Genomic DNA, 54,210 nt, shown 5'->3' with positions numbered 1-54,210 from the left:
CCAATATGTCATTTGACGACTTTTAAATCTTACAGTAAAGTAATATGTGATGTCAATTACTTTTTTGAAGTTTTTTTCGTCTGTGACGCTCGCGTTTGGCATGTGCCTCAGCGACATGTATTAATATATCAACTCTTGTTTTTTTCGTCAACTGTTTTTCTAAAAAAACTTTAGAAAAAAGATAGACCCGCTTGAACCGGTAAAACACTACCCGTTCGCGGGTCTTTTTCGTTACGCCTGTTTTTGAGATTGTCCTTGAGAAGCGGGCTTTTCTTGCAAGCGATGCAGCATTAGAATCTGATACGCATTACAGATTAAAAGTGTCGCAAGCGCCGCCCATAACATCCGCTTATCTTGTGTTGCCTGCAAAGCAGGTACCCATTCGATCAACGTGATGACTGTCATGAGGAACAATGTCGGAATGAACGCTGTAAAGTTCGTTTCCCGTGCTTTCGTCCGCGCGACTAAGAATGCAATTAAAAGCAAGACGACCATCTCACCAATATAGAGACTTGTCTTATCAAAACCGTATGCTAGTCCACGTAGATAAACGCCATCAAATAGCGCAAATGCGATCAAGACGATCTGGACACGGTTCCAAAGCTTTGCGCCGCGGAACAGATCAAGTCCGACGCGATGTAAGATCAAGTACGAGAAGAATCCCATCAAACTGATGGCTGTCCACGTACTACTGTAGGAGAGAGCCGTCACATATCCGCTAATCGATTGATTCCGGATATATCCAGGTTCTGCTACCAAGTTAAACACGAAGCCGGCGAGCGTTCCGATTAGGAGCGTCATCCAAAACAGCTTCAAAAATCCTTTAATCTTCATTCTTATCCCTCTACTTTTTCGATGACACGCGTGGCGAGTTCATTATAGTATGTCTCAAATGGATGATCATCGCGATAAATGGATGGAGCGAAGTCCGCATCATTCGCATATGGTTGTCCAAGTGGAATCTTAGCTAGAATATCGGTTTTTAATGCTTCTGACAACCTCTCTCCGCCACCACTACCGAAGACATATTCTTTTTCGCCTGTCACTTTGCTTTCAAAGTACGCCATGTTCTCAACGATTCCGAGGAGACGATGGTTTGTTTTGATCGCCATCGCCCCTGCACGTGCTGCAACGAAAGCGGCTGTTGCGTGAGGTGTCGTGACGATGACTTCCTGACAGCTAGGGAGCATCGAATGGATATCGAGCGCGACATCTCCTGTCCCCGGTGGAAGATCAAGCAACAAGTAATCAAGGTCGCCCCACTCGACGTCCGCGAAGAAGTTGTTGAGCATCTTCCCGAGCATTGGTCCCCGCCAGATGACTGGTGCATTGTCTTCGACGAAGAAGCCCATTGAGATGACCTTGACGCCAAAGCGTTCTGGTGGAACGATCCGGTCGTTCACGACAGTCGGACGTGTTTCAATCCCCATCATGTCAGGTACACTAAAGCCGTAGATATCGGCATCAATCAAACCAACCTTCTTCCCTGCTCGCGCGAGGGCGACTGCTAAGTTGACGGAAACCGTTGATTTCCCGACGCCGCCTTTACCGGAAGCGATCGCGATGAACGTCGTACCGGATTCCGGTTTGAGAATTGACGGTGTCGTCGCTGCTTGAATCCCGTGATCACCGAGTGCCTCAAAACGAAGTCCCACCGTCTTGAATCCTTTTTCTTTCAGTTCCTTGACGATTTGCTGTTGGAGCACAAGTTGCTCCCCAGAACCGGATTGTGCTAAAGCGATTTTCAAACTGACATAATCACCTTTAATCCGGACGTCACGAATGCCGTTCGTATCTGCAAGCGGGCGGTCAATCGTCGGATCGACGAGCGTTCCGACTACCTCGCGAATTTCTTGTTCATTCAACATAGTGCCTTCCCCCTGAAAACGTTCGATTTAATCCCTATCAGTATAACAAAAATAAGAGAGCGCTTGCACATTTCGACACCGGAAAGGATGACTTTTCCATGTCCGATGTCGGTTTTCATCGTTTTGCTCGATCATCCGCTCGCTTTAGAACATTCGGTTCCATGTACGAGGACCCACGACACCATCGACATCGAGTCCTTGACGTGTCTGATAGGCGCGCACCTTTTGAGTCGTCTCTGCATCAAAGCGCCGGGTCACCGCCGCTTTGACCGCCCGCTGGATCCGCTCAATATCCCCTGGATTCATATTAGCTGCCCCTTGATACAACGGACGACCTGGATACGGAACGATCGCACGAGAGCGATTCGTCGTTTCTTCAGACACTCCTAGTAATTCAAAGTGCGGATAATCCTTAAAGCTCGTCCAGTCCCCACCCCAAGAAAAGCCACGTCGTTTCATCGCAGCAACAATCTTTTGAAAGCTTTGGTCATTTTGAAATAGCGCTTGTGTACCGTCTTTTGAATATTGAAAGAGGTCGACGGCAATTCCACGGTTATGATTCGATTGTCCCCCACGTGCATTCGTTACGATCGGTCCCGGTAGTGTCCGTCCCTGTGCGTACAACCGATTCTGTTCCGCGATCGATCGGTATCCTTGGGCGACACCGACATAAATTTCTTGCGCATGCATCTCCCGGATGACCTCTTGCGTCCGTTTAGCGACTTCTCGTGACAGTCCCGACGCATTCAACTTCCGATTCGCTCGCTCGAGTAACCAGCTGATCGATAATGCCATCTATGCTCACTCCCCTTTGTCTCCTGTTCCCGAAAACAAAATCCGCTATACTTATGGAATGCAGAATGATTTTAACTCATATCAAAAGGAGCATCCTATGAAAAAACGCATCATTTGGACACTTAGCGTCACCTGTCTTTTACACCTTGGCTTCATCCTGTATCTGACGCTGCAACCGACTGTCGCTACCAAGACGGAGTTACCGGACAATGCAACCGTCTTAAGTGAAGAAACCTCTTTTACGGGACATGTTGGTCAAACGACGGCACATACACCTATCCAATTCATACAATCTGTCTTTGTTTGGAGCATCCCGCTGACGATCGTCATCCTCTATCTTCTTCTGACGGCATTGCACCGATTACGCTCCACTCCGTCGTCTTGACTTGAATCGCTGTTCTGACACTTCGTCAGGAGAGCGGTTTTTTAGTGCACAAAAAAACCTCCCACCACAAGGGTGAGAGGGATTCGAAAAGAATTAACGTTTCGAGAATTGTGGTGCACGACGAGCTGCTTTAAGACCGTATTTTTTACGCTCTTTCATACGAGCATCACGAGTCAAGAAGCCTTTCGCTTTGAGTGCGCCGCGGAATTCTGGATCCGCTTGAAGAAGAGCACGTGAGATACCGTGACGGATAGCGCCTGCTTGACCAGTGAAGCCGCCGCCTTTGACCGTTACGATTACATCGTACTTGCCTTCTGTTTCTGTGATTACGAGTGGTTCTTTTGCAGTCATGATCAATGTCTCATAACCGAAGTATTCGCTGATATCGCGACCGTTAACTGTGACTTTACCGTCTCCAGCAACGAGGAAAACGCGCGCTGCCGCGTGTTTCCGGCGACCAGTGCCGTAGTAACGTACATCTGCCATCGTGTAGTTCCTCCTAAATTCGTATTAACCGCGAAGTTCGTAAACTTCTGGTTGTTGTGCTTCGTGCTTGTGTGCAGCTCCAGCGTAGACGTGGAGTTTGTTGAACATTTGACGACCGAGGCTACCTTTTGGAAGCATCCCTTTGATCGCGAGTTCAAGCATGCGCTCAGGTTTGTTAGCAAGCATATCGCGTGCAACAGTCTGCTTTAAGCCGCCTGGATGACCAGAGTGACGGTAGTAGACTTTTTTGTCGAGTTTGTTACCAGTTAAAACGATTTTCTCAACGTTGATGAGGATAACGTTATCCCCACAGTCAACGTGTGGTGTGAACGTAGGCTTGTGCTTACCACGGAGAAGTGATGAAACTTCGCTCGCAAGGCGACCGAGTGTTTTACCTTCAGCGTCGATAAGGAGCCATTTGCGTTCTACATCAGTAGCTTTCGCCATGAAAGTTGTGCGCATGTAAAATACCTCCTAAGGAATTAAAAGTTCTGTTTTTGATTTTTCATTTATTCACTAGGTGAATCTATCATAATCTTAGGTGTACGGGGCTAAGATTGTGGTTTCATAATAAATGAAATGCCAATAAACATTGTATGTTTTTTAATAGCCAATGTCAATTGCCTTTTTTCACTCCGGATAGAAAACTTCCCATAGATAGAGTCCATGAGGAGGCGCCGTCACGCCTGCGACGTTTCGGTCCTTTGCCAGCAACATTTTTTTGATGTCCTCTGGTGCAAAACGACCGCGTCCGACGTCAAGTAACGTCCCGACCATGATCCGGATTTGATTATAGAGAAACCCACTGCCCTGGAACCGAAAGACGAGTTCGTCACCGACTGTCATCAACTCTGCCTCGTAAATCGTCCGGACCCGGTTATCCGTTTCCGTCTTCGCGACACAGAACGAACTGAAGTCGTGCGTTCCGACGAGATGTGCCATCCCTTGACGGATGCGCTCGAGATCGAGCGGATACGGAATATGAACCGATAGATTCCGACGAAACGCATTTTCTTCGCGGCGGACGAAATAGCGGTATTCCTTCCCTACGACATCGTAACGCGCTTCAAAGGTCGGTTCGACCTCCTCGCAGCTCCGGACACGAATATCCGCTGGTAAGAGCGTATTCAGTGCCTTGACGACGTTCTCCGGGGGAATCGCTAGTTCCGTATCAAAATGAATGACTTGCCCGTAGGCATGCACCCTCGCATCCGTCCGTCCCGACCCGATGATCTTGACGGGATGTTTGTGCATCCGCGCAAGCGTCGTTTCAATCACTTCTTGAATCGTCACTCCGTTTGGTTGCACCTGATACCCGGCGTAGCCGGTTCCGTCATATTGAATCGTACATTTTAAACGACGCATTAACCGATCCCTCGCAATCCTACTAAACTGATCATCAGGAGGGCGAGTAGGATGATCAGACCTGTATCCCGCATCGTCCACTTGGATTCCCGTAGACGTGTCCGTCCTTCTCCTCCACGGTACCCCCGTGCTTCCATCGCTGTCGCAAGATCCTCTGCCCGCTTAAAAGCGGAGATGAACAACGGAATCAATAACGGAATGATCGCCCGTAAACGTTCCTTGATCGGTCCTGCTGACAAATCAACACCACGTGCTTGCTGTGCCTTCATGATTTTCTCCGTCTCCTCCGCTAAGGTTGGTAAGAACCGAAGCGAAATCGATAACATGAGCGCAATCTCATGCGTCGGGACACGAACGACCTTGAACGGCTTCAACAACAATTCAATCGCATCCGTCAGTTCGATCGGTGAGGTCGTCAGCGTGACGAGTGTCGTGATCGAGACGAGATAGAAGAAACGTAATGAGACGATGATCGCGAGTCGAAGTCCTTCTTCGTAGATCCGAAGCCAGCCGAGTTCGAAAATCACAGCCCCTTCGCGCGTAAAGAACAGTTGGATGACGAACGTAAAGACGATCAGGAAAAGAATTGGTCGCAGTCCCTTTAGAACATAACGAAGCGGTAAGCGACTACTCATGAGTGCTACGAACGTAAAAATGAGTAAAAAGATGTTCGTTGCTGCATTGTTCGCGAGAAAGACGAGCGGAATGAAGCAGAAAGCAAAGATGATTTTCGCAAGTGCCGACGACCGGTGCAAGTACGACTGACCGGGAATATGTTGTCCGACGATCATTCGCTCACCCCTTTCGTCATCAACCACTCGATCAACTTGGTCTCCGTCCGGATATCCGGTCGTTGCAATCCACGCCGATCAGCGACTTGCCAAGCAAGCGATAAGACGTGCGGAAGATCGAGGTGGAATTGCTCGAGCAATGTCTCTTCTTTAAACAGGTCAAGCGGTAGTCCGTCAAACGCCACCTGGGCGTTTTCCATGACGATGACACGCTCGGCATACTCAAGCACCTGATCCATGTCGTGCGTGATCAGGAGCAATGTCATACCGGTCTCTGCATGGAGCCGGGCAAACAGACTCAGCATATGCTTGCGCCCTTGCGGATCGAGTCCTGCCGTCGGCTCATCGACGATCAACACGTCTGGTTGACTAGCGAGTACGCCGGCAATTGCAACACGCCTCATTTGCCCACCAGACAGGTCAAACGGCGAACGACTCCAAAAGACTTCATCGAGTCCGACAGTCCGTAACGCTTCTTTTGCTAATTGCTCAGCCGTCGCACTATCATGACCAAAGTTCATCGGACCGAACATGACATCCTTTAAGACCGTCTCTTCGAACAATTGATATTCCGGATATTGAAAAACAAGCCCGACGCGACGTCTTAATGGCTTGAGGTCCTGTTTTTTCTTCGGTTCGACGATGATGTCATCGACTTGTACCTTCCCCGCTGTCGGCTTGAGCAACCCATTGATGTGTTGCACGAGCGTCGATTTCCCGGATCCGGTATGCCCTACAAACGCAACAAGCGCCCCTGACGGAATCTCAAGATTCACATCACGTAGCGCGACTCGTTCGAACGGACTATTGAGTTGATACGTATAATTTAATTCCTGGATTAAGATTGGCATAAACGGTTCACCAATTCTCTTTCATCTAGTATCGTCTCCTCGAGTGAGAGACCTTGCGCCCGTAAACGTTCCTGTACCCGAACAACGAATGGAACATCGAGTCCGATGTCTTCTAAGAACGATGCATGACGAAAGACTTCCTGAGGGGATCCTTCTAATACGATTTTCCCGGCATCCATGACGATGACACGACTAGCCCGTAATACTTCGTCTAATTCGTGTGTAATCGCGATGACCGCCATTGGGTGGGTCGCATGGAGTTCTTGAACGGTCGACATGACCTCTTGTCGTGCTAATGGATCAAGCATCGATGTGGCTTCATCGAGCACGAGAACATCAGGGCGCATCGCAAGCGCCGAAGCGATTGCGACACGCTGCTTCTGTCCGCCGGATAGTTGATGGGGTTCCCGATCAACAAAATCCGTAAGGCCAACGCGCGCTAGACTGTCGTCGATACGACGAACCATTTCCTCGCGTGGCACACCCCAGTTTTCTAGAGCAAATGCCACGTCGTCGCGCACGGTCGTGCCAACGAATTGATTATCTGGATTTTGGAAAACGATACCGATCGCTCGACGCATCTCCCACAGTTGTTCCGGATTCGCACTTGAAAAGCGCTCAGCAACCGTAACGGTCCCTGTCTCCGGTAACAACAATCCGTTAAACAATTTCGTCAGCGTTGATTTTCCAGAGCCATTGTGACCAACGATGGCGACCCATTCACCTGAACGAATCGTCAGAGAGACCTCTTGTAGGGCTGCTTGCTCCTGTTCCGGATACCGATAGGTGACCTGTTCCAGTTCAATCAGCTTGTCCATGATCTCTCCTCCTTCATCAAATCAATACTTTCATTTTGTAGCAAAAGGGCAGAAGCGGGATACGCACTGCCCTTTTATGGCGAATCATTTAATGAGGATTAAACGAGTTCGATGATGACCATTTCTGCGCCGTCACCACGACGTGGTCCCATTTTCATGATGCGTGTGTAACCACCTTGACGCTCAGCAAAACGTGGAGCCACATCAGCGAATAATTTTTGGATCGCGTCTTGTGCTTTGCCCTCTGCGTTTTGACCAGCAGCTTCACGGCGAACGAACGATGCAACTTGACGACGAGCGTGGAGATCACCGCGTTTACCTAAAGTGATGAGTTTCTCTACGACTGGACGAAGTTCCTTCGCTTTTTGTTCTGTAGTTTGGATACGCTCATTGATGATGAGATCAGTCGCAAGGTCACGCAAAAGTGCCTTACGTTGTGAGCTTGTACGGCCTAATTTCGAGTATGCCATGGATGGATTCCCTCCTTCGTGCAATTAATAGTATTAGTCTTCTTTGCGCAAGCCTAGTCCGAGTTCGTCGAGTTTCGCTTGAACTTCCTCGAGTGATTTACGTCCGAGGTTACGGACTTTCATCATCTCGTCTTCGCTCTTGTTCGCGAGTTCTTGAACCGTGTTGATACCAGCGCGTTTCAAACAGTTGTACGAACGAACTGAGAGATCGAGTTCTTCGATCGTCATTTCGAGTACTTTTTCTTTTTGATCTTCTTCCTTTTCGACCATGATTTCAGCATGGAGCGCTTCGTCTGTAAGACCAACAAAGATGTTTAAGTGTTCTGTCATGATTTTCGCACCGAGTGACACTGCTTCTTCAGGGCGGATTGAACCGTCCGTCCAAACATCAAGCGTCAATTTATCGAAGCTCGCATCTTGACCAACACGTGTTTTTTCAACTTGATAATTTACACGTTGAATTGGCGTGTAAATTGAGTCGATTGGGATGACACCAATTGGCATATCGTCCCGTTTGTTATCTTCAGCCTGAACATACCCACGACCACGGCGTGCTGTAAGACGCATATGAAGTGATGCACCTTCTGCAAGCGTTGCGATGTGAAGTTCTGGGTTGAGGATTTCGACGTCGCTGTCATGCGTAATGTTCGCAGCAGTGACAACACCAGCGCCTTGAATATCGATCTCAAGCGTTTTCTCTTCTTCCGAGTATACTTTGAGGGCGAGTTTCTTAAGGTTCAAGATGATTTGGGTAACGTCTTCTACAACGCCATCAATCGTCGAGAACTCATGAAGAACGCCATCGATTTGGACAGCAGTGACTGCAGCACCCGGAAGTGAAGACAATAGGATACGACGCAATGAGTTACCAAGCGTTGTACCGAATCCACGCTCAAGCGGCTCAACTACGAATTTACCAAACGTAGCGTTCTCGCTTAACTCGATCGTTTCAATCTTCGGTTTTTCGATTTCGATCATCTGAACCCCTCCTTGAATATCGTCATGTTGGCCATCGCGTTCAATCGCCAACCGCCTTGTGTACGTTTCTACTGCCTTGCTTGGTCAAACGATCAACAAAAGTCTACTCGAATCCCCGCTCTGCAGTACAAGACGGGTTACACGCGACGACGTTTTGGAGGGCGGCAACCGTTGTGTGGTACTGGAGTAACGTCACGGATTGCAGTGACTTCGAGACCGATTGCTTGAAGAGCACGGATAGCTGCTTCACGACCTGCACCAGGACCTTTAACGTTAACTTCTACAGTACGCATACCGTTATCCATTGCTGTTTTAGCAGCTGTTTCAGATGCCATTTGTGCAGCGAAAGGAGTCGATTTACGTGAGCCTTTGAAGCCCATGTTACCTGCAGTTGCCCAAGAGATTGCATTCCCTTGCATATCAGTGATCGTAACGATCGTGTTGTTGAATGTTGAACGGATATGCACGATACCAGATTCAATATTCTTTTTGACTTTACGTTTACTACGAACGTTCTGTTTGCGTTTTGCCATCTTAGTTTACCCTCCCTTACTTCTTCTTGTTCGCTACTGTACGGCGTGGGCCTTTACGAGTACGCGAGTTGTTTTTAGTGTTTTGACCACGAACTGGAAGACCACGACGGTGACGAACACCACGGTAGCAACCGATTTCGATCAAACGTTTGATGTTGAGTGAGATTTCACGACGAAGGTCACCCTCAACTTTGATTTTGTCTAAACCATCACGAAGTTGGTTCAATTGTTCCTCAGTCAAGTCGCGAGTACGAGTATCTTCAGAGATACCAGTTTCTTTCAAGACTTTTTGAGCAGTCGTTTTACCAACACCATAGATGTAAGTGAGTGAGATGACGATGCGTTTCTCACGTGGAATATCTACACCAGCAATACGTGCCATGTGTGCACCTCCTTGTTTAATTACCCTTGTTTTTGTTTATGCTTAGGGTTTTCGCAAATAACCATTACTTTGCCTTTACGGCGGATAACTTTACATTTTTCACAGATCGGTTTAACCGAAGGTCTTACTTTCATTGTGAATACCTCCTCCTGAAAAAATCGGAGTTTTTATTTGAAACGGTATGTGATCCGTCCGCGAGTCAAGTCGTATGGTGACAACTCAACCGTTACTTTATCTCCTGGCAAGATCCGAATGAAGTGCATCCGAATTTTTCCTGAGACGTGCGCGAGGACCGTGTGGCCGTTTTCTAACTCCACCTTAAACATCGCGTTTGGAAGCGGCTCGATAACCGTACCTTCCACTTCGATTACATCTTGTTTCGCCATCAATTATACCCCTTTCTCTATAAAGTTGATTGGGAGCCCAGACGATTTGTAGCGCTAGGGGCTTTCTACAAGAGCCATTGAGAGATCATCGGTCACAAACACGAGTGGATACTGGCTTATAGAAAGGTGACACCAATAACGCGCACAGCTCACTCTGCATCGACCGTTAAGATCTCGTAGCCGTCGTCTGTGATGGCGATGGTGTGCTCAAAGTGGGCGCACATGCTACCGTCCACCGTCACTACCGTCCAATTGTCGGATAGTGTGCGAACATAGCGTTTCCCGACATTGACCATTGGCTCAATTGCCAGTGTCATGCCGGTTTTCAGGCGCGGCCCTTTCCCCGGTGGTCCATAATGTGGAATTTGCGGATCTTCATGCAAATTTTGTCCCACGCCGTGGCCCACATATTCGCGGACTACAGAAAAATTCGCTGCTTCAACATGTGACTGAATCGCATGCGAAATATCTGTCAGGTGCACGCCAGCTTTGGCGCGCTCCAATCCTTTATACAGAGATTCTTCAGTTACGTCAAGTAACCGCTTCGTCTCTTCAGAGATTGTACCTACCGGATATGTCCAGGCTGAATCTCCGTGATACCCATTGTACTCTGCTCCGATGTCAATCGAGATGATGTCACCGTCCTGAAGTACACGATCTCCCGGAATACCATGGACAAGCTCTTCGTTCACGGAAGCACAGATGCTACCCGTGAAACCATTATACCCTTTAAACGATGGTGTTGCCCCTTGACTTCGAATATAGCGTTCAGCGATCACGTCGAGTTGCCCCGTCGTGATACCTGGGCGAATATGAGCTTGAAGCTCCTTATGCGTCCGGGCGACGATTTGTCCTGCTTTACGCATGATGTCGATTTCACGCGGCGCTTTCGTGATGATCATTACTGATCACCAAGGAGTGCCTGAACATCGGAATATACATCGTTGATTGGACGATCACCGTCCAAATTACGAAGATACCCTTTTTCTGCGTAAAAGTCAATCAAAGGTTGCGCTTGAGCGACGTTGACTTCCAAGCGACGACGTACTGTCTCCTCTTGGTCATCTTCACGTTGTACAAGTGCTGATCCGTCGATATCACAGATTCCCTCCACTTTTGGTGGGTTGTAGAGAACATGATACGTTGCTCCGCAAGTTGGGCAAATCCGGCGACCTGTCAAACGAGGGACAAGTTTCTCCGGGTCTACACCAATGTGGATGACGTGATCAATTTGTTTGCCCAGATCTTCAAGTAATGCTTCAAGAGCATCTGCTTGTTTCACTGTGCGCGGGAAACCGTCAAGGAGAAAACCATTTGCACAGTCTTCTTTGGCGAGACGCTCACGTACGATGCCGATTGTGACTTCGTCCGGAACGAGTTCCCCTTTATCCATGTATGATTTCGCTTCTTGTCCGAGTGGCGTTGAATCTTTGATCGCCGCGCGGAACATGTCGCCTGTCGAGATGTGGGGGATCGCATAGTCTTCGATGATTTTCGCAGCCTGCGTTCCTTTACCAGCACCCGGCAAACCCATCAATACTAGATTCATGTCGGTAGCCTCCACTTCTATAGCTCTATAGACACAACAGAAAGGAAAGGGATGGTCCCCTTCCTCCCGCCTTATCGGATAAAGCCTTTGTAGTGTCGTTTAACCAATTGGCTTTCAATCTGTTTCATCGTCTCTAGTCCTACACCGATGACGATCAACAAGCTCGTTCCACCAATCTGCACCGAGTTCGGCAAGCCAGCAAACTTAATGAAGAATGTCGGCGTCACCGCGATGACAGCAAGGAAGAGTGAACCGAAGAATGTCAAACGGTATAGAATCTTCGTGATGTACTGCTCCGTTTGCTTACCAGGACGAATACCAGGAATGTATCCGCCTTGTTTTTGAAGGTTCTCTGCCATTTGTTCCGGATTAACCTGAACGAATGTGTAGAAGTACGAGAACGCGATGATCAGTGCCACATAGATCGACATACCGATTGGACTCGTGTAGTCGAAGATGTCACGGATCTTCGCTGCTGTTTCCGCACTTGCAAAGAAACTCGCAATCGTTGGTGGCGTCACCATGAACGACACCGCGAAGATGACTGGAATAACACCGGCAGCGTTCAATTTGATCGGTAAGTGTGCCGATTGACCGCCAACTGGTGTCCGGTTCACCGTACGCTTAGCGTACTGAATCGGAATCTTACGTGCAGCTTGCTGAACATAAATGACTCCGACGATGACCGCGATGATGATTAAAAGCAAGAGTACGATATAAAGCACGTTTACAAACAAAGCATCCCCTGCATTTTGGAGCTTCGTTTCGTAAATCTGGCGGAATGCATTCGGGAAGCCCGCGACGATCCCAGCGAAGATGATCATTGATATCCCGTTACCAATGCCCTTCTCCGTGATGAGTTCACCAATGAACATCAAGAATGCTGTTCCCGCTGTCAATACGAGTGCAATCATAACGTATGTCCAGGTGCCGAACTGTTCGTCGACAAGACCTGGGTAGATACGGTTAAATCCAAGCGCGATTCCAAACGCTTGGACTAAGCCGAGTACGATCGTTCCATAGCGCGTTACCGTTGCTAACTTCTTACGGCCCGCCTCTCCTTGTTTTGCCCATTCGGCAAACTTTGGAACAACGTCCATCTGTAAGAGTTGGACAACGATCGAGGCCGTGATATACGGCATGATTCCCATCGCAAAGAGTGAGAAATTCTGCAAAGCATTCCCACCGAACGAGTTCAAGAAACCAAGAATACCATTCTGGTCGATCTTGAACACTTCCGTGTTTACCATTGGCACCGGGATATGTGCTCCGATCCGGAACACGATGACCAATGCCAAGGTAAAGAGAATGCGCCGACGAATGTCAGCTACGCGCCACATATTGGAGATCGCTTGAAACATTAGATCACCTCAACCGTACCGCCGGCAGCTTCGATTGCTTGCTTCGCAGCGTCGGAGAACTTATGAGCTTTGACTGTTAGTTTCTTTTCGATCTTACCGTTAGAAAGAATTTTCACGCCGTCTTTCATGCCTTTGACTGCACGAGTCTCGACAAGAAGTTCTGGAGTGACTTCAGTTCCTTCTTCAAAACGGTTGAGTGTGTCAAGGTTAATGACCGCGAACTCTTTACGAGTTGGGTTGTTGAAGCCGCGTTTTGGTAAACGACGGTAAAGTGGGTTTTGTCCACCTTCGAAACCTGGACGAACACCACCGCCTGAACGAGCTTTTTGACCTTTGTGACCACGGCCAGAAGTCTTACCGTTACCAGAAGACATACCGCGACCTACACGGTTGCGTTCTGAACGTGAACCAGCAGCTGGTTTCAATTCATGGAGTTTCATAGTGGGGCACCTCCTCATAAAATTATATCGAACTATTACTCTTGAATTTCTTTTACTGTCACTAAGTGTGACACGTGGTTAATCATCCCACGCATAGCAGCGTTGTCAGGTACGACAACAGTCTGGTGCATCTTACGGAGACCAAGCGTACGAGTAGTAACGCGTTGGTTCTCCGGACGACCGATCATGCTGCGTGTGAGGGTAACTGCGAGTTTCGCCATCTGTTTTCCCTCCCTTTCTTAACCGCGAAGTTCTTCGACGGTTTTACCGCGGAGTTTCGCAACTTCTTCAGCACGTTTGAGTGATGTGAGACCTTCGACAGTCGCACGAACCATGTTGATTGGAGTGCTTGATCCAAGTGATTTTGAAAGAATGTCGTTGATTCCCGCTAATTCGAGAACCGCACGAACTGGACCACCAGCGATGACTCCAGTACCTTCAGAAGCAGGCTTCAAGAAGACGTGACCTGCACCGAATACACCGTTGACTTCGTGTGGAATTGTTGTGTTAACGATTGGAACGTTAACCATGTTTTTCTTAGCATCTTCGATTGCTTTACGGATCGCTTCAGGCACTTCCTGAGCTTTACCCGTACCGAAACCTACGTGACCATTCTTGTCACCAACGACGACGAGGGCAGCAAAACGGAAGCGACGGCCACCTTTTACTACTTTCGCGACGCGGTTTACGGTAACAACGCGTTCTTCGAGTTGATCCATGTTAATTTCTAACTGGCGCATGTAGAGGTTCCCTCCTTTTCTATTAGAATTTGAGACCAGCTTCACGAGCTGCTTCAGCTACAGCTTTGATACGTCCATGATAGAGATATCCTCCACGGTCGAAAACGACTGTTTCGATACCTTTTTCAAGAGCGCGCTCAGCTGCGAGCTTACCAACTGCTGCCGCAGCGTCAGTCGTGTTGCCTTTTTCAAGGTCGAGTGATGATGCAGATGCGAGTGTTGCATGTGTTGCATCGTCAATGACTTGTACGTAAATGTTCTTGTTCGAACGGAATACGTTCATACGTGGACGTGTTGCAGTCCCGATGATTGTACGACGGACACGACCATGACGTTTTTTACGCGTAGCGTTTTTATCTGCCTTTGAGATCATTTATGCCACTCCTTTCCGGTCAATTCGCATTCGCGAATTACTTACCTGTTTTACCTTCTTTACGACGAACGACTTCATCACTGTAACGAATACCTTTACCTTTGTACGGCTCAGGTTGACGGTACGAACGGATCAATGCAGCGACGTGACCAACACGTTCTTTGCTGATTCCGCGAACGATGAGTTGCGTATTCGTAGGAACTTCGACTTCGATGCCTTGTTCCGGAGTGTACTCGATTGGGTGTGAGTAACCGAGGTTGAGTACGATTTTGTTACCTTGCTTTTGTGCACGGTAACCAACACCTTGGATATCGAGTGTCTTAGCGAAACCGTTGCTTACACCTTCGACCATGTTCGCGATAAGCGCACGAGTCGTTCCGTGGATCGTACGGTTTGCTTTCTCGTCGTTCGGACGAGTGACAGTCAATTCATTACCTTCTACGTTGATCGCCATAGCTGGGCTGAACTCGCGTGAGAGTTCCCCTTTAGGACCTTTTACCGTAACCGTGTTGTTTTCAACTGTTACTGTAACGCCTGCTGGGATGACGACTGGCTTTTTACCAATACGTGACATTTAAGACACCTCCGTTCTTTTTATGCGTGTATTACCAGATGTATGCGATCACTTCGCCGCCGACTTTTTGTTGGCGAGCTTCTTTATCAGTCATTACACCTTTAGATGTTGAAACGATAGCGATTCCGAGACCACCGAGTACTTTCGGGATTTCATCAGCTTTCGCGTAAACGCGAAGACCTGGTTTCGAGATACGTTTGAGTCCAGTGATAACGCGCTCGTTGCTTGCGCCGTATTTAAGGAATACGCGGAGCGTACCTTGTTTGCTGTCCTCGAGATATTCAACATCGCGGATGAAACCTTCACGTTTGAGGATTTCAGCGACTTCACGTTTGATTGTAGAAGCTGGCATTTCCAACTTCTCATGGCGAACCATGTTTGCATTACGAATGCGTGTAAGCATATCTGCAATCGGATCTGTCATAACCATGCGATGTACCTCCTTTCACAACTTTAATGAATTACCAGCTTGCTTTTTTAACACCAGGGATTTGACCTTTATGAGCAAGATCACGGAACTTAATACGGCTGATACCGAATTTACCAATGTAACCGTGTGGACGGCCAGTGATACTACAACGGTTGTGTAAACGAACCGCTGAAGAGTTACGTGGGAGTTTGCTCAAGCCGATGTAGTCGCCTTGTGCTTTCAATTCTGCGCGTTTTTCAGCGTAGCGCTCAACGAGTGCTTGACGTTTTACTTCACGTGCGATCATTGATTTCTTAGCCATGTTGTCGACCTCCCTTATTTTTGGAATGGCATGCCGAGTGCAGTGAGAAGCTCACGTGACTCTTCATCCGTGTTAGCAGTAGTTACGATAACGATGTCCATACCACGGACTTTCGATACGCGATCGTAGTCGATCTCTGGGAAGATCAATTGTTCCTTCACGCCTAGCGTGTAGTTACCACGGCCATCGAAAGATTTTTTCGATACGCCACGGAAGTCACGTACACGTGGAAGTGACACGTTGATCAACTTGTCGAGGAATTCGTACATGCGCTCGCCACGAAGTGTAACCTTCGCACCGATTGGCATACCTTCACGAAGTTTGAAACCAGCGATTGATTTCTTAGCTTTCGTGATGAGTGGTTTCTGACCAGTGAGGAGCTGAAGCTCTTCAACTGCCATGTCAAGTGCCTTAGAGTTCGTAACAGCGTCACCAACACCCATGTTGATTACGATTTTATCGACTTTCGGCGCTTGCATTACAGAACTGTAATTGAATTTCTCCATCATTACTTTGACGATTTCGTCTTGGTATTTAGCTTTTAAACGGTTCATCAGAAAGTGGACCTCCTTTCTTTAAATCTTCTTATTTATCTAAAGCTTCGCCCGATTTTTTAGCGATACGTACTTTCTTGCCGTCAACCACAGTGAAACCAACGCGTGTTGGGTTACCTGTCTTAGGGTCGATGAGCATAACGTTCGATACGTGAATCGGTGCTTCTTTCTCGACAATTCCGCCTTGCGGGTTGAGTTGAGAAGGTTTTGAGTGTTTTTTGATCATGTTAACGCCTTCGACGATTACGCGATCTTTTTTAGGCATAGCTGTAAGGACAACGCCTTGTTTGCCTTTGTCTTTACCAGTCATAACCTGAACTTTATCACCTTTTTTGACATGCATCGTTAGAGCACCTCCTTGTAGGAATTCTTTGGAATTAAAGTACTTCCGGTGCCAACGAGACGATCTTCATGAAGTCTTTTTCACGAAGTTCGCGTGCGACTGGTCCGAAGATACGTGTGCCACGTGGGCTTTTGTCATCTTTGATGATGACTGCTGCGTTTTCGTCAAAACGGATGTACGAACCGTCTTTACGACGAACGCCACGTTTAGTACGAACGACTACTGCGCGTACAACTTCACCTTTTTTGACAACGCCACCTGGTGTTGCTTGTTTTACTGTACAAACAATAACGTCACCGATGTTAGCAGTTTTACGACCAGAACCACCGAGGACTTTGATCGTCAAGACTTCACGAGCTCCTGAGTTGTCTGCTACTTTTAAGCGAGATTCTTGTTGAATCATACGATTGTACCTCCCTCCGGATGTTTATTCACCCGAACTAATTAGAGTTTAGATGATTACTGCTTCTTCAATGACTTCTACGAGACGGAAACGTTTGTCCTTAGATAATGGACGTGTTTCTTGAATGCGTACAACATCACCGATTTTAGCTGTGTTGTTTTCATCATGCGCTTTGTACTTTTTAGAGTAGTTTACGCGTTTGCCGTAAAGCTTGTGCTTTACTTTTGTTTCAACTGTAACTACGATCGTTTTGTCCATTTTGTCAGAAACGACGCGTCCAGTTAACACTTTGCGGTTGTTAGTGCGTTCCATTGAGTGTTCCTCCTCTCAGAATCCGAGTGAATTATGCGTTGTTGATGCCGAGTTCGCGTTCACGAAGAACGGTTTTCGCGCGTGCAATCGACTTGCGCACTTCACGGATACGAGCAGGGTTCTCAAGCTGACCAGTCGCGAGTTGGAAACGAAGGTTGAACAACTCTTCTTTCCACGAACCGACTTTACCGTTAAGCTCTTCAGTTGTTTGCTGACGGAGATCAGTTGCTTTCATTCGTATCACCACCATTTTCTTCACGTTTTACGAACTTACATTTTACTGGAAGTTTGTGTGATGCAAGACGGAGAGCTTCGCGTGCGATCTCTTCCGATACTCCTGCGATTTCGAACATTACTTTACCCGGTTTGACGACTGCTACCCAGCCCTCCGGAGCACCTTTACCTGAACCCATTCGGACTTCAAGAGGTTTTTTAGTGTATGGCTTGTGTGGGAAGATCTTGATCCACACTTTACCACCACGTTTCATATAACGAGTCATCGCGATACGCGCTGATTCGATTTGACGGCTAGTGATCCAGCTAGCTTCTTGAGCTTGGATACCGAACTCGCCGAAGTGTACTGTAGTACCACGTTTCGCTTTACCACGCATGTTGCCGCGGTGAACACGACGATATTTTACACGTTTTGGTAACAACATGTTGTGTTGCCTCCTTCCCTAGACGGATGTGGATTATTCTTCGTTTGCTGCTGCTTTTTTCGTAGGAAGCACTTCACCGTGGTGGAGCCATACTTTTACGCCAATTTTGCCGTAAGTTGTATCAGCTTCTGCAGTACCGTAATCGATGTCTGCACGGAGTGTATGAAGTGGAACTGTTCCTTCCGAATACTTCTCAGAACGAGCGATATCAGCGCCACCAAGACGACCAGAAACTTCAGTCTTGATTCCTTTGATACCAGAACGCATTGAGCGTTGGATTGATTGCTTCATAGCACGACGGAACGATACGCGACCTTCAAGTTGGCGAGCGATGTTCTCAGCGACGAGCTTAGCAACTGCATCCGGGTTTTTCACTTCAACGACGTTAACGTGAACGCGTTTGCCTTTTGCAAGGTTAGTGATGTCTTTACGAAGTGTTTCGATTTCAGAACCGCCTTTACCGATAACCATACCAGGCTTAGCAGTGTGAAGTGAGATGTTCAAGCGGTTAGCTGCGCGCTCGATTTCTACTTTAGAGACACTAGCGTCTTTAAGACGTTTTTCGATATATTCACGAACTACGTAGTCTTCATGAAGGAGATCAGCATAGTCTTTATCTGCGAACCAACGTGATTCCCAGTCTTTGATGATACCTACGCGAAGACCAGTTGGGTTAATCTTCTGACCCACGGTAATCCCTCCTTATTTTTCAGATACCACGATGTGAACGTGGCTCGTACGTTTGTTGATGCGGCTTGCGCGACCCATTGCACGTGGGCGGAAACGTTTGAGCGTTGGACCTTCGTTTACGTAAGCCTCAGTGACTACGAGGTTTTCGATGTTCATGTCGAAGTTGTGCTCAGCGTTCGCGATTGCCGATTTCAATACTTTCTCAACGATTGGCGTTGCTGCCTTGTTCGTGTAAGCAAGAATCGAAAGTGCTTCGCCGATTTGCTTCCCGCGGATTAAGTCTACTACGAGACGTGCCTTACGAGGAGCAATGCGAACCATATTAGCCGATGCTTTTGATTGCATAATGAGTACCTCCCCTCAGATTAACGTTTCGTTTTCTTATCGTTTCCAGCATGTCCTTTGTAAGAACGTGTTGGAGCGAATTCACCAAGTTTGTGACCGACCATATCTTCTGTCACGTAAACCGGTACGTGTTTACGACCATCGTAGACAGCGATCGTGTGACCGATGAACTCTGGGAAGATTGTCGAGCGGCGTGACCAAGTTTTGATGACATGTTTGTCACCAGCTTCGTTGGCTTTATCAACCTTAGCGAGCAGATGGTGATCTGCGAATGGACCTTTTTTCAAGCTGCGACCCATAGTTGTACCTCCCTTTGGCATGATTCAGGAACGGTTCCTACGAACCGTCCAGAAATCATGTAATTATTTTTTAGAACGACGGACGATATATTTATCGCTCGCTTTGTTTTTCTTACGAGTTTTGTATCCGAGTGCCGGTTTACCCCAAGGAGTAAGTGGGCCCGAACGACCGATTGGAGCACGTCCTTCACCACCACCGTGTGGGTGATCGACTGGGTTCATGACAGAACCACGAACTGTAGGACGTTTTCCGAGCCAGCGTGAACGACCAGCTTTACCGATATTGACGAGCTCGTGCTCTTCATTACCGACAGCGCCGACTGTTGCACGGCAAGTAGCAAGGATCATACGAGTTTCGCCTGATTGAAGACGAACGATCGCGTATTTACCATCTTTACCGAGAAGCTGAGCAGAAGTACCAGCTGCGCGAACGAGCTGACCACCTTTACCTGGCTTAAGTTCGATGTTGTGGATCAACGTACCGACTGGGATGTTTGAAAGTGGAAGAGCATTACCGACTTTAATGTCAGCTTCTGGTCCAGCCATGACTTGCATGTCTACTTTCAAACCTTTCGGTGCGAGGATGTAGCGTTTTTCACCATCGATGTAGTGGATCAATGCGATGTTAGCAGAGCGGTTTGGATCGTACTCAATTGTAGCGACACGACCAGCGATGCCATCCTTGTTCCGTTTGAAGTCGATGATACGATATTTACGTTTGTGTCCGCCACCTTGGTGACGTACTGTCAAGCGACCTTGGTTGTTACGTCCGCCCTTTTTCGAAAGCTTTTCAGTTAACGATTTTTCAGGACGTGAAGCCGTAATCTCAGCAAAGTCGAGTGCAGTCATATTACGACGACCGTTAGTGGTCGGTTTAAACTTTTTAATTCCCATCGAGAGTTCCCTCCTTTTCTACAGAGTTCCGATTAACCGAGGTAATCGAGTTCTTTGCTATCTGCAGTAAGCGTGACGACCGCTTTTTTGCGGCGTGCTGTGTAACCAGCGTGACGACCTACGCGTTTTGCTTTTGGTTTTGAGATTAATGTGTTGACTTTGTCAACTTTCACTCCGAAGATCGCTTCAACTGCATCTTTGATTTGAGTCTTAGATGCCTTCACGTCTACTTCGAATGTGTACTTTTTCTCAGCCATTTGGTTTACTGAACGTTCAGTAATGACAGGACGTTTGATAATGTCGTGTGTGTGTGCCATTATGCAAGCACCTCCTCTACTCTCGCAACAGCGTCCTTCGTAATGATGACTTTGTCATGAGCGACAAGATCAAGGACGTTTACACCTGCAGCGTCAACGACTGTGACACCTGGGATGTTGCGTGTTGAAAGAACGACTGACTCGTTGTAATCAGCAGTAACGACGAGAACTTTACGTTCGATTGAAAGAGCAGCGAATACTGCGATCATGTCCTTAGTTTTAGGAGCATCGATTGTCAATCCTTCAAGAACGATGAACTCGTTGTTAGCGACTTTCGAAGAAAGTGCTGAACGAAGTGCGAGACGACGAACCTTTTTAGGAAGTTTGTAAGCGTACGAACGTGGTGTTGGACCGAAGACTGTTCCACCGCCAACCCATTGTGGCGAACGGATCGAACCTTGGCGTGCACGACCAGTACCTTTTTGTTTCCATGGTTTACGGCCGCCACCGCGAACTTCCGAGCGACCTTTTGTATCATGTGTACCTTGGCGACGTGAAGCTTGTTGCATGACGATTGCATCGTATACGACTGCTTCATTTGGCTCGATTCCGAAAACGGCATCTGCGAGCTCGATGTCTCCAACTTGTGTACCTGTTTGGTTAAGCAAAGCTACTTTAGGCATTCGTTATTCCTCCTTTCCTTGCAAACGGATTAGTTGCCTTTAACCGCAGATTTGATGACAACTTGGCTCTTACGTGCGCCTGGGATAGCACCCTTGACGAGGAGTAAGCCGCGTTCTGCATCAACTTTTACGATTTCAAGGTTTTGAACAGTGATTTGCTCTCCACCCATGCGTCCAGGGAGCAATTTCCCTTTGAATACACGGTTAGGAGCAACAGGACCCATTGAACCTGGGCGACGGTGGTAACGCGAACCGTGAGCCATTGGACCACGTGATTGGTTGTGACGCTTGATTGCACCAGCGAAACCTTTACCTTTCGACGTACCTGTTACATCAACCATTTCGCCTGCAGCGAAAGTATCTGCTTTAATCTCTTGACCGATTTCGAAATCTGCTACTGATGTACGGATTTCTTTAATGAAGCGCTTAGGTGTCGCGTTTGCTTTCGCAGCGTGACCTTTTTGCGGTTTGTTTTGACGACCTTCTTTGATATCACCAAAGCCGAGTTGGACTGCTTCGTAACCGTCAACTTCCGTTGTTTTCAATTGAAGAACAACGTTACCTTCGACTGAAACGACAGTAACAGGGACGACTTCGCCTGACTCGTTGAAGATTTGTGTCATACCGAGTTTAGTTCCTAAGATTCCTTTAGCCATGAGATACACCTCCTAATATTGAATGATTTTGATCTTCTGGCTAGTATCAACTATCTATAGAAGAAAAATTAAAGTTTGATTTCGATGTCAACGCCCGATGGAAGTTCGAGACGCATAAGCGCATCAACAGTTTTCGGTGTTGGGTTAACGATGTCGATCAAACGTTTGTGTGTACGCATTTCGAACTGCTCACGAGCATCTTTATACTTGTGAACGGCACGAAGTACTGTGTAGACCGCTTTCTCCGTTGGGAGTGGGATCGGACCAGATACAGTAGCACCTGAACGTTTTGCTGTGTCGACAATCTTCTCAGCCGATTGATCAAGCACGCGGTGATCGTATGCTTTCAAACGGATCCGAATTTTTTCATTTGCCATGTTATTTCCCTCCTTTTCGCCTATTTCGTAAATAGACATTCTCCGCGGAAATTTCCACACTAGCCATGGCAATGCCGCCTGGTGTGTCATAACCTCCCGCTTCATCGCGTTGTGTTTGTGACCAACATATTCTATCATACTGAATCACCAGCAAGAATGCAAGCACTAATAAAATAGAATATGTATTCAAGTCTCTCACCACTCGCACAAACACTTTCCTCAGTATATAAGATGTCAGACCATGTTGCAAGACTGTTTTCAAAGAAATGAAAAAAGGTCTTCCGCCACGGGAGACGGAAGACCTTTGTCTTAAAAATTACTCAACGATTTCTGTAACTGATCCAGCGCCTACTGTACGGCCACCTTCACGGATTGAGAAACGAGTTTCTTTTTCAAGAGCGATTGGTGCGATGAGTTCAACAGTCATTTCGATGTTGTCCCCAGGCATAACCATTTCAGTACCTTCTGGAAGTTGAACCATACCAGTTACGTCAGTTGTACGGAAGTAGAACTGCGGGCGGTAGTTCGCGAAGAATGGCGTGTGACGGCCACCCTCTTCTTTAGAAAGAACGTAAACTTGCGCTTTGAACTTTTTGTGTGGTGTGATTGTGTTTGGTTTCGCGAGAACTTGTCCACGCTCGATGTCGTCACGTGATACACCACGGAGAAGAGCACCGATGTTGTCGCCAGCTTCAGCATAGTCAAGAAGCTTACGGAACATCTCTACACCAGTACATACTGATTTTTTAGTTTCTTCGTGAAGACCAACGATTTCGATCTCGTCGTTGACTTTAAGAACTCCACGCTCAACGCGGCCAGTAGCAACTGTACCACGACCAGTGATTGAGAAGACATCCTCAACTGGCATCATGAAGTCTTTTTCAGTGTCACGAGTTGGTTCTGGGATGTACTCATCGACAGCTGCCATGAGTTCAAGAATTTTTTCTTCCCATTTAGCTTCGCCGTTAAGCGCGCCAAGAGCAGAACCTTGGATAACTGGGAGGTCATCACCTGGGAAGTCGTACTCAGAAAGAAGTTCACGGATTTCCATTTCGACGAGCTCAAGAAGCTCTTCGTCGTCAACCATGTCAACTTTGTTCATGAATACTACGATGAAAGGAACACCTACTTGACGTGAAAGCAAGATGTGCTCACGTGTTTGTGGCATTGGACCATCTGTTGCAGAAACAACGAGGATCGCGCCGTCCATTTGTGCAGCACCAGTGATCATGTTTTTAACATAGTCAGCGTGACCTGGGCAGTCAACGTGTGCATAGTGGCGTTTTTCTGTTTCGTACTCGATGTGAGCTGTTGCGATTGTGATACCGCGCTCGCGCTCTTCTGGAGCACCATCGATTTGGTCAAACTTAGTTGCAGCTTTACCTTGTGCTTTTGCAAGTACAGCTGAGATAGCTGCTGTTAAAGTTGTTTTACCGTGGTCGACGTGGCCGATTGTACCAACGTTAACGTGCGGTTTAGAACGGTCGAATTTTTCCTTACCCATTCTGAATTCCTCCTCTATGTGTCTAATAATTTTTTATAACTAGGAAGGTGAGTCGTAAGATAACGTACACCTTCCTTAGCTTACACTAATCATAAAAGCGTGACAACCTGTGAAGGATTAGCCGTTCGCTTTTTTGATGATTTCTTCCGCAACTGATTTCGGTACTTCTTCGTAGTGATCGAAGTGCATCGAGTACGTTCCGCGACCTTGTGTGCGTGAACGAAGACCAGTAGCGTATCCGAACATTTCAGAAAGTGGAATCATTGAACGGACAACTTGAGCGTTACCGCGTGCTTCCATACCTTCTACGCGACCACGGCGTGATGTAACATCACCCATGATGTCTCCCATGTATTCGTCTGGGATGACGATTTCAACTTTCATCATTGGCTCAAGGATAACAGCGCCGCTCTTATCTTTGAGTTGTTTGACTGCCATTGAAGCCGCAACTTTAAATGCCATCTCGTTTGAGTCGACATCGTGGTACGATCCGAAGACGAGTGAAGCTTTTACGTCAACGACCGGGTAACCAGCAAGGATACCGTTTTGAAGTGCTTCTTCGATTCCGTTTTCAACCGCTGGGATGTATTCACGTGGAACAACACCACCGACGATTTTGTTGTTGAACTCGAAGCCAGCGCCTTCTTCGTTCGGCTCGAATTCTACGACGACGTGACCATACTGACCACGACCACCAGATTGACGAGCGAACTTCGAATCGATCTTCGCCGCTTGGCGGATCGTTTCACGGTAAGCTACTTGTGGAGCACCAACGTTTGCTTCGACTTTGAACTCGCGACGCATACGGTCAACGATGATGTCGAGGTGAAGCTCACCCATACCTGAGATGATCGTTTGACCAGTCTCTGGGTTTGTTTCAGTGCGGAACGTTGGATCCTCTTCAGCAAGCTTAGCGAGGGCTTGACCCATTTTATCTTGGTCAGCTTTCGTTTTTGGTTCGATAGCGACCGAGATAACTGGTTCTGGGAATGTCATTGATTCGAGAACGACGTTGTCTTTCTCTGCACAAAGCGTATCTCCAGTAGTCGTATCTTTCAAACCTACAGCTGCAGCGATGTCACCCGCGTATACCATCGGGATCTCTTCACGGCTGTTTGCGTGCATTTGAAGGATACGTCCAAGACGCTCACGTTTGCCTTTTGTTGAGTTTTTAACGTACGATCCTGCCGAAGCTGTACCAGAGTACACACGGAAGAATGTCAATTTACCGACGTAAGGGTCAGTCATGACTTTGAACGCGAGTGCAGAGAATGGTGCTTCGTCCGAAGACTCACGCACGATTTCTTCATCCGTATCCATGTCGATACCTGAGATCGCTTTTACGTCGATTGGTGATGGGAGGTAATCGAGAACTGCGTCAAGCATGAGCTGAACACCTTTGTTCTTGAATGCCGAACCTACGAGTACAGGATAGAAGTCAACTGTCAGAGTTGCTTTACGGATAGCCGCTTTCAACTCGTCGATTGTGATTTCTTCACCCTCGAGGTATTTCATCATCAATTCTTCTTCGTAATCCGCAACTGCTTCGATCAATGATCCACGGAGTTCTTCAGCTTGATCAGCGAGATCAGCTGGGAAACCGTCAGTCACTTCGATGTCAGTTCCGAGATCGTTACCGTACATGTATGTTTTCTGTTCGACGAGGTCGATGATTCCTTTGAATTCATCTTCCGCACCGATTGGAAGTTGGATCGCGTGTGCGTTCGCTTGGAGGCGTTCGCGAAGCGTTCCGACCGAGTACAAGAAGTCTGCACCGATTTTATCCATTTTGTTAACGAAAACGATACGTGGTACGCCGTAAGTTGTAGCTTGGCGCCATACTGTCTCAGTTTGTGGCTCAACACCAGACTGAGCGTCAAGTACTGCTACCGCACCATCAAGTACGCGAAGTGAACGTTCAACCTCAACTGTGAAGTCTACGTGTCCAGGTGTATCGATGATGTTTACGCGGTTACCTTTCCATTGAGCAGTTGTTGCTGCCGATGTAATCGTGATCCCACGCTCTTGCTCTTGCTCCATCCAGTCCATTTGTGAAGCACCTTCGTGCGTTTCACCAATCTTGTGGATACGACCCGTGTAATACAGGATACGCTCAGTCGTTGTTGTTTTACCAGCATCGATGTGAGCCATGATCCCGATGTTACGAGTGTTCTTAAGGGAGAATTCTCTTGCCATCTTTAAACATTCTCCTTTCGCATTTTAGTTTAGTGGTCGTGTGTTGCCACACGTCATGACTATACCCGAAAGCCACCTCATAATTCCATTGAAAATGGCATGCATGAGGTGGTGATTTTCGGAATTACCAGCGGTAGTGAGCAAACGCTTTGTTCGCTTCCGCCATTTTGTGCATATCTTCGCGCTTCTTAACAGAAGCACCAGTGTTGTTTGCAGCGTCCATGATTTCGTTAGCAAGGCGCGCATCCATAGTTTTTTCGTTACGGAGACGTGAGTAGTTCACGAGGTAACGAAGTGCGAGTGTCGTACGACGCTCTGGGCGAACTTCGACAGGAACTTGATAGTTAGCTCCACCTACACGGCGTGCTTTAACTTCAAGAACTGGCATGATGTTGTTCATCGCTTCTTCAAAGACTTCCATTGCATCGCGACCTGAACGTTCAGCGATAGTTTCGAAAGCTTTGTATAAGATTTGTTGAGCAGTACCTTTTTTACCATCTAACATAAGACGGTTGATAAGGCGGGTAACGAGTTTAGAGTTGTAGATCGGATCAGCCATTACATCACGACGTTCTGCTTGACCTTTACGTGGCATTCCGAGTCCCTCCTTTCATATAGTGAGGTGATATCTTAAGATATCTAGATTATTTTTTAACTTTAGGACGTTTCGTACCGTATTTCGAACGACCTTGCATACGGCCGTCAACACCAGCTGTATCAAGCGCACCACGAACGATGTGGTAACGTACCCCTGGTAAGTCTTTTACGCGGCCGCCGCGGATAAGAACAACACTGTGCTCTTGAAGATTGTGGCCGATACCTGGGATGTAAGCTGTTACTTCCATTGTGTTCGTCAAACGTACACGTGCGTATTTACGAAGAGCCGAGTTCGGTTTCTTCGGAGTCATTGTACCTACACGAGTACAAACACCACGTTTTTGTGGTGAGCTGATGTCAGTACGAGCTTTAATGAAGCTGTTGTACCCTTTGTTCAGCGCTGGCGAATCTGATTTCACAACTTTTGATTGACGTCCTTTACGGACTAATTGGTTGATAGTAGGCATCTTTGAGATCCTCCCTTCCTGAATTCATGACAAATTTCAAAACCACCGAGCCGGGTGGTTCATCGAAAGTCATAATGAAACGTTTTGCGTGGCTCAGGCATTCCATCGCCACACAAAACGCATTATCAAACTTTCTTAATGGCAACAGCTGTTGCTGCGACATCGATTCCACAAGCTTTTCCAAGCTCTTGCTTAGAAGGAACATTCACGACTGGAACGTTAGCTTGTTTCGCCGCTTCGAGCAATGCTTGTTTTACGTGTTCATCTGCGTCATCCGCAATGATCACTTCCGACGCCTTGCCAGATCGCAATGCTTTGAGCGTTTGCTTTTGACCGACAAACTTCAAATCTGCGCCGACTACTTTTTTGTAAGACATGAAGATATCCTCCAAAATAACACAGCCGGTTGGCAACACTATATCATAGTAGCACCGCCATACCGGCGTGTCAAGGCGTTTTATTCTACCGGAGAATCGGCTTCTACAGGTGCTTCGCCAGCTACTTCGAGATCGATCTGACGGTAACGTGACATCCCAGTACCAGCTGGAACCAACTTACCGATGATGACGTTCTCTTTCAAGCCGCGAAGGTAGTCGCTCTTCCCTTTAATCGCTGCATCCGTAAGGACACGAGTCGTTTCTTGGAACGACGCAGCCGATAGGAATGAATCTGTTTCAAGTGACGCTTTCGTGATACCGAGAAGAACTGGTTTCGCCGAAGCGAGAGCTTTCCCGTTACGGAGCGCTTCTTTACAAGCTTCCTTGAACGTGCTGATATCGACGAGCGAACCTGGTAAGAGTGAAGTCTCACCAGACTCGATGACACGTACGCGACGAATCATTTGGCGAACCATGACCTCGACGTGTTTGTCACCGATCTCAACCCCTTGCATCCGGTATACTTTTTGAACTTCTTGAAGCAAGTAGTTCTGAACGCCGGATACACCTTTAACGTTCAAGAGCTCTTTCGGATCGATCGAACCTTCCGTGAAGACTTGACCGGCTTTGACCTCGTCCCCGAGCTGAACACGTAGACGCGAACCGAATGGGATCGTGTATGTGCGTGTTTCGCTGAGTCCTTGGACCGTCAATTCACGTTTGTCACGCGATTCCGTGAAGTCGATGACTTGACCATCGATTTCCGAGATGACCGCTTGACCTTTCGGGTTACGCGCTTCGAACAACTCTTGGATACGCGGAAGACCTTGTGTGATATCGTCCCCGGCAACCCCACCTGTGTGGAAGGTACGCATCGTAAGCTGCGTTCCTGGCTCACCGATTGATTGTGCCGCGATGATACCGACAGCTTCGCCGACTTCGACGTCGTTGCCTGTTGCCAAGTTACGTCCGTAACATTTCTTACAGACACCATGGCTTGTGTTACATGTGAAGGCAGTACGGATCTCAACGTTATCGACACCAGCGTCAGTGATGGCACGCGCAAGATCTTCATCGATGAGTTCGTTCGTTGAAACGAGGACTTCTCCTGTTTCAGGGTGAACGACGTTTTCGAATGCAGTACGGCCGACGAGGCGGTCGTAGAGGCTTTCGATCTCTTCCGTTCCTTCACGGAGTGCTGTGACGCGGATACCACGATCCGTTCCACAATCATCTTCACGGATGATGACGTCTTGAGCGACGTCAACGAGACGACGAGTCAGGTAACCTGAGTCAGCCGTTTTCAAGGCTGTATCGGCAAGACCTTTACGTGCACCGTGTGTTGAGATGAAGTATTCCTGTACCGTTAGACCCTCACGGAACGATGATTTGATCGGGAGCTCGATGATCCGTCCACTTGGAGCGGCCATGAGTCCACGCATACCAGCGAGCTGCGTGAAGTTCGACGCGTTACCACGGGCACCGGAGTCACTCATCATGAAGATCGGGTTGAGACGGTTGAGGGATTTCATCAGACGAGACTGAATTTCATCCTTCGCATCATTCCACGATTTAACGACGCGCTCATAGCGCTCGTCTTCTGTGATGAGACCACGACGGTACGATTTCATGACGCGGTCGACATTGTCCTGCGCTTCAACAAGGATTTCTTGTTTATCCGGAAGAACGATGATGTCCGCGATCCCTACCGTGATACCGGCACGAGTCGAGTGTTTGAATCCGAGGTTTTTCATGCGGTCGAGCATACGGCTTGTTTCTGTCGTCTCAAACCGTTTGAAGACTTCCGCGATGACATTTCCAAGGAATCCTTTTTTGAACGGGTCGATGATCGGACGGTTCTTCAGTTCTGCCACGACATCTGTTCCTTTTTCAAGGAAGTACTTGTCTGGCGTCGCTTCTTGAAGGTTCGTCATCGTTGGTTCGTTCAAGTAAGGGAACGTCGTTGGGAGGATCTCGTTGAAGATCAACTTACCGACTGTCGTAATCAATAATTTCTCGTTTTGCTCTTCCGTGAATGTCGGGTTCTTGAGAACGCCGGCTGGAATCGCAACACGTGTATGGAAGTGCGCATAACCGTTTTGGTAAGCGATGAGCGCTTCGTTCACTGTTGAGAAGATTTTCCCTTCACCGATCGCATTTTCGCGCTCGAGCGTGAGGTAGTAGTTACCGAGGACCATATCCTGCGATGGTGTAACAACAGGTTTACCGTCTTTCGGGTTCAAGATGTTTTGTGCAGCGAGCATGAGAAGACGTGCTTCTGCTTGTGCTTCTGCCGAAAGTGGTACGTGAACCGCCATTTGGTCACCATCGAAATCGGCGTTGTATGCCGTACATACGAGTGGGTGAAGGCGAATCGCGCGTCCTTCGACGAGCGTTGGTTCGAACGCCTGGATACCGAGACGGTGAAGTGTCGGTGCACGGTTCAAGAGAACCGGATGCTCACGGATGACTTCTTCGAGGACATCCCAGATTTCAGGTTGAACGCGCTCGATTTTCCGTTTCGCACTCTTGATGTTCGGTGCGATGCCACGAGAGACGAGTTCTTTCATGACGAACGGTTTGAAGAGTTCAAGGGCCATTTCTTTTGGAAGACCACATTGATACATCTTCAGGTTTGGACCAACGACGATAACCGAACGACCAGAGTAGTCGACACGTTTACCGAGCAAGTTTTGACGGAAACGTCCTTGTTTCCCTTTCAACATGTGTGAAAGTGATTTAAGTGGACGGTTACCTGGTCCAGTAACTGGACGACCGCGACGACCGTTATCGATCAAAGCATCGACTGCTTCTTGAAGCATCCGTTTTTCATTCTGAACGATGATGTTCGGAGCGCCAAGGTCAAGAAGACGCTTGAGACGATTGTTACGGTTGATGACGCGGCGGTACAAGTCGTTCAAGTCAGACGTTGCGAAACGTCCGCCATCGAGTTGAACCATCGGACGAAGTTCCGGTGGGATGACTGGAAGTACTTCAAGCACCATCCATTCTGGATTGTTGCCTGAGTTACGGAACGCATCGAGGACTTCAAGGCGTTTGATCGCACGAGTACGACGTTGTCCTTGAATCATACGAAGCTCTTCACGTAATGCAGCGACTTCTTTATCGAGTTCCACGTCACGGAGCAATTTACGAACTGCTTCCGCACCCATTTCAGCAGTGAACGAACGACCGAACTTCTCACGATATGCACGGTATTCTTTCTCTGAAAGGAGTTGTTTCTTCTCAAGTGTCGATTCGCCTGGATCTGTAACGACGTACGACGCGAAGTAGATGATCTCTTCTAACGCACGCGGTGACATGTCGAGGACGAGTCCCATACGGCTAGGAATTCCTTTGAAGTACCAGATGTGCGAAACCGGTGCTGCGAGCTCGATGTGACCCATGCGCTCACGACGGACTTTCGACTTCGTGACTTCAACGCCACAGCGGTCACAAATGATTCCTTTATAGCGGATCCGTTTGTATTTACCACAGTAACATTCCCAGTCTTTTGTTGGACCAAAGATACGTTCACAGAACAAACCGTCTTTCTCCGGTTTGAGTGTACGATAGTTGATCGTCTCCGGCTTTTTCACTTCCCCGAAAGACCATGAACGGATCTTTTCGGGGGAAGCGAGGCCGATTTGCATATATTCAAATCTATTAACATCTACCAAGGGGTGGACCTCCCTTTCGCTTATTCCTCTTCAGTAACAACTGGTGCGACAGGCGCTTGAACTTCTTCGAGTGCTGGAGTCGCGTTCGGGATATTGTCCTCGTCTTCGTCGCGCATTTCGATCTCTTCATCATCAGCAGACATCATCTTGACGTCCATACCGAGTGATTGAAGCTCTTTAATGAGGACTCGGAACGATTCCGGTACGCCCGGTTGTGGTACATTCTCACCTTTGACGATTGCTTCGTACGCTTTAACACGACCGATCGTGTCATCCGACTTGATTGTAAGGATCTCTTGGAGCGTGTAGGCTGCGCCGTATGCTTCAAGTGCCCATACTTCCATCTCACCGAAACGCTGACCACCGAACTGGGCTTTACCACCGAGCGGTTGTTGTGTAACGAGTGAGTATGGTCCTGTCGAACGTGCGTGAAGTTTATCATCGACCATGTGAGCAAGTTTAATCATATACATGACACCGACAGAGATACGGTTATCGAACGCTTCACCCGAACGACCATCATAAAGGACAGTCTTCGCGTCGCGATCCATACCTGCTTCTTCAATCGTTGCCCAAACATCTTCCTCACGCGCACCATCGAATACTGGTGATGCGACTTTGATGCCGAGTTGACGTGCTGCCATCCCGAGGTGAAGCTCGAGCAACTGCCCGATGTTCATCCGTGATGGAACCCCAAGTGGGTTCAACATGATGTCAATTGGCGTACCGTCTGGCATGTACGGCATGTCTTCTTCTGGAAGGATACGCGAGATAACACCTTTGTTACCGTGACGACCCGCCATTTTGTCACCCTCGTGAATCTTACGCTTCTGAACGATGTAAGCACGGATCAACTGGTTGACACCAGGTGAGAGCTCGTCCCCATTATCGCGGTCGAAGATTTTGACGTCGAGGATGATTCCATCACCACCGTGTGGTACACGGAGAGATGTATCACGGACTTCACGTGCTTTTTCACCGAAGATTGCATGAAGAAGACGTTCTTCCGCTGTCAATTCCGTTACACCCTTCGGCGTAACTTTACCGACGAGGATATCGCCGTCCTTGACTTCCGCGCCGACACGGATGATTCCGCGATCGTCGAGGTTTTTCAAGGCATCATCACCGACGTTCGGAATATCACGTGTGATTTCTTCCGGTCCGAGTTTCGTATCACGCGACTCACATTCGTATTCTTCGATGTGGATCGATGTGTAGACGTCGTCTTTGACAAGACGCTCACTCATGATGACAGCATCCTCATAGTTGTAACCATCCCATGTCATGAAACCGACGAGTACGTTACGACCAAGCGCAAGTTCCCCACCGTCCATCGATGGACCATCTGCAAGGATCTCGCCTTTATCGACTGGGTCGCCTGCTTTGATGATTGGTTTTTGGTTATAACACGTTCCTTGGTTAGAACGGATGAATTTTTGAATCTTGTAACGGTCGAGTTCACCTTCAACGATGTTGCCATCGACTTCCGTCGTACGACGGACAAGGATTTCACGCGCCGTGACACGCTCAGCGATCCCTGCGTGCTTCGCAACGACAGCGGCTCCTGAGTCTTTCGCAGACACGTACTCCATTCCAGTACCGACAATCGGAGATTCCGGGTTCAGAAGTGGGACGGCCTGACGTTGCATGTTCGCTCCCATGAGGGCACGGTTCGAGTCATCGTTCTCAAGGAACGGGATACAAGCCGTTGCGGCAGATACGACCTGCTTCGGCGAAACGTCCATGTAATCGACACGTGCTGGTTCGACAGACAAGTTTTGTCCACGGAAACGTGAAAGGACGTGTGAATCTTTGAACGTCTTCTCTTCCGTCAACAACATGTTTGCCTGTGCGACGACGTAGAGATCCTCTTCGTCAGCAGTCATGTAGTGGATTTCATCCGTGACGACGCCCGTTTCCGGATCGACACGACGATATGGTGCTTCGATGAAGCCGTACTCATTGACCTTCGCGTACGAAGACAACGAGTTGATCAAACCGATGTTTGGTCCCTCTGGCGTTTCGATCGGACACATACGGGAATAGTGCGAGTAGTGTACGTCACGAACTTCGAAACCAGCGCGCTCACGTGTCAAACCACCAGGTCCGAGTGCTGAAAGACGACGTTTGTGCGTCAATTCCGCAAGCGGGTTCGTTTGGTCCATGAACTGAGACAACTGCGAGCTACCGAAGAACTCTTTAATCGATGCGATAACTGGACGAATGTTGATCAAGGCCTGTGGCGTGATCGCATTCTGATCCTGAATCGACATCCGTTCCTTAACGACACGTTCCATCCGTGAGAGACCGATCCGGAATTGGTTCTGGAGCAGCTCGCCGACTGAACGAAGACGACGGTTACCGAGGTGGTCGATATCGTCTGTCGTACCGACTTCATGCAACAAGTTGAAGAAGTAGTTGATGGCAGCAATCATGTCAGCAGGCGTGATGTGCTTGATGTCACGATCGATGTTACCGTTACCGATGATATTGATGATGCGTTCACCTTCAGCATCGTCCGGTGCGAACACCTTGATTGACTGTAAGTTGAAAGCCTCACCCTGCGTTACGCCGCCTGTAGGCGTCGCTTCGATGTAACCAACGGATCCTTCGAGGAATGGAAGGACTTTATCGAGCATACGACGATCAAGGACCGTTCCTGCTTCCGCGATGACTTCACCTGTCTCAGGATCAACGAGCGTTTCCGCAAGTTTTTGACCGAAGAGACGGTTCTTAAGATGAAGCTTTTTATTGATTTTATAACGACCAACGTTTGCCAAATCATAACGTTTCGGGTCAAAGAAGCGCGATACGAGCAACGCTTTTGCGTTTTCGACTGTCGGCGGCTCTCCCGGACGTAGACGCTCATAAATCTCGATGAGGGCTTTTTCCGTTGATTCCGTATTATCTTTTTCAAGTGAATTCCGGAGGTACTCATCATCACCGAGAAGATCGATGATTTCCTGATCCGTACCGAAACCAAGAGCACGTAAAAGAACCGTTACTGGAATCTTACGCGTGCGATCAATTCGAACATAAACGATGTCTTTCGCGTCTGTCTCGAGCTCGAGCCATGCACCACGGTTTGGGATGACTGTCGCGGAGAATCCACGTTTACCGTTCTTATCTAACTTATTGTTGTAATAAACACTTGGCGAACGAACAAGCTGCGAAACGATTACGCGCTCCGCTCCATTGATGATGAATGTTCCCGACTCCGTCATAAGCGGGAAGTCACCCATGAAGACTTCTTGTTCTTTCAATTCACCCGTCTCTTTATTTTGAAGACGGACTTTAACGCGTAGTGGTGCCGAATAGGTCACGTCGCGCTCTTTCGATTCATCGATCGAATACTTTGGCTCTCCGAGCGAGTAGTCGATGAATTCTAATACGAGATTCCCTGTGAAGTCGGAAATCGGCGAAATGTCATGAAACATCTCACGGAGACCTTCCCGCAGGAACCACTCATACGAATTCGTTTGAATCTCGATTAAGTTTGGAAGTTCCAATACTTCGCTGATACGTGCATAGCTTCTTCTCTGACGGTGACGACCGTACTGAACAAGTTGACCAGTCAACTGATTCACCTCTCAGACCCACTTCTTCTTATAGAGAAGGACGGGTGTAATATCGAACATTGAAGCCATTTTTTGATTGATAAGCGCAAAAAAGCGACGTCTTGTCTACTCAATCATCTGTAGTCGAGAACGCCAGCTGCTTTCAAACATCTTATCCAAAAATCACTCCAATGGCATTTTATAATACTATCATAGACACAACATGCGGTCAACGACAAATCCTTCGATTTGTCAAGACCGAATTGATTTAAATATAGAGTACCCTTTATCCCGGGTAACTGTCTCACACATACCGAATACGTCTTCCATCAATTTCTTCGCTGATGGTCCACCTTGTTTCTTTTGAATGACGACCCAAAGTTCGCCGCCAACGACAAGGTGATCATATGCTTCTCGGAGAATACGATGAACGACCGTTTTTCCTGCCCGAATCGGTGGATTCGTCACGATCGCTGCGAATGTCGATTCGCCTATCTCATCATACCCGTCACTCACACCGGTCGTCACGGAAACACCATTCGCGCGCGCATTGTCTGCCGCTAGTTCGAGCGCCCGTTCATTGACATCGATCAAGTGTGCCGGACGACCCGTCGACTTCGAGAGCGCGATGCCCATTGGTCCGTATCCGCAGCCGACATCTAAAATGTCTCCCGCTACAGCCGGTTCCGTGAACGCCTCGATCAATAGACGGGAACCAAAATCGATTCCGTTCTTCGAAAAGACACCGTGATCCGATGTAAAGCGGAGCCTCTGACCACGCAGGACATATTCCCACGTCTTCGGATCTCGTTTCGATGAAGGGTCATTCGTATAATAATGATCCGCCATGTTTCCTTCCCCTCTCATGTAAAAGATGAAAACAAAAGAAGCTCGCAATGCGAGCTTCTCTTGTTTCTACGGAAGAAGAAAATTACTTAACTTCTACAGTAGCGCCAGCTTCTTCAAGCTTAGCTTTCATTGCTTCAGCGTCTTCTTTCGAAACGCCTTCTTTAACTGGTGCTGGAGTTCCGTCTACGAGAGCTTTCGCTTCTTTAAGACCGAGACCAGTCAATTCGCGAACTGCTTTGATGACGTTGATTTTACCAGATCCAGCGTTAGTAAGGATAACGTCGAATTCAGTTTTCTCTTCAGCTGCTGCGCCTGCGCCAGCACCTGCAACTGCTACTGGAGCTGCTGCTGATACGCCGAATTCTTCTTCGATTGTTTTTACGAGTTCGTTAAGTTCAAGAACAGTCATGCCCTTGAGGTCTTCGATAAATTGCTCTTTGTTGAAAGCCATTATGGTTTTCCTCCTTTGATTTAGCCCACGTTGGGGTGTGAAAATTGTGTTGGTTGCCTATCCCGCTAAGCAGAAATTAAGCAGATTGTTCTTCTTTTTGCTCTGCGATTGCGTTCGTTGCCACCGCGAGTCCACGGATTGGCGCTTGAAGCACGCTGAGGAGCATCGAAAGGAGACCTTCGCGTGATGGAAGTTCCGCAAGGGCTTTGACATCTTCTACTGAAGTGACTTTGCCTTCGATGATACCACCTTTGAGTTCGAGAGCCTTGTGCGTTTTAGCGAAGTCGTTCAAGATCTTAGCTGGCGCGATAACGTCTTCATTGCTGAAGGCGATCGCACTAGGACCTGTGAAGACTTCATCAAGACCTTCGAGGTTGCTTTGAACTGCCGCGCGACGGAGGAGACCGTTTTTGTAAACTTTGAATTCAACGCCCGCTTCGCGGAGTTGTTTACGAAGTTCAGTGACTTCTTCTACTGTGAGACCACGGTAGTCGACGACAACTGTTCCTGCGCTCGCTTGGAGTTTCTCAGCGATCTCAGATACGAGATCCGCTTTGACAGCGATAACTTTTTCGTTTGCCATTTCTGTTGCACCTCCTGGTAGATGAAATGTACCGGTGCGAGGGGCTGCTCGATTTCAAATAAAAAGCCTCCGTCTGCAGAGCAGAGGAGGCGTAATCGTCAAAAAGGATACCTGAACAAACAGGCTCTCTGAGCAAGAACACCTCGGAAGGATTTATGCCCATGTGAGCACCTTCTGTCTACGGTATGTCGAAATATATCAACGTTTTATACTGTAACAGCGTTCTTAGAACGTTGTCAAGTTCGTTTTAGACGAAATTATTTCGCGAAGTCAGCTGAAGATACTTTTACACCAGGACCCATTGTAGAAGCGATCGCGATGTTTTTAAGGTATACACCTTTAGCAGTAGCAGGCTTAACTTTTACGAGAGTTTCGATAACTGTGTTGATGTTATCAACGAGTTTCTCGTTATCGAATGATTTTTTACCGACAGGAACGTGGATGTTACCTGATTTGTCGACACGGTACTCAACTTTACCAGCTTTGATATCGTTGATTGCTTTTGTGACGTCAAATGTAACTGTACCTGTTTTCGGGTTTGGCATGAGACCTTTTGGTCCGAGAACGCGACCAAGTTTACCAACTTCACCCATCATGTCTGGTGTCGCAACGATAACGTCGAAGTCGAACCATCCTTGTTGGATTTTGTTGATGTACTCAGCATCACCAGCGTAATCTGCTCCAGCAGCTTCCGCTTCTTTTAATTTCTCACCTTTCGCGAAGACGAGAACTTTTTGTGTTTTACCAGTACCGTGTGGCAATACGACTGCTCCACGGATTTGTTGGTCTGCTTTCTTCGGATCTACTCCGAGACGAACAGCCAATTCGATAGTCTCATCGAATTTCGCAGTTGCAGATTTTTTAGTCAAATCTACAGCTTCTGCGAGTTCGTATGAAACCGTACGATCGATAAGCTTAGCAGCTTCTTTGTACTTCTTACCCATTTTAGGTTCCTCCTTTGTGGTTGTGCGGAAAATCCTCCCACATAATGAAAGGGTAGCAGGCTTCAAGAAACTATCCGCCTGCGACCCTCATCGTTGTTCATGGTAATCAAAAAGACATTAGTCTTCGATTACGATACCCATAGAACGTGCAGTACCTTCAACCATCAACATTGCTGTTTCAACAGATGATGCGTTAAGGTCTGGCATTTTTGTTTCAGCGATTTCACGAACTTTGTCACGTTTGACAGTCGCTACTTTCTTACGGTTCGGTTCACCTGAACCACTCTCAATTCCAGCTGCTTTCTTCAAGAGAACTGCTGCTGGAGGAGTTTTAGTGATGAATGTGAATGAACGATCTTCAAAAACCGTGATGACTACAGGGATAATCAAGCCGGCTTGGTCTTGTGTACGAGCGTTGAACTCTTTACAGAAGCCCATGATGTTCACACCTGCTTGACCGAGTGCCGGTCCAACTGGTGGAGCTGGGTTTGCTTTGCCCGCAGGAATTTGAAGTTTTACGAGTTTCATAACCTTCTTCGCCACGAGACACACCTCCTTAATTCTTTAATGTGGTTTAATTGGACGTTGCGCGTCCTCCCACTCATTCTATTCGACGAGTTATTTATCGAAATAAGCACAACATCAAACACGAAAAATTGTATCATTAAAACAAAACATTCGCAATAGGAAACTTAATCGATTTTATCGACCTGTGCGAAATCAAGCTCGACCTTCGTTTCGCGACCGAACATATCAACAGAGACTTTCATTTTCTCAGCATCTGCATCAAGCTCCTCGATCGTACCTTCGAGATTTTCGAAAGCTCCTTCTTTGATTCGGACGATTTGTCCGAGTGAGAAGTCGTAACGGCTCTTCAGATCGACAAGACCCATTGATCCAAGGATATTTTCTGCTTCTTCCGGAAGAAGTGGGGTTGGTTTTGAACCGCCGCCGACTGATCCGAGGAAGCCTGTGACGTTCGGAGTATTCCGGACGACATACCAAGAATCATCCGTCATGACCATCTCAACGAGGACATATCCCGGGAAGATCTTGACTTCACGTTCCTTGATTTTCGTTTCTCCCTTTTTGTTCGTTACTTCTTCTTGTACCGTTTCAATCGGAACGAGTACACGGAAGATTTTTTCGTCCATGTTCATGGATTCAATCCGACGTTCAAGGTTCGCCTTGACGTTGTTTTCGAATCCGGAATACGTTTGGACGACAAACCATTGTTTCTCCATGGTAGGCCACCTCTTCTTTTTACTTAATCAACCAGCTCATCAATGCGCTAAGCCCTGAATCGACGCCGAAGATGAAGACACCCATGAAGATCACCATACCGATGACCGTCAGTGTGTATTTCGTCAGCTCTTTCCGTTTTGGCCAGCTCGTCTTTTTCAATTCATTCCATACGTCACGCAAAAATTTCATCGTACTTTCCCTCCAGGATGTAATAAATCGGGACAGATGAAGCTTTATTTCGCTTCTTTATGAATCGTATGCGCGTTACAACGACGGCAGAATTTCTTCAATTCCAAGCGGACAGTGACGTCCTCTTTTTTCATCGTCGTATAGTCGCGGGCACCGCAATTATCACAAGCAAGGCCTACTTTCTTCGCCATCTCAAAGTCCTCCTTCTTTGCCACTCTTCTTTTCTGTTGAGGTACTTTCCTTCCGAAAAAGAGCGTAAAAAAAAACGCCTATGAGCGGCGTCTCGCTAGTAAGGCGCTAGTTATACAGTAGCATAGGAAGGGGTTACGGTCAATCTACCTCTCTGTTAGACCGTCATCTTTCGTGCTTCGAGATAACGCTCAAGCTTGCGCTTGACGCGTTGCAAGGCATTGTCGATCGATTTGACATGACGATCGAGGTCGTCAGAGATTTCCTGATACGTCCGTCCGTCAAGATAGAGCGCGAGGACTTTGCGTTCAAGGTCGCTTAAAATTTCATCCATCTTCGATTCAATGTCTGCATATTCTTCCCGGTTGACGATCAAGATTTGTGGGTCAGAAGGTGCTGTCGACGTGATGATATCGAGTAACGTCCGCTCCGATTCATCGTCATAGATCGGTTTATCGAGTGAGATGTACGAATTCAACGGGATATGTTTCTGACGTGTCGCCGTCTTGATCGCAGTGATCATCTGTCGCGTGATGCATAATTCGGCAAATCCTTTAAACGAGGCAAGCTTATCCGTTCGGTAATCCCGTACTGCTTTATAGAGACCAATCATTCCTTCTTGAATGATATCTTCTCGGTCTGCCCCGATCAAAAAGTAAGAACGGGCTTTGGCGCGCACGAAATTTCGATACCGCTCGATCAAAAATTCGAGCGCATCGCTGTTGTCGAACTCTTTCGCTTGTTCTACAAGCGCTTCATCGGTCATGCACCCAAACTGGTCGAACGAAACCAAACTCATCTTGTATCCCTCCAAGCATCATTGACGAATAGTTCAATTGTTTTTAATTATACAATAATTACCTGTCGCACGACAATGAAAATTGGCATGACCTCTTTTGTTGCATCCAACATGTATCTTTTCTATAAAAAAATCCACCATTCTTCCAAATGAAGAACGATGGATTGCTCATACGAATGGTTCATATCATGTATCTGAATTCTTTCGACGACGGATCGCTTCTAAACGTGCGACGACGTCTTCTGGTAAATCAATCTTCGAGCGCGGTTGAGCCGTCGTCTTCGCAGACGTCGTCTGTTGTTTGATGACAGCGACTGCCGCTTTCCACTCTCGCCGGAGCTCTTGCGCCGATATGCGGAGTGCGCCGAGCGTGAAGATGACCCATTGCTCCGTGTAGTCGTTCGTCGCTACCGTCAACTTGACTCGGATGTCCTGTAACCAATCAGCAGCTGTCTTTTCAATCCATTCATCTGCCGTTTCGTTCTCCCGTGTATAGACGATATCGATTCCGCTTTTTAGCATCCGAGACTCACGTCCTGGTTGCAGATAGGCATCGAAGACGATCGTAACGCTGAGACCTGTGACAGCTTGGTATTCCGCCATCGCATGAATCAGCCGTTCCCGTGCCAATTCAAAATCTTGCTCCCGCAACGTCCGAAATTCTGGCCATGCGCCAATGATATTATAGCCATCTACGATGAGACGATCATATTTCATCGCGCATACGGCTTTCTAGTCCGGTAGACTTCATATAGTAATAATGAAGCAGCAACCGATGCGTTGAGCGATGTGACATGTCCCGCCATCGGGAGGTGGACGAGGAAATCACATTTTTCACGGACAAGCCGGCTCATTCCTTTTCCTTCACTTCCAATGACGATTCCGAGTGGCATCGTCCCATCGAGCGTCCGGTAGTCATCACTTTCGCGCGCATCCGTTCCGACGAACCAGATGCCTTGTTTCTTTAGATCTTCCATCGTCCGCGCAAGGTTCGTCACGCGAACGACAGGAATATGTTCGATCGCGCCTGTTGATGCCTTTGCGACGACTTGCGTCAATCCGACTGATCGACGCTTCGGAATGATGATCCCGTGTGCCCCGACAGCATCTGCCGTCCGCAAGATTGATCCGAGATTATGTGGATCCTCCAGTTCATCGAGTAGGATCAAGAGCGGTGTTTCATCCTTTTGACGTGCCAGCTTGAAGATGTCTTCCATCTCGGCGTACTCGTACGCCGCTACCGCTGCGACGACACCTTGGTGATTTTCCGTTCCAGCTAAACCGGTTAACCGCGAACGCGGGACGAGCTGGATTTGAATGCCCGCTTCCTGCGCCATCGCATGGATGACGGCAAGTGGTCCTTTTTGTTGTCCTTCTTGCAAGAACAGCTTGTTCATCTCTCGTCCACTCCGTAATGCCTCTAGGACCGGATTACGACCTGACAAAAAATCTTGTCCTTCTTCGAGTGGCTCGATCACGACAGGCTGTTCCTTGACCGGAGCGGCTTTTCGTTTCTCTGGTGCTGGACGCTGTGCCTTCGTTTTTGGCTTCGCGCTTGTAGCCTTAGGATTCGTCTGTTTTTTCGGCTTCGAGTAATTCGAACGCTTGTCCGATGAGTTCTTCAAGGCGATCCCCTCCTTCTGAAAGATAAATATAACCGAGCAATGCTTCAAATGCTGTCGCGTAGCGATACGTATGGACGTCCGTGCTCTTCGGAACAGAACCGGATTTCGCGTTCTTTCCGCGCCGGACGACCGCTGCCTCTTCTTCCGTCAACGCATCCGTGTTCAACCAGTGTGTCACGACCGTCGCTTGTGCTTGTGCCCGAACGTACCGGACAGCTGCTTTATGCAACTCGCCCGGCTTCACGTAGCCTTGTTCGAGCAATCGCTCGCGCACACGAATCTCATAGACGACGTCGCCCATGTACGCTAATGCGAGTGCGTTCAGTTGTTTGTAGTTCTTCATCCGCGCTTCCACCGCATCCCTTGCGCTGTATCTTCGAGCAGAATGCCTTGGTCACGTAATTGGTCGCGAATTGCATCTGCTCGTGCAAAGTCACGATTTTGACGGGCTGTGTTCCGCTCTTCGATCAACTGTTCGACTTCTTCATCGAGTAAGCCTTTATCAACTGTCAACGTCACACCTAGGACGCCTGATAATTCCGAGAAGAGTGCGAGGAACTGTTCGAGCACCTGTTTCGATACATGCGCTTCTCCAAGGTATAGGTTGGCTTCTTTTGAGAGATCAAACAAATCCGTCACAGCGTTCGCTGTATTGAAATCATCATCCATCGATGTGATGAAGTGTTCCTTGATCGCCGCTAGACGATTCAACCACTTCTCGTCACCTGTTCCGAGATCGGCCGTCATCTCAAGACGGTGTTCGATGTTTGCGACCGACTCCCGAATCCGTGCGAGACCATTCGCTGCTTGATCGATCAGTTCACGACTATAGTTGATCGGGTGACGATACTGAACCGATAACATGAAGAACCGTAACACCATCGGATCGACCGCTTGGATCGCTTCATGGACTGTCAGGAAGTTACCGAGCGACTTCGACATCTTCTCGTTTTCGATGTTCAAGAACCCGTTATGCATCCAGTAGTTCGCGAACTTCTGCGAGTTGCACGCCTCAGACTGGGCGATCTCATTCTCATGGTGCGGGAATTTCAAGTCTTGTCCGCCAGCGTGGATATCAATCGTCTCCCCAAGGTATTTCTTCGCCATCGCCGAGCACTCGATGTGCCAGCCTGGTCGTCCTTCGCCCCATGGACTCGTCCATGCCGGCTCCCCTGGTTTTGCTGCTTTCCAGAGCACGAAATCAAGCGGATCTTCTTTTTTCTCTCCGACTTCGATTCGTGCACCTGCACGCAACTCGTCGATTGACTGTTGGCTTAATTGTCCGTAATCCTTGAAACTACGCGTCCGGAAGTAGACATCTCCGCTTGAAGCGTAGGCATTGCCTTTTGCAACGAGTACTTCGATGAATGCGATGATATCGTCCATCGTTTCCGTGACGAGTGGATGGATGTCCGCTTTTTGGACATTCAAGGCGCCCGTGTCCGCGTGATACGCCTCGATGAAACGTTTCGTCAACGCATGATAATCTTCTCCGAGTTCGTTCGCTGTCCGGATGATCTTATCGTCGACGTCCGTGAAGTTCGAGACGTATTTGACCTCATATCCGCGATATGTGAAGTAGCGACGGACCGTATCGAAGACGATGGCTGGACGTGCGTTGCCGATATGAATGTAGTTGTATACCGTCGGGCCACAGACATACATCTTGACCTTTCCTTCTTCTAATGGTTTAAATGGTTCCTTTTTTCCGGTCATGCTGTTGTACAGTTGAATCATGACGTCGCCCTCCTTTAATCCGTTCAATTTCTTGTTTTAATACTTCTAGTTCCATTTCAATCCGCTCTTGGCATTCGCTGACCGGATCCGGGAAACGATGATCAAGTGGTGCTTCGACCTTCATGCCGTCTTGAATGACGACACGTCCCGGAATGCCGACGACGGTCGCATTTGGAGGAACGTGTTTTAAGACGACAGAACTGGCACCGATTTTCGAGTATGCCCCGATCGTGATATCACCAAGGACACGGGCACCTGCTGAAACAAGTACGCCGTCTTCAATCGTCGGATGACGCTTTCCTGTTTCTTTCCCCGTTCCGCCGAGTGTCACGCCTTGAAACAACGTGACGTCATCACCAATGATCGTCGTCTCACCAATGACGACACCCATCCCGTGGTCGATAAAGAATCGGCGTCCGATCGTTGCTCCTGGATGAATCTCGATGCCTGTCAAAAAGCGACTGAATTGCGAAATCAATCGACCGAGCAAGCGAAACTTCGCGTTCCAGAGCCGATGGGCCAGGCGATGCATCCAAATCGCATGTAAGCCCGGGTATGTCAAAATGACTTCTAACGTGCTGCGGGCAGCTGGATCTTGCTCAAACACATTGCGGATATCTTCTCGCATCCGTGTCATATACGTTCTCCTCTCCATAAGAAAAAGCGCCTCCATGCATTGCTGCACAGAGACGCTAACGAAGCGCGGTCCCACTCTGTTTGGACGATTGACTCGTCCCTCTTGACGTCCGTTAACGCCGGAGATACGTCTGCGCCTACTCTCACGGATTTCGGGCAGCACTCAGAGGGGCATTTCATGATTCGCTTCTTCAAGCCCTCGCACCATTCGAGCTTGTCTCTGGAGAAGAAGACGCATCGTTACTTTCCTCGTCTACGCTTTCGTTATTCTGCTTCAAGCCGTGCAAGCACACGGTCTTTTCCTAGTAATTGAATCGTGTTCGGGAGTTCTGGACCATGCGTCTGTCCTGTCGTCGCGACACGAATTGGCATGAATAAGTTCTTTCCTTTTTGACCAGTCGCTTTTTGCGTCGCTTTGATCGATGCTTTAATCGCTTCTGGTGTCCACTCTTCGAGAGCACGTAACTGGTTCGCGAATTCTGCAAGTACAGTCGGAACCATCTCGCCACTCAAGACAGTGTTTGCCTCTTCATCATACACCACTTCGTCCTCAAAGAACATCTCTGAAAGCTTGACGATTTCCGCGCCATGCGTCATCTGTTCGCGGTATAACGCGACGAGATCACGTGCCCAAGCGAGCTCTTCTTCTGAAGGTGACGCTTCGACGCGACCTGCTTCTTGTAGGAACGGAAGACTGGCTTCGAATACTTCTTCGAACGATTGGTGTTTCATGTACTGGCTGTTGATCCAAGCCAATTTGTTTTGGTCAAAGACAGCCGGACTCTTCGAGAGACGATCCGCGTCAAAGATTTCGATGAACTCTTCTTTCGTGAAGATCTCTTGTTCGCCGACTGGTGACCAACCGAGAAGCGTGATGAAGTTGAGCATTGCTTCCGGGAGATAACCGAGCTCTTTATACTGCTCGATGTACTGAATGATCGAGTGATCACGTTTCGAGAGTTTCTTGTGTGATTCGTTGACGATCAATGTCATGTGACCGAACGTCGGGTATTCCCAACCGAACGCATCATAGATCATCATCTGTTTCGGTGTGTTCGAAATATGGTCATCTCCACGAAGAACATGGCTGATCGCCATCAAGTGATCGTCGATGACGACGGCAAAGTTGTACGTCGGAATGCCATCTTTTTTGACGATGACCCAGTCACCGAAGTCTTTTGATTCGAATGAGACGTCGTCTTTGACGATATCATTCCATGTATACGTGACATCTTCCGGTACACGAATCCGAATCGACGGCGTGCGACCTTCTGCTCGGAACGCTTCTTCTTGTTCTGCTGTCAGGTTACGGTGTGCCCCTGAATAACGTGGTGCTTCTCCACGTGCGATTTGTGCTTCGCGTTCTGCTTCGAGCTCTTCCGATGTCATGTAGCAACGGTAAGCGAGTCCCTTTTCAAGTAACTCGTCCGTGTACTTTTGATAGATATCGAGACGCTCCATTTGTGAATAAGGACCGTACTCGCCACCGCGATCTGGACCTTCGTCCCAATCGACACCGAGCCACTCGAGGTTCTTCATTTGACTCTCGACACCACCTGCGATGTTCCGCTTTTGGTCCGTATCCTCGATTCGTAATACCATCTTACCGCCTAAGTGGCGCGCAAACAGATAGTTAAATAATGCAGTCCGGGCATTCCCGATATGCAAGTGTCCTGTTGGACTTGGGGCATAACGTACTCGTACTTCTGCCATTGCCAATCACTCCTTCGACTAAAATTCGCTTATCTAGTATACCTTATTCTTCGATTCGTTTCAGTAGAATCACTGCTTGACAAGCGATTCCCTCTTCTCGTCCCGTAAAACCTAACCATTCCGTCGTCGTTGCCTTGACATTGATCTGTTCAATGTCCGCTTCGAGTAATTCCGCGATTCGCGCACGCATCGTGTCGATGTACGGACGAAGCTTTGGTGCCTGTGCGATGACTGTCGCATCTAGGTTGCCAAGCTCATACCCTTGTTGTTTAACGAGCGCGTAGACATGCTGCAGCAATTTTGCTGAATCGGCATCCTTGAATTCCGGATCCGTGTCCGGAAAATGTTTTCCGATATCTCCTGCTGCGATTGCACCAAGTGCCGCGTCGGCAATCGTATGTAACAAGACGTCTGCATCCGAATGACCGAGCAATCCTTTCGTGTGCGGAATCTCGATGCCGCCTAAAATCAATTTCCGATCCTCTGCAAAGGCATGTACATCAAAACCTTGTCCAATTCGAATCATCGTCATTTCCCTCGTTTCATTAGAATCGCTTCACCGAACCATAGATCGTCCGGTGTCGTCATCTTGATATTTTCGTAGTGACCGTGGACGATCGTTACTTTTCCTCCGTCCCATTCTATCAAACTTGCATCATCGGTTCCTAGGTATTTCGTTGCCGCTTTTTCATGAACCGTGCGAATCGTCGCAAGATCAAACGCTTGTGGTGTCTGGGCTGCCATCAGGCGTTCCCGCGGGACGGTCTCACTGATGTGATTTGCTTCGATCCGTTTGACGGTATCTTTGATCGGTACCGCGAGAATCGCTGCCTGATCTTGGACTGCTGCTTGGACAACCGCCTGAATCGCTGCTTGTGAAATGAACGGTCGGGCACCATCATGGATCAGAACGATTCCTTCGCCTTCTAACGCCTCAAGACCACGAAGCACACTTTCCTGACGTTCGGCACCACCCGTGACAAGTCTAATCGATGTCTTATAAGACGCGATAATACTTGTAAACCATTCCTGTTCTAGTGGATTGATCGCAAGGATGATTTCCGTACATGCCGGATCTGCCTCGAAGACATCCAGTGTCCAAGCGATGATTGGACGGTCTCTTAGTTCAAGCATCAATTTATTACGATCTGCGCCCATCCGCTTACCGGCACCGGCAGCGGGGATGACGACGCGATATGTGGCTGTAGACATCTCATTCCCTCTTTTCTATCTCACTGATCATCGTGATCCATTCCATCACACCGAAAACGGACTCGATCATGAAATCGAATCCGTTGCGGGGTCTATCCGAATGCCTCTCGATGTCTCTCTAGGCATAGTGTCTCATTTTTCTTGTGGTTTCGCAAAAATCATTCGTCCAGCTGACGTCTGCAAGACACTCGTGACGACGACGCCAATCGTTTTCGAAATGAGGTGTTTTCCGCCTTCGACGACGACCATCGTCCCATCTTCGAGATAGGCAATGCCCTGTTTTTGTTCTTTTCCTTCCTTGATGACAAGAACGGTCATCTCTTCTCCTGGAATGACGACTTGTTTGACGGCATTCGCCAGGTCATTGATGTTAAGAACAGGAACATGTCGGACTTCACAGACTTTGTTCAAGTTATAGTCGTTCGTGACGACGATCCCTTTGACGAGTTCCGCGAGTTTAATCAGTTTGATGTCTACTTCCGGTACATCCTCGAAGTCGCCATCGTAAATTTCGACCTCAACACCGGGAATCTCTTGTAACTCTTTTAAGACATCGAGTCCACGACGTCCACGGTTTCGTTTCAACGTGTCCGAAGAATCGGCGATGTACTGCAACTCCCCAATGACGAATTGCGGAACGATCAGCTTTCCTTCGACGAAACCGGTCTTCGTGATATCCGTGATCCGCCCGTCGATGATGACGCTCGTATCGAGTACCTTACTGTTTGACTTAACTGGGGCGACGACTTCAGGTGCCGTCTTTTTCTCACTTTGGTTGCTACGTAAGAAGATTTTCGTCAATTCATGACGTTTACGATACCCGACTGTAAAGCCGAGATATCCGAATAACGCGGTCACGAAGATCGTTAAGACGTTACTGAGGACAGGAATACCTACCAAATCAATCAATGTACTGACGAGGAAAGCCAGTACCAACCCAATCAACAAACCAAATGTTCCAAAAAAGAGATCTGCCACTGGGGCTTTGACGAGCCGTTCTTCTAAAAATCGGAGAAGTCGAATTACCGAATCCGTAATGAATAATCCAATTAATAAGAATATGAGTGCACCAATCGTTCCAGTTACGTATTCGCTCATCAACCACGCGGGGAATGTCGTATTCGTTGCCGTTTCAATTAATTGGAAGAACTGAGGAAGCAACAAGATCCCGAGGGCAAGTCCGAGTAATGCAAAAAATACCCGAATGACGATTTTCAATCTTCTCACCTCCTTTGCTTATTTTAAGTTCATTGTAACATGTACTGATTTGAACTACCTACGCCGGAAGGAGGGGAAACTGTTTACATATCCATTACAGTTCCCCCATTTTTTGCGTCATTCCAGCTTAAAACGGAATCGTTTCACGTAATGCTTCATCCACACTCTCGACACCGACGACCGTAATCCCGTCCGGATACGTCCAACCACCCAAGTTGTTTTTCGGAATGATCGCCCGCGTGAAACCGAGTTTAGCTGCTTCTGCTACACGTTGTTCAATCCGCGATACACGGCGAACTTCTCCCGTCAACCCGACTTCACCAATCACGACATCGGTCGGACGCGTCGGCTTGTCACGGAAACTAGAGGCAATGGCAACACAAACCGCTAAGTCAATCGCAGGTTCATCAAGCTTCACACCACCGGCTGCCTTGAGGTACGCATCTTGTGTCTGAAGGAGAAGACCCGATCGTTTCTCAAGGACGGCCATCAATAACGCTACTTTATTTTGATCGATTCCGGTCGCCATCCGTCTAGGATTGCCGAATGACGTCGGTGAAATCAACGCTTGCAGTTCGACGAGGACGGTCCGTGTCCCTTCCATGGAAGCGACGATCGTCGAACCGGATACACCGGACGTCCGCTCCTCGAGGAAAATTTCTGACGGATTCAAGACCTCTTCAAGACCAGACTCCCGCATCTCAAAAATTCCGATCTCATTCGTTGAACCAAATCGGTTTTTGACAGCACGCAGAATCCGGAACGTATGGTGACGTTCGCCTTCGAAATACAAGACAGCATCCACCATGTGCTCAAGTAACCGTGGTCCAGCAATCGAACCCTGTTTCGTGACATGACCGACGATGAAGATCGCGATCCCGCGACTCTTCGCAATTTTCATCAGCATCGCCGTACATTCCCGTACCTGTGTCACGCTGCCGGGTGCAGACTGGATTTCATCAATGTAGACGGTTTGAATCGAGTCGATGATTAAAAAACGTGGCTGTTCTTCATCGACGACACGTTCAATCATGTTCATATCCGTCTCACTAAGGACGAACAAATCCTGAGTCGGTAAGCCAAGCCGTTCCGCGCGCAATTTAGTTTGTTTGAGCGATTCTTCTCCTGAGATGTAGAGCACTTTTTCGCCACGTTGGGCAAGACGTGCGCTCGTCTGCAGTAAGATCGTCGACTTCCCGATCCCCGGATCTCCTCCAACTAGCACCATCGAACCTGGAACGATACCACCTCCGAGAACACGGTCGAATTCACCACTTCCGGTAAAGACGCGACTCTCTTCTTGCGAAACGATATTCGCGAGGCGCTCTGGCTTTAATTGTTTTGTCGTCGTATGAACGAAAGCGGCACCGCGCCGTCCTTTTTTTTCTTCGACGACTTCTTCGACCATCGTGTTCCATTCCCCGCATCCTGAACAACGTCCCATCCATTTCGGTGATTCGGTCCCACAGCTTTGACAAACGAATTTTGTTTTTAACTTAGCCAATCGATTCATCCTTTCTGTTTCAAAAAAAGAACCAGCTTCGCTCAGAAAGTGCGAAAGCTGGCCCTGTGCTCAGTGCTTATTCCGTTGCGGCAGAACTCACGTGATTCCGGCGAACGATGAATTCGTTCTCTTCGACATCAAGCGCAACACGTTCTCCTTTTTGGATATCGCCTGCGAGCAATGCTTCTGACAACCGGTCTTCCGCTTCCCGTTGAAGGGCACGACGGATTGGACGTGCGCCGTACTCTGGATCGTATCCGATATCGGCAATCTTCGAGAGGGCAGCTGGTGTCAATTCGAAATGAATTTCCTGTTCAGCCAAACGTTTTTCAAGGGTTTTCGCCATCAACTTCACGATCTCTTCGATGTGTTGTTTCTCGAGTGAGTGGAAGACGATCGTTTCATCAATCCGGTTCAAGAACTCTGGACGGAACGCCCGTTTGAGTTCTTCCATGACTTTATCTTTCATGTCTTTGTATTCGCGATCCGTATCTTCAGAAACAGCGAAGCCAACATATTTATTACGTTTAAGAGCACTTGCACCGACGTTCGATGTCATGACGATGATCGTGTTACGGAAATCAACCGTCCGACCTTTCGAGTCTGTTAGGCGTCCATCATCAAGTACTTGCAAGAGAATGTTGAAGACTTCCGGGTGCGCCTTCTCGATTTCATCAAGTAAGATGACTGAGTATGGTTTCCGGCGAACTTTTTCCGTTAATTGACCGCCTTCTTCGTAACCGACATAGCCTGGAGGTGAACCGACGAGACGACTCGTTGCATGTTTCTCCATGTACTCTGACATGTCGATCCGGATGATTGCATCCTCATCACCGAACATTGCTTCGGCAACCGCACGTGCGAGTTCTGTTTTACCAACCCCAGTAGGACCGAGGAAGATGAACGAACCGATCGGACGTTTTGGATCTTTCAGTCCAGCACGTGCGCGACGGATCGCTTTTGAAATCGATTTAACGGCTTCATTTTGACCGATGACACGATCGTGAAGGATTTCTTCGAGGCGAAGGAGACGATCCGTCTCTTCTTCCGCGATCTTCGTGACCGGTACACCTGTCCAGTTGGCAACAACTTGTGCGATGTCATCTTTTGTGACTTCAAGTTTTTCGTTGCCTTGTTTATTCTGCCATTCCTCTTTCAAACGCTCAAGCTCATCGCGTAATTTTTGTTCCGTGTCGCGGAGGCTTGCTGCTTTTTCGAACTCTTGACTTTGGACAGCTTCATCCTTGTCCTTACGGATACCCTCGAGTTTTGCTTCAACTTCTTTTAAGTTCGGTGGTGCTGTGTATGAACGCAACCGAACTTTCGATGCCGCTTCATCGATCAAATCGATCGCTTTATCCGGAAGGAAACGATCCGAAATGTATCGATCCGACAAGGTGACGGCTTCTTGAATCGCTTCGTCTGTGATCGTCACACGGTGGTGTGCTTCATAACGATCGCGAAGACCAAATAGGATTTGTGTTGCTTCATCCGTTGTTGGCTCTGCGACTTGAATCGGTTGGAAACGACGTTCGAGTGCCGCATCTTTTTCGATGTATTTCCGGTACTCATCAAGAGTCGTTGCTCCGATACACTGGAGTTCGCCTCGTGCGAGCGATGGTTTAAGGATGTTCGATGCATCGATCGCACCTTCTGCTCCACCCGCTCCAATCAATGTATGCAACTCATCGATAAAGAGAATGATGTTACCAGCTTGACGAATCTCATCCATGACCTTTTTCAAACGATCTTCGAATTCACCACGGTATTTCGTGCCGGCGACGAGTGTTCCCATATCGAGTACCATGACGCGTTTATTGCGTAAGGTCTCCGGTACTTCATTGTTGATGATTTGTTGAGCGAGACCTTCGACGACAGCCGTTTTACCGACCCCTGGTTCCCCGATCAAGACTGGGTTATTCTTCGTCCGGCGGCTCAAGACTTCGATGACGCGTTGAATCTCTTTCGCGCGACCAATGACGGGATCAAGACGTGTTTCACGCGCTTGTTGAGTCAAATCACGAGCAAGGCCATCAAGTGTTGGTGTTGCGACACCTGAACCTGCTTGCGACGCGTTTGCTGTCGTTTCGCTGTTCCCAAGCAACTGGAGTACTTGCTGACGGGCTTTTGAAAGACTGATGCCTAAGTTATTTAAGACACGAGCAGCAACGCCCTCTCCTTCTCGGATCAATCCGAGTAAGAGGTGTTCTGTTCCAACGTAAGAGTGACCTAGTTTACGTGCCTCATCCATTGATAATTCGATGACTTTTTTCGCACGTGGTGTATAGTGAATCGTCGTTGCACCATCTTGTCCGCGACCGATCAACGCTTCGACTTCCATCTGAATTTTATCTGAACTGAGACCGAGTGCTGTTAAGGCTTTCGCAGCGATTCCGTCTCCTTCACGTACAAGTCCGAGTAAAATGTGTTCTGTTCCGATATTGTGGTGCCCCAACCGTACTGCTTCTTCTTGAGCAAGTGCCAATACACGTTGTGCACGTTCTGTGAATCGTCCAAACATCATTATGCAAAACCTCCTTGTGTGTGATCCCTGTTTGTCTGTTCGGTTAACATCGTCCGGATTCGTTTCGCCCGTTCGATGTCCCGTTCTCTAGATGTTAATTGTTTCCCGAAATGCTTTTGTAAAAAACCTGTTTGTAATGAAACGAGCAGTTGATGAAAAAGATTTGGAGGAAGATTGACCTCTAGTCCCAGACTGTCCGCTAAGCGAACATCCGATAACCGTTCCGTTGCTTCCCGCGCTGTAATCAGTCGAGCTGATGTCAGGACACCGTAGGAACGATATAGTCTATCCTCTAGTTCTTCTTGATACATCTCCAATAATCCTTTTCGTGCTGCCTGTTCTGCTTCAATTAATGCTTCGACGGCAAATTGATAGTCCGTGATCAGCATATCCTCACTTGCCCCAAGCGTCCGTTGGTTCGAAAGTTGGAACATGCGACCAGAGGCATCGCTTCCCTCGCCGTAACGCCCACGAATCGCGAATCCGAGCTGTCGTAAGTGTTTGATATAGCCTTGAATCTGATTCGTCAGGACCAGTCCCGGTAAGTGCAACATGACGGAAGCACGAAGACCAGTTCCGACGTTACTCGGACACGTTGTTAAATAACCAAGTGTGTCATCAAAAGCAATTTTAAATCGTTCACTGATCAAGCGATCGACTTGTTTTGCGATCCGAAACGCTTCTTCAAGCTGTAGCCCAGGTAATAACGTCTGGATTCGAAAATGATCCTCTTCGTTTACCATGACACTGATCTGCTCATCCTCACTAATGAAGAGTCCCGTCCGTGGATGACTGGCTAACGCTGGACTGATCAGATGCTTTTCTACTAAAGCGGTTCGCGTCAGAACATCTGCTTGATCGACGCGACCAAACCGGAACCCTTTCATCCCGTTTAGTTGACGTTCGGTCTCTTCAATGAGCGCATTGGCTTGTGCTTCGGACAACATCGTTGAGAACGGATAACGTGTCGTATTACGCGCCAATCGGATCCGTGTCGAAACGACGATGTCGTCAAAGGGAGAAGATTGATTCATCGATTCGCTTAAAGGGTGTTGGAGCAACTCTTCAAACATGACGCAAATCCTCCTCGACACTCTCAATCTGTTGTTTTATGATTTCTGCTTCTTCATAATCTTCTGCTAAGATTTTGCGGTTAAGTTGCTCTTTGAGTCGACTGAGTTGCTGGTTCAATCGTTTTTCAACGGTTTCCTCATCAGGTCGCGAGCCATAATGTTGCGTATGACCGTGTTGGAACTGACGAACCATACCGTCGACTTCGTCTTTGAAAAATGAATAACAAGTCGGGCAACCGACTTTACGAAGATGAAGCAATTGTTGACGGGTCATACCGCAAGACGGACACGCCGTCCCTTGGTATTCACGTGCCAACTCCCGCACACAAACCGAGCATAAGAACTTCTCATCGGTTTCCGATTCTTGTGGAAGTTTGACACGGACGATTGCTTCTCGTTCGCCACATCGTTGACAACGCATCATGCATTCCTCCAATGTCCCACGACTAGAGTCGCTTCATGGTTTGAAGAAGCGTCCGCATCAAGTGGGCACGCATCCGGTGTTGATCTTCGACCGCCATTGGCAAACTCTCTTTTTGCAACAGCGATTGAATCAAAATAGCTTCCCGCCGCGTCAGTAATTGTTCGTTCATCAAACGAATCAAATAATCTTCTGCAGCTTGTTCCGTCAAATGATCACCGATCCATGAACTGACTTCGTCTAATAGATCGTGACTATCGAGCACAACGATTTTTTGAATCCGAATGTATCCACCGCCGCCCCGCTTACTTTCAACAAAATAACCCTTTTCGACCGTAAAACGAGTATTGATGACGTAATTGATTTGTGATGGAACACAGTCAAAACGTTGTGCAATTTCTTGACGTTTGATTTCAATCGTCTTTTCGTCGTGTAAAATTTGCTTTAAATAGGCTTCGATGATATCTGTGATGTTTTGCATTGGCACCACCTCTCTGACCATCTTTGACTATTGTTTGATTTAATAGTAATCATCTAAAAAAAGAAATGCAACTGATAAGGCTTTTTAGAAA

70 protein-coding genes and 2 other annotated features are annotated in these 54,210 nt (G+C 48.0%); of the genes, 1 reads left to right on the top strand and 69 read right to left on the bottom strand.

The window, feature by feature from the left end:
* Positions 1-231 precede the first annotated feature (231 nt).
* From Q9R23_RS15120 to Q9R23_RS15110, 3 genes are all read right to left on the bottom strand, one after another.
* Positions 232-834 (bottom strand): KinB-signaling pathway activation protein, encoded by a 603-nt coding sequence (locus tag Q9R23_RS15120; RefSeq protein ID WP_023466658.1) that lies wholly within the window; start codon positions 832-834, stop codon positions 232-234.
* A gap of 2 nt (positions 835-836) precedes the next feature.
* Entirely contained in the window at positions 837-1,868 is a 1,032-nt protein-coding gene (locus tag Q9R23_RS15115; protein WP_035413182.1) for an Mrp/NBP35 family ATP-binding protein, read from the bottom strand.
* 144 nt (positions 1,869-2,012) lie between these two features.
* Positions 2,013-2,663 carry a M15 family metallopeptidase gene (locus tag Q9R23_RS15110; protein WP_311247377.1) on the bottom strand — a complete coding sequence of 217 codons (651 nt, stop codon included), beginning with the start codon at positions 2,661-2,663 and terminating at the stop codon, positions 2,013-2,015.
* Between the two features lie 97 nt (positions 2,664-2,760).
* Between Q9R23_RS15110 and Q9R23_RS15105 the strand changes: the two genes are divergently transcribed.
* Entirely contained in the window at positions 2,761-3,048 is a 288-nt protein-coding gene (locus Q9R23_RS15105) for a hypothetical protein (protein ID WP_214856821.1), read from the top strand.
* A 93-nt stretch (positions 3,049-3,141) separates the two neighbouring features.
* Here the strand turns inward: Q9R23_RS15105 and rpsI are convergent, their stop codons facing one another.
* The 66 genes from rpsI to Q9R23_RS14775 form a co-directional block, all read right to left on the bottom strand.
* On the bottom strand, positions 3,142-3,534 hold the full coding sequence (gene rpsI / locus Q9R23_RS15100) for a 30S ribosomal protein S9 (protein WP_023466655.1): 393 nt from the start codon (positions 3,532-3,534) through the stop codon (positions 3,142-3,144).
* A 24-nt stretch (positions 3,535-3,558) separates the two neighbouring features.
* Positions 3,559-3,996 carry a 50S ribosomal protein L13 gene (rplM, locus tag Q9R23_RS15095; protein WP_023466654.1) on the bottom strand — a complete coding sequence of 146 codons (438 nt, stop codon included), beginning with the start codon at positions 3,994-3,996 and terminating at the stop codon, positions 3,559-3,561.
* 168 nt (positions 3,997-4,164) lie between these two features.
* Positions 4,165-4,899: a tRNA pseudouridine(38-40) synthase TruA gene (gene truA / locus Q9R23_RS15090; RefSeq protein ID WP_214856820.1), complete on the bottom strand. Its 735-nt coding sequence runs from the start codon at positions 4,897-4,899 to the stop codon at positions 4,165-4,167.
* Positions 4,899-5,690 carry an energy-coupling factor transporter transmembrane component T family protein gene (locus Q9R23_RS15085; protein ID WP_311247376.1) on the bottom strand — a complete coding sequence of 264 codons (792 nt, stop codon included), beginning with the start codon at positions 5,688-5,690 and terminating at the stop codon, positions 4,899-4,901. The genes truA and Q9R23_RS15085 overlap by 1 nt, the downstream gene beginning before the upstream one ends.
* Positions 5,687-6,541 (bottom strand): energy-coupling factor transporter ATPase, encoded by an 855-nt coding sequence (locus Q9R23_RS15080; RefSeq protein WP_311247375.1) that lies wholly within the window; start codon positions 6,539-6,541, stop codon positions 5,687-5,689. Before Q9R23_RS15080 ends, Q9R23_RS15085 begins: the two co-directional genes overlap by 4 nt.
* Entirely contained in the window at positions 6,529-7,359 is an 831-nt protein-coding gene (locus Q9R23_RS15075; protein WP_023466650.1) for an energy-coupling factor ABC transporter ATP-binding protein, read from the bottom strand. Before Q9R23_RS15075 ends, Q9R23_RS15080 begins: the two co-directional genes overlap by 13 nt.
* A gap of 98 nt (positions 7,360-7,457) precedes the next feature.
* Positions 7,458-7,829 carry a 50S ribosomal protein L17 gene (gene rplQ / locus Q9R23_RS15070; protein WP_023466649.1) on the bottom strand — a complete coding sequence of 124 codons (372 nt, stop codon included), beginning with the start codon at positions 7,827-7,829 and terminating at the stop codon, positions 7,458-7,460.
* A gap of 33 nt (positions 7,830-7,862) precedes the next feature.
* Entirely contained in the window at positions 7,863-8,807 is a 945-nt protein-coding gene (locus Q9R23_RS15065; protein ID WP_023466648.1) for a DNA-directed RNA polymerase subunit alpha, read from the bottom strand.
* A gap of 137 nt (positions 8,808-8,944) precedes the next feature.
* Positions 8,945-9,340, bottom strand: a complete 396-nt coding sequence (gene rpsK / locus Q9R23_RS15060) for a 30S ribosomal protein S11 (RefSeq protein ID WP_023466647.1) — start codon at positions 9,338-9,340, stop codon at positions 8,945-8,947.
* A gap of 16 nt (positions 9,341-9,356) precedes the next feature.
* Positions 9,357-9,722: a 30S ribosomal protein S13 gene (gene rpsM / locus Q9R23_RS15055; protein WP_023466646.1), complete on the bottom strand. Its 366-nt coding sequence runs from the start codon at positions 9,720-9,722 to the stop codon at positions 9,357-9,359.
* Positions 9,723-9,742: 20 nt separating this feature from the next.
* Positions 9,743-9,856: a 50S ribosomal protein L36 gene (rpmJ, locus tag Q9R23_RS15050; protein WP_003156543.1), complete on the bottom strand. Its 114-nt coding sequence runs from the start codon at positions 9,854-9,856 to the stop codon at positions 9,743-9,745.
* A gap of 33 nt (positions 9,857-9,889) precedes the next feature.
* Complete coding sequence (infA, locus tag Q9R23_RS15045) at positions 9,890-10,108, bottom strand: translation initiation factor IF-1 (RefSeq protein WP_012369032.1); 219 nt, start codon at positions 10,106-10,108, stop codon at positions 9,890-9,892.
* Positions 10,109-10,257: 149 nt separating this feature from the next.
* On the bottom strand, positions 10,258-11,010 hold the full coding sequence (gene map, locus Q9R23_RS15040) for a type I methionyl aminopeptidase (RefSeq protein WP_294739807.1): 753 nt from the start codon (positions 11,008-11,010) through the stop codon (positions 10,258-10,260).
* A complete protein-coding gene (locus Q9R23_RS15035; RefSeq protein ID WP_023466643.1) occupies positions 11,010-11,657 on the bottom strand; it encodes an adenylate kinase in 648 nt (215 codons plus the stop codon). Before Q9R23_RS15035 ends, map begins: the two co-directional genes overlap by 1 nt.
* A gap of 71 nt (positions 11,658-11,728) precedes the next feature.
* On the bottom strand, positions 11,729-13,018 hold the full coding sequence (gene secY, locus Q9R23_RS15030; protein ID WP_214856817.1) for a preprotein translocase subunit SecY: 1,290 nt from the start codon (positions 13,016-13,018) through the stop codon (positions 11,729-11,731).
* A complete protein-coding gene (rplO, locus tag Q9R23_RS15025; protein ID WP_035399353.1) occupies positions 13,018-13,458 on the bottom strand; it encodes a 50S ribosomal protein L15 in 441 nt (146 codons plus the stop codon). The genes secY and rplO overlap by 1 nt, the downstream gene beginning before the upstream one ends.
* A gap of 35 nt (positions 13,459-13,493) precedes the next feature.
* Positions 13,494-13,679, bottom strand: a complete 186-nt coding sequence (gene rpmD, locus Q9R23_RS15020; RefSeq protein ID WP_023466640.1) for a 50S ribosomal protein L30 — start codon at positions 13,677-13,679, stop codon at positions 13,494-13,496.
* Between the two features lie 18 nt (positions 13,680-13,697).
* Complete coding sequence (gene rpsE, locus Q9R23_RS15015) at positions 13,698-14,198, bottom strand: 30S ribosomal protein S5 (protein WP_023466639.1); 501 nt, start codon at positions 14,196-14,198, stop codon at positions 13,698-13,700.
* Between the two features lie 22 nt (positions 14,199-14,220).
* Positions 14,221-14,571, bottom strand: coding sequence for a 50S ribosomal protein L18 (gene rplR / locus Q9R23_RS15010; RefSeq protein ID WP_023466638.1), 351 nt, complete (start codon positions 14,569-14,571; stop codon positions 14,221-14,223).
* A 37-nt stretch (positions 14,572-14,608) separates the two neighbouring features.
* Positions 14,609-15,145 (bottom strand): 50S ribosomal protein L6, encoded by a 537-nt coding sequence (gene rplF, locus Q9R23_RS15005; protein WP_058705173.1) that lies wholly within the window; start codon positions 15,143-15,145, stop codon positions 14,609-14,611.
* A gap of 31 nt (positions 15,146-15,176) precedes the next feature.
* Positions 15,177-15,575, bottom strand: coding sequence for a 30S ribosomal protein S8 (gene rpsH, locus Q9R23_RS15000; RefSeq protein WP_012369023.1), 399 nt, complete (start codon positions 15,573-15,575; stop codon positions 15,177-15,179).
* A gap of 31 nt (positions 15,576-15,606) precedes the next feature.
* Positions 15,607-15,876 (bottom strand): 30S ribosomal protein S14, encoded by a 270-nt coding sequence (gene rpsN / locus Q9R23_RS14995; protein ID WP_023466636.1) that lies wholly within the window; start codon positions 15,874-15,876, stop codon positions 15,607-15,609.
* A 14-nt stretch (positions 15,877-15,890) separates the two neighbouring features.
* A complete protein-coding gene (gene rplE, locus Q9R23_RS14990) occupies positions 15,891-16,430 on the bottom strand; it encodes a 50S ribosomal protein L5 (RefSeq protein ID WP_023466635.1) in 540 nt (179 codons plus the stop codon).
* Between the two features lie 31 nt (positions 16,431-16,461).
* Entirely contained in the window at positions 16,462-16,773 is a 312-nt protein-coding gene (gene rplX / locus Q9R23_RS14985) for a 50S ribosomal protein L24 (RefSeq protein WP_012369020.1), read from the bottom strand.
* 34 nt (positions 16,774-16,807) lie between these two features.
* On the bottom strand, positions 16,808-17,176 hold the full coding sequence (rplN, locus tag Q9R23_RS14980) for a 50S ribosomal protein L14 (RefSeq protein WP_012369019.1): 369 nt from the start codon (positions 17,174-17,176) through the stop codon (positions 16,808-16,810).
* 48 nt (positions 17,177-17,224) lie between these two features.
* Positions 17,225-17,488, bottom strand: coding sequence for a 30S ribosomal protein S17 (gene rpsQ, locus Q9R23_RS14975; RefSeq protein WP_023466634.1), 264 nt, complete (start codon positions 17,486-17,488; stop codon positions 17,225-17,227).
* A 31-nt stretch (positions 17,489-17,519) separates the two neighbouring features.
* Positions 17,520-17,723 (bottom strand): 50S ribosomal protein L29, encoded by a 204-nt coding sequence (gene rpmC, locus Q9R23_RS14970; RefSeq protein WP_012369017.1) that lies wholly within the window; start codon positions 17,721-17,723, stop codon positions 17,520-17,522.
* On the bottom strand, positions 17,710-18,147 hold the full coding sequence (gene rplP / locus Q9R23_RS14965) for a 50S ribosomal protein L16 (protein ID WP_012369016.1): 438 nt from the start codon (positions 18,145-18,147) through the stop codon (positions 17,710-17,712). The genes rpmC and rplP overlap by 14 nt, the downstream gene beginning before the upstream one ends.
* Before the next feature lie 33 nt (positions 18,148-18,180).
* Complete coding sequence (gene rpsC, locus Q9R23_RS14960) at positions 18,181-18,837, bottom strand: 30S ribosomal protein S3 (RefSeq protein ID WP_023466633.1); 657 nt, start codon at positions 18,835-18,837, stop codon at positions 18,181-18,183.
* 12 nt (positions 18,838-18,849) lie between these two features.
* Positions 18,850-19,182 (bottom strand): 50S ribosomal protein L22, encoded by a 333-nt coding sequence (gene rplV / locus Q9R23_RS14955; RefSeq protein WP_012369014.1) that lies wholly within the window; start codon positions 19,180-19,182, stop codon positions 18,850-18,852.
* Between the two features lie 20 nt (positions 19,183-19,202).
* Complete coding sequence (rpsS, locus tag Q9R23_RS14950; RefSeq protein ID WP_012369013.1) at positions 19,203-19,481, bottom strand: 30S ribosomal protein S19; 279 nt, start codon at positions 19,479-19,481, stop codon at positions 19,203-19,205.
* A gap of 63 nt (positions 19,482-19,544) precedes the next feature.
* The gene (rplB, locus tag Q9R23_RS14945) at positions 19,545-20,375 is read right to left on the bottom strand and encodes a 50S ribosomal protein L2 (RefSeq protein WP_023466632.1); all 831 of its coding nucleotides are present in this window, start codon (positions 20,373-20,375) and stop codon (positions 19,545-19,547) included.
* 32 nt (positions 20,376-20,407) lie between these two features.
* Positions 20,408-20,692: a 50S ribosomal protein L23 gene (gene rplW / locus Q9R23_RS14940; protein WP_023466631.1), complete on the bottom strand. Its 285-nt coding sequence runs from the start codon at positions 20,690-20,692 to the stop codon at positions 20,408-20,410.
* Positions 20,692-21,315, bottom strand: coding sequence for a 50S ribosomal protein L4 (gene rplD, locus Q9R23_RS14935; RefSeq protein WP_023466630.1), 624 nt, complete (start codon positions 21,313-21,315; stop codon positions 20,692-20,694). The genes rplW and rplD overlap by 1 nt, the downstream gene beginning before the upstream one ends.
* Positions 21,316-21,344: 29 nt before the next feature.
* Positions 21,345-21,971 carry a 50S ribosomal protein L3 gene (rplC, locus tag Q9R23_RS14930; RefSeq protein WP_058705174.1) on the bottom strand — a complete coding sequence of 209 codons (627 nt, stop codon included), beginning with the start codon at positions 21,969-21,971 and terminating at the stop codon, positions 21,345-21,347.
* A gap of 68 nt (positions 21,972-22,039) precedes the next feature.
* Complete coding sequence (gene rpsJ, locus Q9R23_RS14925; RefSeq protein ID WP_029343090.1) at positions 22,040-22,348, bottom strand: 30S ribosomal protein S10; 309 nt, start codon at positions 22,346-22,348, stop codon at positions 22,040-22,042.
* A 316-nt stretch (positions 22,349-22,664) separates the two neighbouring features.
* Complete coding sequence (gene tuf / locus Q9R23_RS14920) at positions 22,665-23,852, bottom strand: elongation factor Tu (RefSeq protein ID WP_195866122.1); 1,188 nt, start codon at positions 23,850-23,852, stop codon at positions 22,665-22,667.
* Positions 23,853-23,969: 117 nt separating this feature from the next.
* The gene (fusA, locus tag Q9R23_RS14915; RefSeq protein ID WP_023466625.1) at positions 23,970-26,048 is read right to left on the bottom strand and encodes an elongation factor G; all 2,079 of its coding nucleotides are present in this window, start codon (positions 26,046-26,048) and stop codon (positions 23,970-23,972) included.
* A 124-nt stretch (positions 26,049-26,172) separates the two neighbouring features.
* The gene (rpsG, locus tag Q9R23_RS14910) at positions 26,173-26,643 is read right to left on the bottom strand and encodes a 30S ribosomal protein S7 (RefSeq protein ID WP_023466623.1); all 471 of its coding nucleotides are present in this window, start codon (positions 26,641-26,643) and stop codon (positions 26,173-26,175) included.
* A gap of 49 nt (positions 26,644-26,692) precedes the next feature.
* Positions 26,693-27,112, bottom strand: coding sequence for a 30S ribosomal protein S12 (gene rpsL, locus Q9R23_RS14905; protein ID WP_023466621.1), 420 nt, complete (start codon positions 27,110-27,112; stop codon positions 26,693-26,695).
* 125 nt (positions 27,113-27,237) lie between these two features.
* Positions 27,238-27,489, bottom strand: a complete 252-nt coding sequence (locus Q9R23_RS14900; RefSeq protein WP_056064895.1) for a ribosomal L7Ae/L30e/S12e/Gadd45 family protein — start codon at positions 27,487-27,489, stop codon at positions 27,238-27,240.
* Between the two features lie 80 nt (positions 27,490-27,569).
* Positions 27,570-31,169: a DNA-directed RNA polymerase subunit beta' gene (gene rpoC / locus Q9R23_RS14895; protein ID WP_285801423.1), complete on the bottom strand. Its 3,600-nt coding sequence runs from the start codon at positions 31,167-31,169 to the stop codon at positions 27,570-27,572.
* A 20-nt stretch (positions 31,170-31,189) separates the two neighbouring features.
* Positions 31,190-34,747, bottom strand: coding sequence for a DNA-directed RNA polymerase subunit beta (gene rpoB / locus Q9R23_RS14890; protein WP_058705179.1), 3,558 nt, complete (start codon positions 34,745-34,747; stop codon positions 31,190-31,192).
* A gap of 231 nt (positions 34,748-34,978) precedes the next feature.
* Positions 34,979-35,575 (bottom strand): class I SAM-dependent methyltransferase, encoded by a 597-nt coding sequence (locus Q9R23_RS14885; protein WP_311247373.1) that lies wholly within the window; start codon positions 35,573-35,575, stop codon positions 34,979-34,981.
* Between the two features lie 82 nt (positions 35,576-35,657).
* Positions 35,658-36,026, bottom strand: a complete 369-nt coding sequence (gene rplL / locus Q9R23_RS14880) for a 50S ribosomal protein L7/L12 (RefSeq protein ID WP_311247372.1) — start codon at positions 36,024-36,026, stop codon at positions 35,658-35,660.
* A 76-nt stretch (positions 36,027-36,102) separates the two neighbouring features.
* A complete protein-coding gene (gene rplJ / locus Q9R23_RS14875; protein ID WP_023466611.1) occupies positions 36,103-36,609 on the bottom strand; it encodes a 50S ribosomal protein L10 in 507 nt (168 codons plus the stop codon).
* Positions 36,610-36,659: 50 nt separating this feature from the next.
* Positions 36,660-36,811 (bottom strand) — a sequence feature (ribosomal protein L10 leader region).
* 55 nt (positions 36,812-36,866) lie between these two features.
* The gene (rplA, locus tag Q9R23_RS14870) at positions 36,867-37,553 is read right to left on the bottom strand and encodes a 50S ribosomal protein L1 (RefSeq protein WP_064300983.1); all 687 of its coding nucleotides are present in this window, start codon (positions 37,551-37,553) and stop codon (positions 36,867-36,869) included.
* A gap of 117 nt (positions 37,554-37,670) precedes the next feature.
* On the bottom strand, positions 37,671-38,096 hold the full coding sequence (gene rplK, locus Q9R23_RS14865; protein WP_023466609.1) for a 50S ribosomal protein L11: 426 nt from the start codon (positions 38,094-38,096) through the stop codon (positions 37,671-37,673).
* 149 nt (positions 38,097-38,245) lie between these two features.
* Positions 38,246-38,797, bottom strand: a complete 552-nt coding sequence (gene nusG / locus Q9R23_RS14860; RefSeq protein ID WP_214856813.1) for a transcription termination/antitermination protein NusG — start codon at positions 38,795-38,797, stop codon at positions 38,246-38,248.
* A 19-nt stretch (positions 38,798-38,816) separates the two neighbouring features.
* Complete coding sequence (secE, locus tag Q9R23_RS14855; RefSeq protein ID WP_023466605.1) at positions 38,817-38,987, bottom strand: preprotein translocase subunit SecE; 171 nt, start codon at positions 38,985-38,987, stop codon at positions 38,817-38,819.
* A 44-nt stretch (positions 38,988-39,031) separates the two neighbouring features.
* Positions 39,032-39,178, bottom strand: a complete 147-nt coding sequence (rpmG, locus tag Q9R23_RS14850) for a 50S ribosomal protein L33 (RefSeq protein ID WP_023466603.1) — start codon at positions 39,176-39,178, stop codon at positions 39,032-39,034.
* Positions 39,179-39,333: 155 nt separating this feature from the next.
* Complete coding sequence (gene sigH, locus Q9R23_RS14845) at positions 39,334-39,975, bottom strand: RNA polymerase sporulation sigma factor SigH (RefSeq protein WP_035413147.1); 642 nt, start codon at positions 39,973-39,975, stop codon at positions 39,334-39,336.
* 186 nt (positions 39,976-40,161) lie between these two features.
* Positions 40,162-40,692 carry an NYN domain-containing protein gene (locus Q9R23_RS14840; RefSeq protein ID WP_214856811.1) on the bottom strand — a complete coding sequence of 177 codons (531 nt, stop codon included), beginning with the start codon at positions 40,690-40,692 and terminating at the stop codon, positions 40,162-40,164.
* Positions 40,689-41,453, bottom strand: a complete 765-nt coding sequence (rlmB, locus tag Q9R23_RS14835; protein WP_214856825.1) for a 23S rRNA (guanosine(2251)-2'-O)-methyltransferase RlmB — start codon at positions 41,451-41,453, stop codon at positions 40,689-40,691. The genes Q9R23_RS14840 and rlmB overlap by 4 nt, the downstream gene beginning before the upstream one ends.
* Before the next feature lie 85 nt (positions 41,454-41,538).
* Complete coding sequence (locus Q9R23_RS14830; RefSeq protein WP_023466600.1) at positions 41,539-41,943, bottom strand: Mini-ribonuclease 3; 405 nt, start codon at positions 41,941-41,943, stop codon at positions 41,539-41,541.
* Positions 41,940-43,337, bottom strand: a complete 1,398-nt coding sequence (gene cysS, locus Q9R23_RS14825) for a cysteine--tRNA ligase (RefSeq protein WP_050677146.1) — start codon at positions 43,335-43,337, stop codon at positions 41,940-41,942. The genes Q9R23_RS14830 and cysS overlap by 4 nt, the downstream gene beginning before the upstream one ends.
* On the bottom strand, positions 43,291-43,992 hold the full coding sequence (gene epsC / locus Q9R23_RS14820) for a serine O-acetyltransferase EpsC (protein WP_155960240.1): 702 nt from the start codon (positions 43,990-43,992) through the stop codon (positions 43,291-43,293). The genes cysS and epsC overlap by 47 nt, the downstream gene beginning before the upstream one ends.
* Before the next feature lie 27 nt (positions 43,993-44,019).
* Positions 44,020-44,238: a binding site (T-box leader), on the bottom strand.
* Positions 44,238-45,686, bottom strand: a complete 1,449-nt coding sequence (gene gltX / locus Q9R23_RS14815; RefSeq protein ID WP_214856807.1) for a glutamate--tRNA ligase — start codon at positions 45,684-45,686, stop codon at positions 44,238-44,240. Its footprint overlaps the feature before it by 1 nt.
* Positions 45,687-45,729: 43 nt before the next feature.
* Complete coding sequence (gene ispF, locus Q9R23_RS14810) at positions 45,730-46,212, bottom strand: 2-C-methyl-D-erythritol 2,4-cyclodiphosphate synthase (RefSeq protein WP_029343079.1); 483 nt, start codon at positions 46,210-46,212, stop codon at positions 45,730-45,732.
* A gap of 2 nt (positions 46,213-46,214) precedes the next feature.
* The gene (gene ispD / locus Q9R23_RS14805; protein ID WP_214856805.1) at positions 46,215-46,898 is read right to left on the bottom strand and encodes a 2-C-methyl-D-erythritol 4-phosphate cytidylyltransferase; all 684 of its coding nucleotides are present in this window, start codon (positions 46,896-46,898) and stop codon (positions 46,215-46,217) included.
* 132 nt (positions 46,899-47,030) lie between these two features.
* Complete coding sequence (locus Q9R23_RS14800; RefSeq protein ID WP_050677148.1) at positions 47,031-48,116, bottom strand: PIN/TRAM domain-containing protein; 1,086 nt, start codon at positions 48,114-48,116, stop codon at positions 47,031-47,033.
* Between the two features lie 127 nt (positions 48,117-48,243).
* The gene (gene radA / locus Q9R23_RS14795; protein WP_029343076.1) at positions 48,244-49,620 is read right to left on the bottom strand and encodes a DNA repair protein RadA; all 1,377 of its coding nucleotides are present in this window, start codon (positions 49,618-49,620) and stop codon (positions 48,244-48,246) included.
* A gap of 76 nt (positions 49,621-49,696) precedes the next feature.
* On the bottom strand, positions 49,697-52,144 hold the full coding sequence (gene clpC / locus Q9R23_RS14790; protein WP_023466588.1) for an ATP-dependent protease ATP-binding subunit ClpC: 2,448 nt from the start codon (positions 52,142-52,144) through the stop codon (positions 49,697-49,699).
* Entirely contained in the window at positions 52,144-53,217 is a 1,074-nt protein-coding gene (locus Q9R23_RS14785; protein ID WP_195866116.1) for a protein arginine kinase, read from the bottom strand. The genes clpC and Q9R23_RS14785 overlap by 1 nt, the downstream gene beginning before the upstream one ends.
* A complete protein-coding gene (locus Q9R23_RS14780; RefSeq protein ID WP_214856803.1) occupies positions 53,210-53,638 on the bottom strand; it encodes a hypothetical protein in 429 nt (142 codons plus the stop codon). Before Q9R23_RS14780 ends, Q9R23_RS14785 begins: the two co-directional genes overlap by 8 nt.
* Before the next feature lie 25 nt (positions 53,639-53,663).
* Complete coding sequence (locus Q9R23_RS14775; protein WP_023466578.1) at positions 53,664-54,119, bottom strand: CtsR family transcriptional regulator; 456 nt, start codon at positions 54,117-54,119, stop codon at positions 53,664-53,666.
* Positions 54,120-54,210 lie beyond the last annotated feature (91 nt).

The organism is Exiguobacterium sp. BRG2 (genome assembly GCF_031844245.1).
In the GTDB taxonomy this organism is placed as follows: Bacteria; Bacillota; Bacilli; order Exiguobacteriales; family Exiguobacteriaceae; genus Exiguobacterium_A.
This window is presented reverse-complemented; position numbering and strand designations above follow the sequence as displayed.

Excerpts from the sequence above, each read along its gene's own strand:
- rpsQ (WP_023466634.1), bottom strand. The coding sequence starts at position 17,488 with ATGGAACGCACTAACAACCGCAAAGTGTTAACTGGACGCGTCGTTTCT.
- rplM (WP_023466654.1), bottom strand. The coding sequence starts at position 3,996 with ATGCGCACAACTTTCATGGCGAAAGCTACTGATGTAGAACGCAAATGG.
- Q9R23_RS14830 (WP_023466600.1), bottom strand. The coding sequence starts at position 41,943 with ATGAAGAACTACAAACAACTGAACGCACTCGCATTAGCGTACATGGGC.
- rpsN (WP_023466636.1), bottom strand. The coding sequence starts at position 15,876 with ATGGCTAAGAAATCAATGATCGCACGTGAAGTAAAACGTCAAGCACTC.
- Q9R23_RS15080 (WP_311247375.1), bottom strand. The coding sequence starts at position 6,541 with ATGCCAATCTTAATCCAGGAATTAAATTATACGTATCAACTCAATAGT.
- Q9R23_RS14780 (WP_214856803.1), bottom strand. The coding sequence starts at position 53,638 with ATGCGTTGTCAACGATGTGGCGAACGAGAAGCAATCGTCCGTGTCAAA.
- rpmD (WP_023466640.1), bottom strand. The coding sequence starts at position 13,679 with ATGGCGAAACTCGCAGTTACCCTCACACGCAGCATGATCGGTCGTCCG.
- Q9R23_RS15075 (WP_023466650.1), bottom strand. The coding sequence starts at position 7,359 with ATGGACAAGCTGATTGAACTGGAACAGGTCACCTATCGGTATCCGGAA.
- rplB (WP_023466632.1), bottom strand. The coding sequence starts at position 20,375 with ATGGGAATTAAAAAGTTTAAACCGACCACTAACGGTCGTCGTAATATG.
- rplO (WP_035399353.1), bottom strand. The coding sequence starts at position 13,458 with ATGAAACTCCATGAATTGAAACCAGCTGCTGGTTCACGTTCAGAACGC.
- clpC (WP_023466588.1), bottom strand. The coding sequence starts at position 52,144 with ATGATGTTTGGACGATTCACAGAACGTGCACAACGTGTATTGGCACTT.
- rplP (WP_012369016.1), bottom strand. The coding sequence starts at position 18,147 with ATGTTGTTACCAAAACGTGTAAAATATCGTCGTGTTCACCGCGGCAAC.
- infA (WP_012369032.1), bottom strand. The coding sequence starts at position 10,108 with ATGGCGAAACAAGATGTAATCGAAGTGGAAGGTACGGTTATCGAGCCG.
- rpsJ (WP_029343090.1), bottom strand. The coding sequence starts at position 22,348 with ATGGCAAATGAAAAAATTCGGATCCGTTTGAAAGCATACGATCACCGC.
- rplV (WP_012369014.1), bottom strand. The coding sequence starts at position 19,182 with ATGCAATCAAAAGCATCGGCTAATATGGTTCGCATTGCTCCTCGTAAG.
- rplW (WP_023466631.1), bottom strand. The coding sequence starts at position 20,692 with ATGGCACACACACACGACATTATCAAACGTCCTGTCATTACTGAACGT.
- gltX (WP_214856807.1), bottom strand. The coding sequence starts at position 45,686 with ATGGCAGAAGTACGAGTACGTTATGCCCCAAGTCCAACAGGACACTTG.
- rpmC (WP_012369017.1), bottom strand. The coding sequence starts at position 17,723 with ATGAAAGCAACTGATCTCCGTCAGCAAACAACTGAAGAGCTTAACGGT.
- rplF (WP_058705173.1), bottom strand. The coding sequence starts at position 15,145 with ATGTCACGTATTGGTAAAAAGCCAGTCGTCATCCCAGCAGGCGTTACA.
- rpsE (WP_023466639.1), bottom strand. The coding sequence starts at position 14,198 with ATGCGCCAGTTAGAAATTAACATGGATCAACTCGAAGAACGCGTTGTT.
- secE (WP_023466605.1), bottom strand. The coding sequence starts at position 38,987 with ATGAAATTTTTGCGTGACGTATGGAATGAATTGAAAAAGACGAGCTGG.
- rplC (WP_058705174.1), bottom strand. The coding sequence starts at position 21,971 with ATGGCTAAAGGAATCTTAGGAACTAAACTCGGTATGACACAAATCTTC.
- rplQ (WP_023466649.1), bottom strand. The coding sequence starts at position 7,829 with ATGGCATACTCGAAATTAGGCCGTACAAGCTCACAACGTAAGGCACTT.
- fusA (WP_023466625.1), bottom strand. The coding sequence starts at position 26,048 with ATGGCAAGAGAATTCTCCCTTAAGAACACTCGTAACATCGGGATCATG.
- rpsI (WP_023466655.1), bottom strand. The coding sequence starts at position 3,534 with ATGGCAGATGTACGTTACTACGGCACTGGTCGCCGGAAACACGCGGCA.
- rplR (WP_023466638.1), bottom strand. The coding sequence starts at position 14,571 with ATGATCTCAAAGGCAGATAAAAACGCTACGCGTAAAAAACGTCATGGT.
- Q9R23_RS15085 (WP_311247376.1), bottom strand. The coding sequence starts at position 5,690 with ATGATCGTCGGACAACATATTCCCGGTCAGTCGTACTTGCACCGGTCG.
- truA (WP_214856820.1), bottom strand. The coding sequence starts at position 4,899 with ATGCGTCGTTTAAAATGTACGATTCAATATGACGGAACCGGCTACGCC.
- Q9R23_RS14775 (WP_023466578.1), bottom strand. The coding sequence starts at position 54,119 with ATGCAAAACATCACAGATATCATCGAAGCCTATTTAAAGCAAATTTTA.
- rpsS (WP_012369013.1), bottom strand. The coding sequence starts at position 19,481 with ATGGGTCGCAGCTTGAAAAAAGGTCCATTCGCAGATCACCATCTGCTC.
- rplX (WP_012369020.1), bottom strand. The coding sequence starts at position 16,773 with ATGCATGTCAAAAAAGGTGATAAAGTTCAGGTTATGACTGGTAAAGAC.
- ispD (WP_214856805.1), bottom strand. The coding sequence starts at position 46,898 with ATGTCTACAGCCACATATCGCGTCGTCATCCCCGCTGCCGGTGCCGGT.
- rplN (WP_012369019.1), bottom strand. The coding sequence starts at position 17,176 with ATGATTCAACAAGAATCTCGCTTAAAAGTAGCAGACAACTCAGGAGCT.
- epsC (WP_155960240.1), bottom strand. The coding sequence starts at position 43,992 with ATGGAGAGGAGAACGTATATGACACGGATGCGAGAAGATATCCGCAAT.
- ispF (WP_029343079.1), bottom strand. The coding sequence starts at position 46,212 with ATGATTCGAATTGGACAAGGTTTTGATGTACATGCCTTTGCAGAGGAT.
- Q9R23_RS15110 (WP_311247377.1), bottom strand. The coding sequence starts at position 2,663 with ATGGCATTATCGATCAGCTGGTTACTCGAGCGAGCGAATCGGAAGTTG.
- rplA (WP_064300983.1), bottom strand. The coding sequence starts at position 37,553 with ATGGGTAAGAAGTACAAAGAAGCTGCTAAGCTTATCGATCGTACGGTT.
- rpsG (WP_023466623.1), bottom strand. The coding sequence starts at position 26,643 with ATGCCACGTAAAGGTCAAGCAGAACGTCGTGATGTAATGGCTGATCCG.
- Q9R23_RS14785 (WP_195866116.1), bottom strand. The coding sequence starts at position 53,217 with ATGTTTGAAGAGTTGCTCCAACACCCTTTAAGCGAATCGATGAATCAA.
- Q9R23_RS15115 (WP_035413182.1), bottom strand. The coding sequence starts at position 1,868 with ATGTTGAATGAACAAGAAATTCGCGAGGTAGTCGGAACGCTCGTCGAT.
- rpsM (WP_023466646.1), bottom strand. The coding sequence starts at position 9,722 with ATGGCACGTATTGCTGGTGTAGATATTCCACGTGAGAAACGCATCGTC.
- secY (WP_214856817.1), bottom strand. The coding sequence starts at position 13,018 with ATGTTTCAAGCGATCTCCAATATGTGGCGCGTAGCTGACATTCGTCGG.
- nusG (WP_214856813.1), bottom strand. The coding sequence starts at position 38,797 with ATGGAGAAACAATGGTTTGTCGTCCAAACGTATTCCGGATTCGAAAAC.
- rplE (WP_023466635.1), bottom strand. The coding sequence starts at position 16,430 with ATGAACCGTTTAAAAGCTAAATACCAAGACGAAATCGTCAAAGTAATG.
- rpsH (WP_012369023.1), bottom strand. The coding sequence starts at position 15,575 with ATGGTTATGACAGATCCGATTGCAGATATGCTTACACGCATTCGTAAT.
- rpsL (WP_023466621.1), bottom strand. The coding sequence starts at position 27,112 with ATGCCTACTATCAACCAATTAGTCCGTAAAGGACGTCAATCAAAAGTT.
- tuf (WP_195866122.1), bottom strand. The coding sequence starts at position 23,852 with ATGGGTAAGGAAAAATTCGACCGTTCTAAACCGCACGTTAACGTTGGT.
- rpmJ (WP_003156543.1), bottom strand. The coding sequence starts at position 9,856 with ATGAAAGTAAGACCTTCGGTTAAACCGATCTGTGAAAAATGTAAAGTT.
- Q9R23_RS15120 (WP_023466658.1), bottom strand. The coding sequence starts at position 834 with ATGAAGATTAAAGGATTTTTGAAGCTGTTTTGGATGACGCTCCTAATC.
- sigH (WP_035413147.1), bottom strand. The coding sequence starts at position 39,975 with ATGAGTTTGGTTTCGTTCGACCAGTTTGGGTGCATGACCGATGAAGCG.
- cysS (WP_050677146.1), bottom strand. The coding sequence starts at position 43,337 with ATGATTCAACTGTACAACAGCATGACCGGAAAAAAGGAACCATTTAAA.
- Q9R23_RS14885 (WP_311247373.1), bottom strand. The coding sequence starts at position 35,575 with ATGGCGGATCATTATTATACGAATGACCCTTCATCGAAACGAGATCCG.
- Q9R23_RS14900 (WP_056064895.1), bottom strand. The coding sequence starts at position 27,489 with ATGTCTTACAAAAAAGTAGTCGGCGCAGATTTGAAGTTTGTCGGTCAA.
- rplL (WP_311247372.1), bottom strand. The coding sequence starts at position 36,026 with ATGGCTTTCAACAAAGAGCAATTTATCGAAGACCTCAAGGGCATGACT.
- map (WP_294739807.1), bottom strand. The coding sequence starts at position 11,010 with ATGATCATCACGAAAGCGCCGCGTGAAATCGACATCATGCGTAAAGCA.
- rplJ (WP_023466611.1), bottom strand. The coding sequence starts at position 36,609 with ATGGCAAACGAAAAAGTTATCGCTGTCAAAGCGGATCTCGTATCTGAG.
- Q9R23_RS15065 (WP_023466648.1), bottom strand. The coding sequence starts at position 8,807 with ATGATCGAAATCGAAAAACCGAAGATTGAAACGATCGAGTTAAGCGAG.
- rplD (WP_023466630.1), bottom strand. The coding sequence starts at position 21,315 with ATGCCTAAAGTAGCTTTGCTTAACCAAACAGGTACACAAGTTGGAGAC.
- rpsK (WP_023466647.1), bottom strand. The coding sequence starts at position 9,340 with ATGGCAAAACGCAAACAGAACGTTCGTAGTAAACGTAAAGTCAAAAAG.
- rpmG (WP_023466603.1), bottom strand. The coding sequence starts at position 39,178 with ATGGCGAAGAAAGTAGGCCTTGCTTGTGATAATTGCGGTGCCCGCGAC.
- Q9R23_RS15035 (WP_023466643.1), bottom strand. The coding sequence starts at position 11,657 with ATGAATCTAGTATTGATGGGTTTGCCGGGTGCTGGTAAAGGAACGCAG.
- Q9R23_RS15105 (WP_214856821.1), top strand. The coding sequence starts at position 2,761 with ATGAAAAAACGCATCATTTGGACACTTAGCGTCACCTGTCTTTTACAC.
- Q9R23_RS14840 (WP_214856811.1), bottom strand. The coding sequence starts at position 40,692 with ATGAAATATGATCGTCTCATCGTAGATGGCTATAATATCATTGGCGCA.